The sequence below is a fragment of the Photobacterium sp. SP02 genome (assembly GCF_038519165.1).
Classification (GTDB): domain Bacteria; phylum Pseudomonadota; class Gammaproteobacteria; order Enterobacterales; family Vibrionaceae; genus Photobacterium; species Photobacterium halotolerans.
In genome coordinates this window covers 1-57,671 of the sequence record NZ_JASJOJ010000019.1, presented here as the reverse complement: position 1 = coordinate 57,671, position 57,671 = coordinate 1, and the positions used below count along the sequence as shown (strand labels likewise).

The 57,671-nt window shown below is 50.5% G+C and carries 52 protein-coding genes and 1 riboswitch (1 of these 53 running past the window's edge); of the genes, 32 read left to right on the top strand and 20 right to left on the bottom strand.

The genetic code is table 11. The annotated features are described in order from the left end of the window. Positions 1-33, bottom strand: partial view of an FMN-binding protein MioC gene (mioC, locus tag P0Y67_RS10515; RefSeq protein WP_342391826.1) — the 5' portion only. The gene continues 408 nt to the left of window position 1, outside the view; only the first 33 of its 441 coding nucleotides appear in the window; the start codon lies at positions 31-33; the stop codon falls past the left edge of the window. A 252-nt stretch (positions 34-285) separates the two neighbouring features. Between mioC and P0Y67_RS10510 the strand changes: the two genes are divergently transcribed. The 14 genes from P0Y67_RS10510 to P0Y67_RS10445 all read left to right on the top strand — a co-directional run bounded on the left by P0Y67_RS10510 (position 286) and on the right by P0Y67_RS10445 (position 16,676). Next, complete coding sequence (locus P0Y67_RS10510) at positions 286-696, top strand: hypothetical protein (protein WP_342391825.1); 411 nt, start codon at positions 286-288, stop codon at positions 694-696. 65 nt (positions 697-761) lie between these two features. Next, positions 762-1,604: a hypothetical protein gene (locus P0Y67_RS10505; RefSeq protein ID WP_342391824.1), complete on the top strand. Its 843-nt coding sequence runs from the start codon at positions 762-764 to the stop codon at positions 1,602-1,604. Beyond that, positions 1,601-2,032, top strand: coding sequence for a hypothetical protein (locus P0Y67_RS10500; RefSeq protein WP_342391823.1), 432 nt, complete (start codon positions 1,601-1,603; stop codon positions 2,030-2,032). The genes P0Y67_RS10505 and P0Y67_RS10500 overlap by 4 nt, the downstream gene beginning before the upstream one ends. Before the next feature lie 125 nt (positions 2,033-2,157). Next, the gene (locus P0Y67_RS10495) at positions 2,158-2,541 is read left to right on the top strand and encodes a hypothetical protein (protein ID WP_342391822.1); all 384 of its coding nucleotides are present in this window, start codon (positions 2,158-2,160) and stop codon (positions 2,539-2,541) included. A gap of 133 nt (positions 2,542-2,674) precedes the next feature. Further along, a complete protein-coding gene (locus P0Y67_RS10490) occupies positions 2,675-3,301 on the top strand; it encodes a recombinase family protein (protein WP_342391821.1) in 627 nt (208 codons plus the stop codon). Positions 3,302-3,554: 253 nt separating this feature from the next. After that, the gene (locus P0Y67_RS10485) at positions 3,555-3,776 is read left to right on the top strand and encodes a helix-turn-helix domain-containing protein (protein WP_115164826.1); all 222 of its coding nucleotides are present in this window, start codon (positions 3,555-3,557) and stop codon (positions 3,774-3,776) included. A gap of 3 nt (positions 3,777-3,779) precedes the next feature. Next, the gene (locus P0Y67_RS10480; RefSeq protein WP_342391820.1) at positions 3,780-5,279 is read left to right on the top strand and encodes a type I restriction-modification system subunit M; all 1,500 of its coding nucleotides are present in this window, start codon (positions 3,780-3,782) and stop codon (positions 5,277-5,279) included. Then, positions 5,276-5,905: a DUF4062 domain-containing protein gene (locus P0Y67_RS10475; protein ID WP_342391819.1), complete on the top strand. Its 630-nt coding sequence runs from the start codon at positions 5,276-5,278 to the stop codon at positions 5,903-5,905. The genes P0Y67_RS10480 and P0Y67_RS10475 overlap by 4 nt, the downstream gene beginning before the upstream one ends. Further along, positions 5,898-7,382, top strand: coding sequence for an RNA-binding domain-containing protein (locus tag P0Y67_RS10470; protein WP_342391818.1), 1,485 nt, complete (start codon positions 5,898-5,900; stop codon positions 7,380-7,382). The genes P0Y67_RS10475 and P0Y67_RS10470 overlap by 8 nt, the downstream gene beginning before the upstream one ends. After that, positions 7,379-8,878 (top strand): type I restriction-modification system subunit M, encoded by a 1,500-nt coding sequence (locus tag P0Y67_RS10465; RefSeq protein ID WP_342391817.1) that lies wholly within the window; start codon positions 7,379-7,381, stop codon positions 8,876-8,878. Before P0Y67_RS10470 ends, P0Y67_RS10465 begins: the two co-directional genes overlap by 4 nt. Then, the gene (locus P0Y67_RS10460) at positions 8,878-10,074 is read left to right on the top strand and encodes a restriction endonuclease subunit S (RefSeq protein WP_342391816.1); all 1,197 of its coding nucleotides are present in this window, start codon (positions 8,878-8,880) and stop codon (positions 10,072-10,074) included. The genes P0Y67_RS10465 and P0Y67_RS10460 overlap by 1 nt, the downstream gene beginning before the upstream one ends. Continuing rightward, a complete protein-coding gene (locus P0Y67_RS10455) occupies positions 10,074-13,136 on the top strand; it encodes a type I restriction endonuclease subunit R (protein ID WP_342391815.1) in 3,063 nt (1,020 codons plus the stop codon). The genes P0Y67_RS10460 and P0Y67_RS10455 overlap by 1 nt, the downstream gene beginning before the upstream one ends. Positions 13,137-13,178: 42 nt before the next feature. Further along, positions 13,179-15,590: an AAA family ATPase gene (locus P0Y67_RS10450; protein ID WP_342391814.1), complete on the top strand. Its 2,412-nt coding sequence runs from the start codon at positions 13,179-13,181 to the stop codon at positions 15,588-15,590. A 51-nt stretch (positions 15,591-15,641) separates the two neighbouring features. Beyond that, positions 15,642-16,676, top strand: coding sequence for a virulence RhuM family protein (locus P0Y67_RS10445; RefSeq protein WP_342391813.1), 1,035 nt, complete (start codon positions 15,642-15,644; stop codon positions 16,674-16,676). 57 nt (positions 16,677-16,733) lie between these two features. Here P0Y67_RS10445 and mobI read toward each other — a convergent pair whose 3' ends face one another. Then, complete coding sequence (gene mobI, locus P0Y67_RS10440; protein ID WP_342391812.1) at positions 16,734-17,330, bottom strand: conjugative transfer protein MobI(A/C); 597 nt, start codon at positions 17,328-17,330, stop codon at positions 16,734-16,736. Positions 17,331-17,856: 526 nt separating this feature from the next. On the opposite strand from mobI, the gene P0Y67_RS10435 reads away from it, so the two are divergent. The 4 genes from P0Y67_RS10435 to P0Y67_RS10420 all read left to right on the top strand — a co-directional run bounded on the left by P0Y67_RS10435 (position 17,857) and on the right by P0Y67_RS10420 (position 20,465). Next, positions 17,857-18,054: a helix-turn-helix transcriptional regulator gene (locus P0Y67_RS10435; RefSeq protein WP_342391811.1), complete on the top strand. Its 198-nt coding sequence runs from the start codon at positions 17,857-17,859 to the stop codon at positions 18,052-18,054. Further along, a complete protein-coding gene (locus tag P0Y67_RS10430; RefSeq protein ID WP_446728826.1) occupies positions 18,045-19,733 on the top strand; it encodes a DUF927 domain-containing protein in 1,689 nt (562 codons plus the stop codon). The genes P0Y67_RS10435 and P0Y67_RS10430 overlap by 10 nt, the downstream gene beginning before the upstream one ends. 59 nt (positions 19,734-19,792) lie before the next feature. Then, complete coding sequence (locus tag P0Y67_RS10425; RefSeq protein WP_000136520.1) at positions 19,793-20,137, top strand: helix-turn-helix transcriptional regulator; 345 nt, start codon at positions 19,793-19,795, stop codon at positions 20,135-20,137. 178 nt (positions 20,138-20,315) lie between these two features. After that, a complete protein-coding gene (locus P0Y67_RS10420) occupies positions 20,316-20,465 on the top strand; it encodes a hypothetical protein (protein WP_014611895.1) in 150 nt (49 codons plus the stop codon). Between the two features lie 81 nt (positions 20,466-20,546). Here the strand turns inward: P0Y67_RS10420 and P0Y67_RS10415 are convergent, their stop codons facing one another. From P0Y67_RS10415 to P0Y67_RS10375, 9 genes are all read right to left on the bottom strand, one after another. Continuing rightward, positions 20,547-21,716: a site-specific integrase gene (locus P0Y67_RS10415; protein WP_342391809.1), complete on the bottom strand. Its 1,170-nt coding sequence runs from the start codon at positions 21,714-21,716 to the stop codon at positions 20,547-20,549. 163 nt (positions 21,717-21,879) lie between these two features. After that, entirely contained in the window at positions 21,880-23,247 is a 1,368-nt protein-coding gene (mnmE, locus tag P0Y67_RS10410) for a tRNA uridine-5-carboxymethylaminomethyl(34) synthesis GTPase MnmE (RefSeq protein WP_342391834.1), read from the bottom strand. A gap of 130 nt (positions 23,248-23,377) precedes the next feature. Beyond that, positions 23,378-24,997: a membrane protein insertase YidC gene (gene yidC, locus P0Y67_RS10405; protein ID WP_342391808.1), complete on the bottom strand. Its 1,620-nt coding sequence runs from the start codon at positions 24,995-24,997 to the stop codon at positions 23,378-23,380. 2 nt (positions 24,998-24,999) lie between these two features. Beyond that, the gene (yidD, locus tag P0Y67_RS10400) at positions 25,000-25,257 is read right to left on the bottom strand and encodes a membrane protein insertion efficiency factor YidD (protein ID WP_342391807.1); all 258 of its coding nucleotides are present in this window, start codon (positions 25,255-25,257) and stop codon (positions 25,000-25,002) included. Beyond that, on the bottom strand, positions 25,224-25,580 hold the full coding sequence (gene rnpA / locus P0Y67_RS10395; RefSeq protein WP_027251744.1) for a ribonuclease P protein component: 357 nt from the start codon (positions 25,578-25,580) through the stop codon (positions 25,224-25,226). The genes yidD and rnpA overlap by 34 nt, the downstream gene beginning before the upstream one ends. Positions 25,581-25,594: 14 nt before the next feature. Further along, the gene (rpmH, locus tag P0Y67_RS10390) at positions 25,595-25,729 is read right to left on the bottom strand and encodes a 50S ribosomal protein L34 (RefSeq protein WP_081669218.1); all 135 of its coding nucleotides are present in this window, start codon (positions 25,727-25,729) and stop codon (positions 25,595-25,597) included. A gap of 235 nt (positions 25,730-25,964) precedes the next feature. Next, entirely contained in the window at positions 25,965-26,702 is a 738-nt protein-coding gene (locus P0Y67_RS10385) for an amino acid ABC transporter ATP-binding protein (protein ID WP_342391806.1), read from the bottom strand. Next, a complete protein-coding gene (locus P0Y67_RS10380) occupies positions 26,699-27,370 on the bottom strand; it encodes an amino acid ABC transporter permease (protein WP_337112465.1) in 672 nt (223 codons plus the stop codon). Before P0Y67_RS10380 ends, P0Y67_RS10385 begins: the two co-directional genes overlap by 4 nt. Positions 27,371-27,493: 123 nt before the next feature. After that, positions 27,494-28,249 carry an amino acid ABC transporter substrate-binding protein gene (locus P0Y67_RS10375; protein ID WP_342391805.1) on the bottom strand — a complete coding sequence of 252 codons (756 nt, stop codon included), beginning with the start codon at positions 28,247-28,249 and terminating at the stop codon, positions 27,494-27,496. 411 nt (positions 28,250-28,660) lie between these two features. Here P0Y67_RS10375 and dnaA point away from each other — a divergent pair, with 411 nt between their 5' ends. Genes dnaA through gyrB form a run of 4 tightly spaced genes read left to right on the top strand, consistent with a single transcriptional unit; the run spans position 28,661 to position 34,671 of the window. Next, positions 28,661-30,043 (top strand): chromosomal replication initiator protein DnaA, encoded by a 1,383-nt coding sequence (gene dnaA, locus P0Y67_RS10370; RefSeq protein ID WP_120513843.1) that lies wholly within the window; start codon positions 28,661-28,663, stop codon positions 30,041-30,043. A gap of 1 nt (position 30,044) precedes the next feature. Beyond that, positions 30,045-31,145 carry a DNA polymerase III subunit beta gene (gene dnaN / locus P0Y67_RS10365; protein ID WP_342391804.1) on the top strand — a complete coding sequence of 367 codons (1,101 nt, stop codon included), beginning with the start codon at positions 30,045-30,047 and terminating at the stop codon, positions 31,143-31,145. Between the two features lie 3 nt (positions 31,146-31,148). After that, positions 31,149-32,240: a DNA replication/repair protein RecF gene (gene recF / locus P0Y67_RS10360; RefSeq protein ID WP_342391803.1), complete on the top strand. Its 1,092-nt coding sequence runs from the start codon at positions 31,149-31,151 to the stop codon at positions 32,238-32,240. Between the two features lie 19 nt (positions 32,241-32,259). Next, a complete protein-coding gene (gene gyrB / locus P0Y67_RS10355; protein ID WP_342391802.1) occupies positions 32,260-34,671 on the top strand; it encodes a DNA topoisomerase (ATP-hydrolyzing) subunit B in 2,412 nt (803 codons plus the stop codon). 95 nt (positions 34,672-34,766) lie between these two features. On the opposite strand, the gene P0Y67_RS10350 is transcribed toward gyrB, so the two are convergent. Together P0Y67_RS10350 and P0Y67_RS10345 are read right to left on the bottom strand one after the other, a co-directional pair. Continuing rightward, positions 34,767-36,335 carry an AMP-binding protein gene (locus tag P0Y67_RS10350; protein WP_342391801.1) on the bottom strand — a complete coding sequence of 523 codons (1,569 nt, stop codon included), beginning with the start codon at positions 36,333-36,335 and terminating at the stop codon, positions 34,767-34,769. Between the two features lie 76 nt (positions 36,336-36,411). Further along, positions 36,412-38,148, bottom strand: a complete 1,737-nt coding sequence (locus P0Y67_RS10345) for an acyl-CoA dehydrogenase family protein (RefSeq protein WP_342391800.1) — start codon at positions 38,146-38,148, stop codon at positions 36,412-36,414. A 111-nt stretch (positions 38,149-38,259) separates the two neighbouring features. Between P0Y67_RS10345 and P0Y67_RS10340 the strand changes: the two genes are divergently transcribed. The 3 genes from P0Y67_RS10340 (at position 38,260) to P0Y67_RS10330 (ending at position 40,828) form a co-directional block, all read left to right on the top strand. Further along, positions 38,260-39,330: an AraC family transcriptional regulator gene (locus P0Y67_RS10340; RefSeq protein WP_342391799.1), complete on the top strand. Its 1,071-nt coding sequence runs from the start codon at positions 38,260-38,262 to the stop codon at positions 39,328-39,330. A 239-nt stretch (positions 39,331-39,569) separates the two neighbouring features. Continuing rightward, positions 39,570-40,040 (top strand): Hsp20 family protein, encoded by a 471-nt coding sequence (locus P0Y67_RS10335; protein WP_342391798.1) that lies wholly within the window; start codon positions 39,570-39,572, stop codon positions 40,038-40,040. 200 nt (positions 40,041-40,240) lie between these two features. Next, positions 40,241-40,828 carry a GNAT family N-acetyltransferase gene (locus P0Y67_RS10330; RefSeq protein ID WP_342391797.1) on the top strand — a complete coding sequence of 196 codons (588 nt, stop codon included), beginning with the start codon at positions 40,241-40,243 and terminating at the stop codon, positions 40,826-40,828. Between the two features lie 120 nt (positions 40,829-40,948). On the opposite strand, the gene P0Y67_RS10325 is transcribed toward P0Y67_RS10330, so the two are convergent. Next, positions 40,949-42,199 carry a valine--pyruvate transaminase gene (locus P0Y67_RS10325; RefSeq protein ID WP_342391796.1) on the bottom strand — a complete coding sequence of 417 codons (1,251 nt, stop codon included), beginning with the start codon at positions 42,197-42,199 and terminating at the stop codon, positions 40,949-40,951. A gap of 468 nt (positions 42,200-42,667) precedes the next feature. Here P0Y67_RS10325 and P0Y67_RS10320 point away from each other — a divergent pair, with 468 nt between their 5' ends. Then, positions 42,668-43,963, top strand: coding sequence for a DUF1835 domain-containing protein (locus tag P0Y67_RS10320; RefSeq protein WP_342391795.1), 1,296 nt, complete (start codon positions 42,668-42,670; stop codon positions 43,961-43,963). 198 nt (positions 43,964-44,161) lie between these two features. Here the strand turns inward: P0Y67_RS10320 and glyS are convergent, their stop codons facing one another. Together glyS and glyQ are read right to left on the bottom strand one after the other, a co-directional pair. Beyond that, positions 44,162-46,234 carry a glycine--tRNA ligase subunit beta gene (gene glyS, locus P0Y67_RS10315; protein WP_342391794.1) on the bottom strand — a complete coding sequence of 691 codons (2,073 nt, stop codon included), beginning with the start codon at positions 46,232-46,234 and terminating at the stop codon, positions 44,162-44,164. Between the two features lie 9 nt (positions 46,235-46,243). Continuing rightward, positions 46,244-47,155, bottom strand: a complete 912-nt coding sequence (gene glyQ / locus P0Y67_RS10310) for a glycine--tRNA ligase subunit alpha (protein WP_027251759.1) — start codon at positions 47,153-47,155, stop codon at positions 46,244-46,246. Between the two features lie 275 nt (positions 47,156-47,430). Between glyQ and P0Y67_RS10305 the strand changes: the two genes are divergently transcribed. Both P0Y67_RS10305 and P0Y67_RS10300 read left to right on the top strand, forming a co-directional pair. Then, complete coding sequence (locus tag P0Y67_RS10305; RefSeq protein ID WP_342391793.1) at positions 47,431-48,123, top strand: OmpA family protein; 693 nt, start codon at positions 47,431-47,433, stop codon at positions 48,121-48,123. Positions 48,124-48,219: 96 nt separating this feature from the next. After that, positions 48,220-48,318: riboswitch (yybP-ykoY riboswitch) on the top strand. A gap of 92 nt (positions 48,319-48,410) precedes the next feature. Beyond that, a complete protein-coding gene (locus P0Y67_RS10300; protein ID WP_161442858.1) occupies positions 48,411-48,968 on the top strand; it encodes a TMEM165/GDT1 family protein in 558 nt (185 codons plus the stop codon). 94 nt (positions 48,969-49,062) lie between these two features. On the opposite strand, the gene tusA is transcribed toward P0Y67_RS10300, so the two are convergent. Further along, entirely contained in the window at positions 49,063-49,311 is a 249-nt protein-coding gene (tusA, locus tag P0Y67_RS10295; RefSeq protein WP_192017663.1) for a sulfurtransferase TusA, read from the bottom strand. A 137-nt stretch (positions 49,312-49,448) separates the two neighbouring features. Here tusA and P0Y67_RS10290 point away from each other — a divergent pair, with 137 nt between their 5' ends. Beyond that, positions 49,449-49,631 (top strand): hypothetical protein, encoded by a 183-nt coding sequence (locus tag P0Y67_RS10290; protein WP_027251764.1) that lies wholly within the window; start codon positions 49,449-49,451, stop codon positions 49,629-49,631. A 127-nt stretch (positions 49,632-49,758) separates the two neighbouring features. Here the strand turns inward: P0Y67_RS10290 and acuI are convergent, their stop codons facing one another. The 3 genes from acuI to fadB form a co-directional block, all read right to left on the bottom strand. Beyond that, positions 49,759-50,742: an acrylyl-CoA reductase (NADPH) gene (acuI, locus tag P0Y67_RS10285; protein WP_342391792.1), complete on the bottom strand. Its 984-nt coding sequence runs from the start codon at positions 50,740-50,742 to the stop codon at positions 49,759-49,761. Between the two features lie 149 nt (positions 50,743-50,891). Beyond that, positions 50,892-52,061, bottom strand: coding sequence for an acetyl-CoA C-acyltransferase FadA (gene fadA / locus P0Y67_RS10280; RefSeq protein ID WP_342391791.1), 1,170 nt, complete (start codon positions 52,059-52,061; stop codon positions 50,892-50,894). Positions 52,062-52,078: 17 nt separating this feature from the next. Then, positions 52,079-54,241: a fatty acid oxidation complex subunit alpha FadB gene (fadB, locus tag P0Y67_RS10275; RefSeq protein WP_342391790.1), complete on the bottom strand. Its 2,163-nt coding sequence runs from the start codon at positions 54,239-54,241 to the stop codon at positions 52,079-52,081. Between the two features lie 496 nt (positions 54,242-54,737). On the opposite strand from fadB, the gene P0Y67_RS10270 reads away from it, so the two are divergent. From P0Y67_RS10270 to hemG, 3 genes are read left to right on the top strand one after another with little or no spacing between them, the layout of a single operon-like run. Then, a complete protein-coding gene (locus tag P0Y67_RS10270; protein WP_342391789.1) occupies positions 54,738-55,376 on the top strand; it encodes a YigZ family protein in 639 nt (212 codons plus the stop codon). A 14-nt stretch (positions 55,377-55,390) separates the two neighbouring features. Continuing rightward, on the top strand, positions 55,391-56,848 hold the full coding sequence (locus P0Y67_RS10265) for a TrkH family potassium uptake protein (RefSeq protein WP_342391788.1): 1,458 nt from the start codon (positions 55,391-55,393) through the stop codon (positions 56,846-56,848). 10 nt (positions 56,849-56,858) lie between these two features. Next, positions 56,859-57,383 carry a menaquinone-dependent protoporphyrinogen IX dehydrogenase gene (gene hemG / locus P0Y67_RS10260; RefSeq protein ID WP_342391787.1) on the top strand — a complete coding sequence of 175 codons (525 nt, stop codon included), beginning with the start codon at positions 56,859-56,861 and terminating at the stop codon, positions 57,381-57,383. The last annotated feature ends 288 nt before the right edge of the window (positions 57,384-57,671 follow it).

The following is a 57,671-nucleotide window of genomic DNA, read 5'->3' as shown; positions in this document are numbered from 1 at the left end:
AGTGCTGCCTGTGATCAGGGTAATGGTCGCCATAGGGGCCTCTTTATATAGACAAATGTCAGAACGGCTGAATTGTACTCTGAGTTGGCGATAAGAAAACCCCTGGAAAAATGTGCCTGTTGTCCGCCTTTTAGCGCCGCTGAGCTGTGACGGGTCAGTGTACAGTCAGGCATCCGGCTGGGTCGGGAAGGGGGCCGGCGACGGCCAATACCAGCATACACACGACATTGTTATTTATTTTAGTCTATTAGCTCAGTTACCAACAGCTAATCCCAAGGATCCTCTGTGCTTGATCGTCCTCAAAATGGCAGTTATCAACGGCTTTTGATCGCAGCCGACCCCCAGGATCTTGTACCTGCAGCACTGGCCACTGTGGCTAAACAGGATCACCGTGCTGATCATTGCAGTGAGGTGAAAAAAAAGCCCCGCCAGTCTGGCAGGGCTGTGTGGTTGGCGCTGTCGGCTTTATTTGCCGATACAGAAACTAAAAATGTAAAAACACTCAAAGTGTTAGAAAGCTATTGGCGCACATGTGGAGTGCAACCTTTTGTTAGGTTTTGCCATGGAAGAACCCATTTTAGGCGATTTGCAGCATTTTTAAAGTGGGATATCTGGGAAAGTGGGACAAAATTATTATCTGTATTGTTACTCATTTTGAAGTTTGTTCTATCAGTGCAAACTATTGATTTTAAATAATAAATTAACGAATCCTCTTGCGTTTTTCTGCCTCCATGCGAATCTTTATAAAGCAGGAGGTAATCATGAAAAAATACCCGTCTTTATCATTAATCGCTTTATGTGTGTCCTTGTCAGGTTGTGCAGCCGGGCCTCGTTATTATGCTCAAGATGAATCTCGGGCGTTGAATTTAGCGCGAGCCGGGGGCATCTACGATTTGGATTTGAGAGATTCCCACGATGGTACCCACTCTTATAGCAAGGGTATGTTGGTTCCATTGCTTGATCTTGCTAGGCTAACTACTTCATTTGATGATCCGCTTCGGCGTCTTTCAGGTACGCAGACGTTCGCGTTTAACGCTACCGATATAATGATGACACCAGACAATCCCTCGGCTAGACCAAGTCTAATGGGATGGATGCCCGCATCTGCTGCTACCTCAGAATCTCAGGCTTATGAGAAATACGTGCATCTTGTCGATCAGGCTATCCAGCATGTGGCCGATGATATGGCGTTGAATGTCACTAAACTGAGTAATGTAGAAACGCCAGAAATTGATGGCCATCCCATGATTCTTTGGTCTGTTGAAAGCGCTGAGCATGGATGCGGTATTGGTCAATGTGCAGTTGCTTACAACATTACGACTCCTTATCTCTGGAAGAGCCCGCTCTACATTAAAGATGGTGAGTCAAAAAGCTATAACATCGCTGCTAATCACCTGAAGAACTATTCTCGTTTTGTTTTACGCCAGTCAGGCCCAAAAGACTTTCCAATTGATGAGTTTTATAGAGCCGTCAGTGCTGCATTGCCATCGTGGATGGTGATCTATTACCCACCAAACCAAGTGGTTCAGGATGGCCAATCTCTCCCATATCCAGTGCTGTATGAGCAAGGGGAACAACTGCTGTTTAAGGAGCCTGCATTATGAAAAGTGAATATCAGGAGCTAGACAATATTGTTCTGGCGATGGATGAAGTCCAAACGGACCCCGTAATTCTTACTTACCTGATCAGTCATCTATTGACGAGAAATTCGGTGTTTCATCAGCCTAGAGTGGGATGTGTCAAATGCAAGAGCACGGGAGAACTAGTCTATCCCCATAGCTGGATTGAGCTTCTAGGCGGTTGGACTGTTGATCTCAGACTGAATCAGGCTTTCAACACGTTCGACCGCTACCCGCAAGGCATTTTCGAGCCATCATCCTACCGGAACCTTCAGTATATCGGTATGCCCCTTACCGTGCCCGAATTCGAACCATCTGAACTCGATGAAATGACTGATTTTATGTTTTCCAAGTTATTCAGTTTGCAAGGAATGGATATTCGAGTGAGCGGAGGTAGCTATGACTGCATTTGAGTGGGGAATGCTTGGGTTATTCCTATTTTTTAGTTTGGTCACCTTCTGGTGTCTTTACAGCTATAGAGCCAACAAGAAACTGTCAGGCCAAGGCAAACCTCAAGCTGAAGAGCGGGAGGGAAAACATGAGTCAAAATCTCAAAAATAACTTAGTAAATATAACGTTGCTTGGTGTTCTGCTACTCGGATTGATGCTGGCTCAAGACTCTGGATGGGGATTCTTGCTCGCTGCTTTGCCATTGGTCATTTGGTGCTTTAAAGCTTTCACATTTATCCAACTCAGATGGTGGTTAGCTGTTCCTTTTTGGTGTGCACTGACTTATCTCTGTTGGCAAATGTCCTTGGCACTTTGGGCTGGCTATCTATTCGTTGCGTTTGTCAGAAATATAATGGAGTTGAATAGAGCCTACCCAATGCCAAGTCGTCATAAGCGAATGAAACCTGATATTTCCGTTTTCCCGGATAGTTTTGATTACGACTACCGAAACCATATTGGGTTTGATGACTGATTTTGGGCCCTGAGCTGGTTCCTTTTGAGTACACATCAACGGAACTAGCCATTAAACAATTTTTACTATCAACAGAACCACCTAAAACAGACCAGAGATAAAGTACCACTTATAACAGACCGTGGAGACCAAGATGTTCATTCGAGCTTACCTTCGCGCATCAACCAAAGAACAAAATGCTGAACGGGCTTGTGAGTCCCTGATTCAGTTTGCTGATCAGCATGGCCAGCGAATCGCCGCTTTTTATATTGAGAATGTTTCTGGTGCCACGTTGCACAGGCCTGAGTTGATGCGTTTGATTGCCGAGTCAGGCGAGGGGGACATTGTGCTGGTTGAACAAATCGACCGCCTGGCACGGCTCAAACAAGGTGATTGGGAGACGTTGAAACAAAAGTTGGCCAGCAAACGCTTAGCCATTGTTTCACCGGAACTTCCCACCAGTTGGCTGGCTTTACAACAACATAGCGAAACTGACTTTACCGGCGCTATTTTACAGGCGGTTAATGCCATGATGTTGGATATGCTCGCGGCGGTTGCCCGCAAAGATTATGATGACCGGCGACGTCGTCAATCTCAGGGGATCGCAAAAGCTCAATCTGATGGGAAATACAACGGGCGTCAACCAGATCTCAAACGACACCAGCACATAGCTAGCCTATTGAAGACCGGCCATAGCTATAGTGACATTCAGGATATGTTGGGGTGTTCGCGGCACCTGATTGCAACTATCTCGAAGAATATCGGTTGTACAGAGCAGTAATTCCACTACTTTCTGCCGTATCATTTTCTTGATTACGGCAATTCAAAATCCTCACACTGATAATCTGTTCTGATTACCCTAAAAAATTACATTTCAACTCAAATAAGTTGAGAAAAATCATAATCGTGATAGGGTAAGCTGTAGTGACTACCCTAAGTTTTAATGGTTAAAAATCATACTTCAATCAATATGTTGTGATTGAACTTTTCAATGTAATAAAACGCAAATGTGTGAATACTCTCGTGGAGAAAGCATGATCCGCTGCCACCTTGCCCGTTTAATGGGCGAACATAAAATGCGTATTAGTGATGTGATGCGCGAAACCGGCCTAAGCCGCACCACCATCACACTACTTTATAAGGAAACCGCGCTAAAAGTGGACCTAGACGCACTAGATAAGCTGTGTGATTTATTTAACTGCAACATACAAGAACTGCTAGAAAAATCGCCTGCGGAATCCGTAGGAAATGAGTAAACAATGACCCTAATTAACATCAAAGACCTCGAAGCACACCTTTGGCACGCAGCCCATATCATTACCGGGCCTATCGATGCTTCAGACTACAAAACCTATATTTTTCCGATCCTCTTTTTCAAACGTATCTGCGATGTGTACGACGAAGAATATCTCGAAGCAATGGAGCAAGTGGGTGACGCTGAGCTCGCCAAAGGCGATATGTTCCATCGCATCCAAATTCCTGAATATTGTCATTGGAGAGATGTCTTTTCCGAGACCAAAGACATCGGCCAGACATTAAAAGATGCTTTTCGCGGCATCGAATTGGCTAACCCCAAGCTACATGGAATCTTCGGTGATGCCAGTTGGACCAACAAAGAACGTTTATCAGATGAACTGCTTGCTACCTTGCTCAACCATTTCAACAAGGTAAATCTTGGAGTGGCGTCCGTTCGCAACGACGACATGGGCCGGGCATACGAATATCTGATCAAACGCTTTGCGGATAAGGCCAACAAAAAGGCGGGGGAGTTTTACACTCCTCGCACTATTGTTCGCTTGATGGTCAATATTCTTGACCCACAAGCAGGTGAAGGCATTTATGACCCTGCGTGTGGTACTGGTGGCATGCTGCTGGAAACCATCCACCACGTTAAAGAAAACGGCGGCGATCCACGCCTGCTAAAAATCAAAGGCCAGGAAAAGAACCTGACCACAGAAGCTATTGCTCGCATGAACCTCTTTCTGCACGGCCAGGAAGATTTTGACATTGTCCGTGGCGATACGCTGCGAGAACCTAAATTCCTCAAGCATGACCGTCTAGAAACCTTTGATTGTGTTATTGCCAACCCGCCATTTAGTTTGAAAGAGTGGGGATATGATAACTGGAGTGCTGACCCTTATGGCAGAGCGAAATATGGTTTAGCCCCTAAAACCAACGGTGATTTTGCTTGGGTGCAACATATGTTTGCATCTTTGAACGAGAGTGGTCGCATGGCGGTGGTATTGCCACACGGGGTGCTATTCCGTGGTGGTGCTGAAGGTAAAATTCGCGAGAATTTACTCAAAGAAAACCGAATTGTCGCTGTCATCGGCGTTGCTTCTAACCTGTTTTATGGCACCGGTATTCCGGCTTGTATTTTAGTGCTGCGCAAACAAAGGCCTTTAGCTCACCAAGATCACGTGCTGATCATCAATGCTGAAGAGATTTTTACCAAAGGCCGGGCACAAAATACCTTGTCAGAAACCCAAGCGGACGACATTTATGATATTTATCGGCAGATGCGCACCAAAGGCCCTGAAGCTGATGACATCGAAGGCGTTGCGCGTTGGGTTCCCCATAGTGAAATTGAAGAAAACGACTTCAATTTAAATATTGCACGTTATGTACAAAAACCGCTTGAAGAAGAAACCATTACAGTGGAAGAGGCGCTAAAAGACTTCCAACAAAAGCTGGCCGCTTTAGAGCAAGCTGAAAATGAACTGGAAGCACTGCTGATCAAGGAAGGGTTTGAACTATGAGCAAAAAGCTCACTGTGATGGTGTCATCCACAGTTTATGGCGTAGAAGAGTTGCTCGACCGCGTATATTCACTACTAACCGCCTTTGGTTATGAAGTTTGGATGTCGCATAAAGGCACAGTGCCGGTATCGTCCAATGAAACCGCCTTTGAAAGCTGCTTAAAAGCAGTAGAAAAATGTGATCTGTTTTTAGGCATCATTACCCCACAATATGGCAGTGGCGTTGATGCAACTGGCCTATCTATTACCCATAAAGAGATGAAAAAAGCCATCGAGCTCAATAAACCTCGCTGGTTTCTAGCGCATGATCAAGTTGTGTTTGCGCGTCGCTTATTAATGGATTTAGGTTACAAAACCCAAGAACAGCGCTCAGAATTGACATTGCGCAAAGGCGCATCGTCCATTTCCAATATCAAGGTGATTGACTTATACGAAGACGCCACCATGGAACAACTGCCACTGGATGATCGCCAAGGCAACTGGGTACAAAAGTTCGATCGCGACGACGACGCCAACCTTTTTGTGGTTGCGCAATTCTCTCGCTATCAAGACGTAGAGCAGCGCTTGACCGAGCATTTTCAAAATGTCAGTCAAGTGAGCGCCTCAGTAGGAGCAAGCCATGAGTAAAACGGCCGCACAACTCAAGCAACTACTATCGTTGGGCGAAAACCAAACCCTTGAATACCTTACAAGCTGCGAGTTAAAACACTGCGGTCCGCAAGTTTGCGCCTTTTTAAATACCCAAGGCGGTTACCTGCTATGTGGGGTTGATGATAAAGGCCAAATCAAGGGCGTAGAACAGGCCGTGCAAGTGGCTGAACAGCTCGAAAGCCAGCTTAAATCGGCCATTCAACCGCCAGTACTGTTTTCGGTAGAAGTACAGCAAGTCGAAAATAAACAGTTATTAGTGGTTGAAGTGCCGGCCGGCAAAGACATTCCTTACGCCTTTAATAGTGATATCTACATTCGTGCCGGCGAGCAAACCCAAAAAGCCGATGTCGATACCATCCGCGACATGGTCATGCGCAAGCAAGTAGAACCTACCCGCTGGGAACGTTTGTTCTCGTCAGAACTCGACGAACAAGGTTTATCAGCCAGTGCTTGTAAAAAACTGCTATCCGCCAAACGCATTCCCAAAGAAGTCGCGCAAGCCGAACAAGGCTTACTGCACCAGTTGCAATTGTTATCGCTGGCCAAATACGGCCGCTTAACCAATGCCGCCGATGTTTTACTGGCCAGTGCGCCGGGTAAACGCCATCCGCAAGCCCGCGTGCGTGCGGTGTGTTATCGCCATAAGGCCGACGACGAATATCAGGATTTACAGCACCTCGATGGCCCAATGGCCGATGTGATCGAGCAGCTGATTACCTTTGTGATGCGCAATACGCCATCGCGCGCGCGTTTTAGCAGCGCCAACAATCAGCGCGAAGACATCCCCATGTACCCAGAACAAGCGGTACGCGAAGCCATTGTCAACGCCTTTGCCCACCGCGATTACAGCAACTTTGCCGGGGGCATTAAGGTCGAAGTCAGCCCCGCGCACCTGAAAATTTGGAACGCCGGTGCGTTTCCGCAAGGCATCGACGAGCACAAAATTCAGCAAGGCCATATTTCGGTACTGCGTAACCCCGACATCGCCCACGGCTTATACCTGCAAGGCTATATGGAAAAGCTTGGCCGCGGCAGTGTCGTCATTCAACAAGCTTGTAATGAAGCGGGGCTACCCGCGCCAAAATGGCACTCCGATAGCACCTCCGGCGTGACCTTGACCCTGTTCGCCCCGGAAGTTACCCCGGAAGTTACCCCGGAAGTTACCCCGGAAGTTACCCCGGAAGTTACCCCGGAAGTTACCCCGGAAGTTGCGAAGCTTATACGGGCAATAAAAGGTGAGCGTTCACGCCTGGAATTACAGGAATCCTTGGCCTTAAAAGATGCCGAACACTTCCGAAAAAATTACTTAAACGCAGCAATGGACCAGTCGCTGATTGAAATGACCATTCCGGAAAAACCAAGAAGTAAATTGCAAAAATACCGTTTAACCGCGCTTGGCCAGCAGCTAAAGCAACAAGTACAGCAGCAACCAAGCGATAAGAAGACATCATGAGCGCATTAAATAAGAAAAAATTAGAGGATTTACTCTGGGGTGCCGCCGAGTTTTTACGCGGCCAAATCGACGCCTCAGACTACAAGCAGTACATCTTCCCGCTGCTATTCTATAAGCGCCTGTCGGATGTGTATTTAGAAGAATACACCGAAGCCTTGGAGATCCATGAAGGCGATGCCGAATACGCCGCCATGCCCATGTTCCACCGTTTTGATATTCCCAAAGAAGCCCGCTGGGAAAAGGTGCGCCACACCAGCAAAAACATTGGTGAGGCCATTCAAAACGCACTGCGTTTAATTGAAGCCAACAACCCGCGCTTACATGGGGTGTTTGGTGATGCCCAGTGGACCAACAAAGAGCGCCTGCCCGATCACCTGCTATCTGATCTGATTGAGCACTTCAGTAAAATTCCGCTGGGGATTAAATCGGTCGCTCAGGATGATCTGGGTGAGGCTTACGAGTACCTAATCAAAAAATTCGCCGACGACTCCGGCCACACCGCTGCTGAGTTTTATACCAACCGTACCGTCGTGCATCTGATGACGCGCATCATGGGCTTAAAACCTGGTGAAACCGCTTATGACCCCACCTGCGGCACCGGCGGTATGCTGCTTAATGCGGTAATGGATCTCCGTTCTCAAGGTAAAGAGTGGCGTTCTGTACATTTACACGGGCAAGAGGTTAACCTGCTTACCTCCGCTATAGCCCGTATGAACATGTTCCTGCACGACATTGAAGAATTTGATGTACTGCGCGGCGATACCCTGGCGGAACCCAAGTTTATTGAGAACGACCAGCTCAAGCAGTTTGATGTGATTTTCGCTAACCCGCCTTACTCCATCAAAAAATGGAACCGCGATAAATTCGCTGCCGACCCTTATGGCCGCAACCTCTACGGCGTACCACCGCAAGGCTGCGCCGATTATGCGTTTTACACCCACATCATCAAAAGCCTAAAGCCCGACACTGGCCGCGCCGCGATGCTCTGGCCACATGGCGTGTTGTTCCGCGATTCCGAGCAAAGTATTCGCAAACAGGTAATCGAGTCAGACATTATCGAAGCGGTGATTGGCCTTGGGCCAAACCTGTTTTACAACTCGCCGATGGAATCCTGCGTGGTAGTGCTCAATTGCAATAAGCCAGCCGAGCGCCTTAACAAGGTGTTGTTTATCAATGGTGTGGAGAACGTAACCCGCGAGCGCGCCCACAGCCGCTTATCGGATGAGGATTTGGCTGTGCTCTGTGAAGCTTACTTTGAACCCAATAAGCAAAGCGATATTACCGCATTGGTCGATATTGATACCCTTAAAGAGAACCTCTACAACCTATCGATACCTCTCTATGTGCAGGCACAAAACAATGGCGAAGTACACGATATTGAACATGCCATCGAGGCATGGAAAATTAGCCGGGTTCAATTGAAAAAGCAGACCAATAAATTATTTAAAAGCCTAAAAGAGCTTGGGTTTGAAGTTAGCGGTGAGGAAGTGCAGTAATGAGTGATAAACAAACCATTAAATTTGGTGATATTTGCCGCGAAGTAAAACTCACTACCAAAGACCCTATTGCCGATGGCTATGAGCGTTACATTGGTTTAGAACACTTGGATTCTGGCTCACTCAAAATTAAACGCTGGGGAATGATTGCGGAAGATAACCCAAGCTTTACCCGAGTATTTAAGAAGGGGCATATCCTGTTTGGCAAGCGTCGCCCTTATTTAAAAAAGGCTGCGATTGCTGAGTTTGATGGGATTTGTTCTGGAGACATTATTGTACTAGAACCAAAACCCAACTCCTTGTTATCAAAAGAACTGGTTCGTCATTTAGTTCAATCTGAAGCTGTGTGGAACTGGGCTGTACTGAATTCATCAGGATCGTTATCACCAAGAACAAAATTCTCTATTCTATCGAAACTGGAAATTTCCGTTCCATCGTATCCGCAAGAAAGTTGTCTCAATATTCTCAGAGATGCAGAAAGCGCTTTGATCGCTTCAGAAGCTGTAGTTACGCAGCTCATTCAAGCTAAGACCGCTACAGCCTATTCCTTAATGCTTGAGGGAAATTGGTACCGAGAATTATTTGGTAAAGATCCGGCTTCCATACCTGAAGGATGGAAGTTTTTAACTGTAGGCGACGTCCTCAATGATACTCAATATGGGCTATCGGATTCTCTCGAAGCTCATGGTCGTTACCCAGTACTTAGAATGATGAATATTACGAATGGTTACGTTGACCCTAACGATCTGAAGTATCTGGATTGGCCTAAGGAAGACGCAAGCAAGTACATTCTTAATTATGGCGATATTGTATTCAATAGAACCAACAGTATGGAATGGGTTGGAAGGACCGGAATATTTGAACTTGATGGCGATTATCTATTTGCTTCATATTTAATCCGGTTAGTGGCAAATGAGAAGAAGCTTACTCCTTATTATTTAACGCAGTTCTTAAACCTTCCTTTAGTCCAATATCGGCTAAAGGCATTTGCTACACCTGGTGTTAGTCAAGCAAACATCAACCCAGGTAGTTTAAAAAGTTTACCTATCTTGGTTCCACCATTAAATAGAGTGAAAGAAATTGAGAAAGTACTCCGAGAATTTGACAGTGAATTGAATGTAGCCAAACAACATCATCAGAGAATGCTTCAGTTCATGGAAGGTATTAAATCAAAATATTTTGAGCAGGTTACTTAATGTTTAACGAACAAACCGTCACAGAAAATGGAATTATCGACCGCTTAAAAGGGTTAAGCGGCGTAAAGTGGACTTACTGCCACGGTGAGAGCCTGCCTAAACAAGCGCAGGATATCTTCGTTGACGAGTGGCTAAAAGACGCGTTGTGTTCGTTAAACCCTGATATCGCCAAACAACCAGATTACGCCGATGAAGTGATTTACAAACTGCGTGGCGTGGTGCTGGAAGCGCGTCATACCGGCCTGGTAAAAGCTAATGAAAATTTTCATGAATGGTTAATGGCCGAAAAAACCTTACCCTTTGGTGAGAATGGCGACCATATCACCATCAACCTGATTGATTTCGACAATATTGATAACAACCACTTTGTGGTGTCGCAACAGGTGCACTATATCGCGGCCACCGAAGTGTATTTTGATATTGTGCTCTATGTGAACGGCATTCCCTTGGTGGTGGGCGAAGTGAAAACCGCTACCCGCCCGAGTGTGACCTGGCAAGACGGCGCCGCCGATTTTATGGGTGGTAAAAAGCACTATTGGAAGAACGTTGAACCCTGCTTTGTGCCCAACCTGCTGTGTTTTGCCAGTGAAGGAAAAACCTTTGCTTATGGCGCCATCAACGCCCGGGTAAAAGATTGGGGCCCTTGGCACAATACCGACCTGCGCGATGACATTTTGCCCGGTTTGGCATCGGTGCTGGACAGCTGTGAGGGCTTGTTAAACCCGCAAACCTTATTGCAGTTGCTGGAATCTTTCGCGCTGTTTTCAACGGTTAAAACCGGTAAGAACACGCCACCCAAGCGTATTAAAATTCTTCCGCGTTACCCACAGTTTGAAGCGGCCAAGCAGATTGTTGATCGTGTGCGCAAAGGCTACCCGAAAAAAGGTCTGATCTGGCATTTCCAGGGTTCGGGTAAATCGTTATTGATGCTCTACTCCGCCAAAATGCTGCGCAGTGATAACGCCCTGAAAAACCCCACCGTATTGATCGTGGTAGATCGTCGCGACCTGGACAGCCAAATCAACGAGACCTTTGGTGGTGCGGATGTTAAAAACCTTATCAAGGTACAAAGCTGCAAAAAGCTCGGCGAGCATATTGAGCAAGACAGCCGCGGTATATTAATTACCACCATCTTTAAGTTTAAAGATGTCGAGATAGACGATAGCAACCCCAACGGCCTGAACAACCGCGACAACATTATTGTCTTGGTGGATGAAGCGCACCGCACCCAAGAAGGTGGCTTGGGCGAAAAAATGCGCTGGGCTCTGCCACAAGCGCACTTCTATGGTTTAACCGGTACACCGATTTCCGGTATTGACCGCAATACCTTTAAGCTATTCGGCGCCGAGGATGATCCAGGCCGCTATATGAATCGCTATAGCTACAAGCAGTCAATCCGCGATGGCGCTACCAACCCTGTGAAGTTTGAACCCCGCTTGGCCGAGCTTCGAGTAGATCGTGACGCTATCAACCAAGAATTTGAGCAACTGGCCAAAGACAACAATCTCGACGAAGAAGAAAAAGCGGCGCTGTCTAAACGCGCTGGAAAATTAGCGGTGATGCTCAAAGCGCCCAAACGTATGGCTGCCGTCAGTGCCGATATTGCCGAACATTTTACCAGCCACGTTAAGCCGAAAAAGATGAAAGGCATGGTGGTGGTGTACGACCGCGAAGCCTGCGTGCAGATGTACTACTTGCTGGGTGAAAAGCTCGGCTTTGATGCCGTTGAAGTAGTGATGAACGTCGACCAAGCACCCGTAAAAACCGAAGAAGGCGGTAAAAAAGACAAGCTCAATAAAGACTGGCGTAAGTGGCACGACGATTTAGAACTGCCGATTAAACAAGCAGATTTTGAGCGTTGGCAGCAGATTGATGCCGAAGACCAAACCCAGAAAGACTTAATCGAAAGCTTTAAAGACTCCAAGCATCCGTTGCAGCTGATCATCGTCACCGCCAAGTTACTTACCGGCTTTGACGCGCCTATCTGCTATTGCATGTACTTGGATAAACCGCTGCGCGACCACACGCTGCTACAGGCCATGTGCCGCACCAACCGTTTGTACGAAACAGACGATGTGCGCAAAGACATGGGCCTTATCATTGATTACCTTGGCGTGTTTGAAAACCTGCGCACTGCGCTGGCCTACAACCCGGAAGAGATTGATGGCGTGGTAGAAGGCATTGAAGCCTTTAAAGAATTATTACCAGCCCAACTGAAAAAGTGCCTAGACTTCTTCCCCAATGTGGACCGCACCCTAGAAGGCTTCGAAGGGATAATGGCAGCGCAAGAGTGCCTGCCAACCAATGAAAAGCGTGATGAGTTCGCCGCCAGCTTTGGCGTGCTAGCCAAGCTATGGTCAGCTATCAATCCAGATCCATTCTTAAGTCCGTTCAGAAATGATTATAAATGGCTGGCGCAGATTTATGAGTCAGTACGCCCAGTAGGCCAGACCGGTGCTTTGGTGTGGGCCGCGCTCGGCCCTGAAACCATCAAGATGATCCACGAGCATACCGACATCAATCGCATCCGCGACGATATCGACGAACTGATAATGGATGAACACGCCATTTTCACGCTGACGGACAAAGAACAAGAGCAGCGCGCCAAACGCTTAGAAATTGACTTGATGGGCCGATTACGCGGCAGTAACGAGCCGAAGTTTGTCGAGTTAGGTGAACGCTTAGAAAAACTGCGCCAAGACTACGAAGCCGGTGTCATCAAAGCTATCGATTGGTTAAAAGGCCTGTTAGATGCGGCTAAAGACACGGTGCAAGCCGAGCGCGAAACCGGCGAGCATGTGGTGACCGAAGAAGACAACAAGCAGGCCTTAACCAAACTCTTCTTGGAAACCCGCCCAGAAACCACGCCGAAACTAATCGGCGATGTGGTAGAGCAGATCGACAAGATCGTTAAAGCCACCCGGTTTGAAGGCTGGCAAAACTCCAACAGCGGCCCGCGCGAAATCCAAAAGGCGCTGCTGGTAACACTTGCCCAGTTTGGGCTGGGCAAAGAGAAAGAGCTGTTTGCTAAGGCGTATGGGTATATAGAAGAGCATTATTGATGGTAGCTTGCCACCGAGTGAACAACGACAAGGAGGTTTATAATGCTAAAGAAAATTCAGCACATTAAAAAGCTTGGTGTGTTTGACGATTTTAGCTGGGATAGTGAAGTTAAAAACAAAGGTGGTGCCGTTCAGAACTTCGTTGATATCAACATCATCTATGGTCGAAATTATTCCGGTAAGACGACACTATCGCGTATTGCGCGTGCTCTAGAGACCGGCGCTTTATCAGATAAATATGGCGCGCCCTCGTTTCAACTAAAATTTACTGACAACTCAGATGTAACACTTTCAGCCATATCCACCCACGGTAAGAACATCCGTGTATTCAATGAAGATTTTATTAGAGATAATCTTCGTTTTATCACGAATCCAGACGACAGCATTGAACCGTTTGCCATTTTAGGTGATGACAATAATAAGATCGAAAAAGAGATCGAAGCTCTTGAAGCAGAGCTGGGTTCTAGTATTGAAGGGCAAGAAACGGGTTTGTTTGCCGACAAAAAGCAGGCCACAGTTACATATAACACAGCCGTTAGATCCCATAAGCAATCGAACGATAACCTAGAAAAACAACTTGGTAAAAAAGCAACCGATCAAAATATCGGCATTAGATATAAGCCTGAGCGTTTTGGTGACCAAAACTACACCATTACCAAATTAAGAGCCGATATTACAACAGTAAGTAATCCAAATTTTCAGCAGTTAAAATTAGAACAAGTGGCCGAGCACGAAAAGCTGATTGATGAAAAAGTTTTGCCAACAATACCTGAATTTTCTTCACCTAAGCTAAGTTTTGTGAGCTTGGCACAGCAAGTGGAAACGCTGATTACCAAACCCATCAGTGAGTCTGACAAAATTCAGGCGTTAGTCAAAGATGCGGTACTTAACCGCTGGGTAAATGAAGGCCGTACTCATCATCGAAACAAGCATGAAAAATGCGCATTTTGCGACAATGAAATTTCGGCTGAGCGGTGGGCAGAACTTGATAAGCACTTTGATGAAGAATCTGAGCTATTAGAAAAGTCGATTGATGCTTTACTCGCTAAGTTAGAAACCGAGAACAATACAGTTCATGCCGCTCTCACCATTGATCAATCCGTTTTTTATTCTAAGTTTCACTCAAAACTTACAGCTTTGGGTTCCAGGTTAAAAGCTGCTACTAAGAACTACCAGCTTGCGTTAGATAGCCTAGTCAAGCAACTTAGGGCCAGAAAAGGTGACATTTTAAACGCTAAAGAATATGAGAGCCCCGCTGATTGCGCTGAAACATTAACGCAAATCTGGCAGGAATATAGTGACCTTTGCGCTCAATCAGAGTTATTTAGTAGTTCATTGGCTGACGAACAAACCAAGGCTAAAGCTGACTTACGACTGAAAGAAGTCGCTGGCTATTTGCTTACGATTGATTACCAAACACAGCTAAATTCAATTGAAACCTTAAAGAAAAAGAGGGATGAGGCTCAACAAGCGCAGGCGACTATCAATGCGGATATTACCAAAAAGCAAGCACAAGTTACGGCTAAAAAACGTGAACTGAACGATGAAGAAAAAGGGGCTAAAAAGGTAAATGAGTATCTGAATAATTTTTTCGGGCATCAGTTCTTAACGTTGGAGGCTAAAAAAGATGAAGGACCAACGCAGGACTCCAAGCGCATTCGATTTGAAGTGATCCGTGACGGAAAGAAGGCTTATCACCTTAGCGAAGGTGAATGCAGCTTGCTGGCATTTTGCTACTTTTTGGCCAAGTTAGATGATGTTGCAACCAAAGATTCAAAACCCATGATTTGGATTGATGATCCTATCTCGTCGCTCGATGGTAATCATATTTTCTTTATTTATAGCCTGTTAAATGCGGAAGTTGTCGAGAAGGGAAAATTTGCACAGCTATTTGTTTCAACACACAACCTTGATTTCCTTAAATATTTGAAAAGATTGAAGGATAATTACCTCAATGCTGAAGGGAAGAAGGTTAATTGTCAGAAAGCATATTTTGTTGTGGTTAGACAGGATAAAAAATCTACCTTACAGGTCATGCCATCATACTTAAAAGAATATGTGACTGAGTTTAACTACCTGTTTCATCAGATCCAAAAATGTGCCTCTCTTGATGCTATCGATGATACCAACTACGTAACCTTCTATAATTTTGCCAACAATGCGAGGAAGTTTTTCGAAATTTACCTGTATTACAGATACCCCGATCAAGGCATGACGCCAGTGACCCTTAGTGCATTTTTTGGTGAAGATAGTATTCCAGCGGTCTTAACAGACAGGATTAACAATGAGTATTCTCACCTGTCTGGAGTCTTTGAGAGGGGCGCATCCCCAGTTGAAGTTCCAGAAATGCAAACTGCCGCCAGGCAAATCATTGAACGACTCAAACAAGATAATGATCAATTTTCTTCATTAATGAGAAGTGTTGGTGAGGCAGTTGAGGAGCAAACAGTATGATTTGGGAGCTTGATGAAATAGTAATGACCAGTAGTGTACGAGGCTGAACTTATGACAGATAACATCCCACAAGCCCCTCAAGGCGAGTTTGTTCTTTTCACCAGTACTGATGGTCAAACTCGCGTCGAATGCCGATTTGAATCTGATACGTTGTGGCTTTCTCAGGCTGCAATGGCTGAGCTTTATGACAAAGACGTCCGTACAATTAATGAGCACCTAATCAATATCTACAACGAGGGTGAGCTTGTACAAAACGCAACCATCCGGAAATTCCGGATAGTTCGATTGGAAGGTACTCGCCAAGTATCTCGTGAGATCGACCACTACAACCTCGATGCAATTCTGTCTGTTGGTTACAGGGTTCGTTCGCAACGAGGGACGCAGTTCCGCCAATGGGCAACGCAAATCCTGAAAGAATACCTGATCAAGGGATTTGCCATGGATGACGAGCGCCTCAAAAATCCACCCGTTGGTCACTCTGCGGTGCCTGACTACTTTGACGAGATGCTGGAACGCATTCGCGATATCCGAGCGAGTGAGCGTCGTGTTTATCTGCGAGTCAAAGAAATCTTTACCATGGCTGCCGATTACGAGCCATCCAACCAAGAAACTAACCGCTTCTTTCAAACCATTCAGAACAAGCTGCATTATGCCTGTACGCACATGACGGCTGCTGAGCTGATAGCTAGCCGTGTGGATGCCAATAAGCCAGATATGGGGCTAACCAGCTATAAAGGCGATGAAGTGCGTAAGACCGATGTCACCATCGCCAAAAACTATCTGCGTGAAGACGAAATCAAAGAGCTTAATCGAATCGTCAATATGTGGCTCGACTTCGCCGAAGACCAAGCGCTTCGCCGCAAGCAGGTATTCCTTCAGGACTGGGCCGATAAGCTAGACCAGTTTTTAAGTTTTAATGATCGAGACGTATTGAGCGGAGCGGGAAAAATCACCAAGAAAGACGCTGATAACAAGGCGAAACTGGAGTTTGACCGCTTTGCCCAGCAGCGCCGCCGTTTAAAAGAAGCTGAAGGCGCACGGGCCAATATTGCAGCACTCAAGGCTATACTCAAAAAAGATAAATAGCCGATATAGTACAGCCCTGAGCTCGAATGAGTTGAGGGCTGTCTTGTAAGAGCATAACTATAAAGGATTATCCATCTTAAAATCGTCGATATCGCCTGCCATTTGGAAGAGGTTAGTGTCATTCCACTTACATAGCTGGCGCATTCTGATCAGATTAGCGTTGGCTCTGCGGATTGTTGAAAAAGCATCTTCAACAACTTCAATCACCGGTTTTTCCCATTCTTGGGCTCGTGTAAAAGTTGTCTTTGGGTAGCGGTAGTGGCCTTCACGGGGAAGGTAATGGCTGATCACTTGGAATCCGTCAGCATTCTTTTTAGGCTTAAACTCGTTGTAAACCCAGAAAATTTCCAATTTCATCTCTCGCAATCTTACTCGACAGCCAAAATGGCCCGGATATCCTGGTGAGTCTTTCCCTCTATGGTCTCGGTTGTGCTGCCAATACAGATCGGCTATCCGCTGGGCTATGTAGTAGTACCGCAGTTGTTCCAGCTCGGTAGATTTGTGAATGTAGCGTAAGTACATTTCCGATGTTGAAAAAGCGTATAGCGTGGCTTCTTCATGATCTACCTGTTTGTTTTCGCTTTTAAAAAAAGTGTTCCAAGCTTTTATTTGCTTATCCAAAGTTGTAAATGGGTTTGAATTGTCTGTCATCATTCGGTCCTCTGTACGTTGAATACAGAGTCAGTCTATTGCTGCATGCCCACTTTCATCCGCCGTCTTCATGCCCTTTTTGGGCGCCTAGGTCTTTTGTTGTGGCGCCTTAGCCAGAAGACCTAGCCAATTCCTATCCAGATAATTATCTGATGGGGGACCCAGACAGGTTTATTCCAAGTAAGCTCGGCAATCTCCAAAAGATCTGAGCCAAATTATTCCACTTTTTATGGGGGACCTAGCTTTGTTCCGTGTAAATCGTCAGGTCTCTCAAGTTTCACATGTGAAAGTTTTTTCTGGGTATTCACAGGCGCACAAATTGATTCGGTAATGTTGGGCAACTCATTGGTGGCTAGGCTTTTCGTACTCATAAGGCTGTTTTTCAAGGTGATACTAAATAAATTTCACTAAATATCAGTAGGATGTGTTTTTTTCTGAATTGCCCGAAAAGGGCAGTTCCAGCGGTCTGCTTAATAACTGATTTTTAGGATGATGCTGCATGAAGGTTCAATAATTTTCAGGAGGCATCGTGAACCAAGTTACTTCCACTACCAACGAAAGGTTACTCACATATCAAGAGGTGTGTTCTCTCACCCAAATATCACCGGCGACACTGCGACGTTATGTTCAAAGTGGCAAATTTCCATCACCAATCAAACTCAATGCTCATGGCCGCACAGTCCGTTTCCGACACAGCGAGGTGTTGACTTGGATGCAATGCCTGTAGGTGGAGTCATGCAGTTTGAACTACGTGACACAGGCTTATTTCATCTTCGATCTAATGAGAAGCGGAAAATCTCCGATCCAATTCGCGTTCTTTTTAGAGTGCGTAGCGATGACCGAGTCCGGAGTAATGGTGTGTTGTGCGAGTGGCTCAATCTGGATGGATGTTCCGTCCAGGAGGTATTTTTAATGAAGATATTGAATGGTAGCCAGTCCATGTTAATTCGAGAGCGGTTATTAGACAGTGGTTTTTGGATAGAACCTGGCATTGATACGTGGAAACTGATTCAACAATATTTAGTTAAAGAATCGCGCAAAGCGAGTACAGCAACCTTAGTGGAAAGGACTGGTTGGCATCGTGAGGTGTTTGTCACGCCCAGTTGGATTTCTGGTAGGAGTGATGAACCGTATCAATACCTGTCTCCACGTATTGCACCAAATTTTCAGCAGCAGGGATCTTTGGGCGATTGGCAACAAGAAGTAGGGCGTTTTTGTCGTGGCAATCCATATTTAATTTTCTCCATTGGCTGTGCCCTTGCCGGACCACTGTTAAAACCCGCCGGTTTGGAGAATGGCGGTATTCATATTGTTTCCAATTCTGCTGATGGTAAAACCGCAATTCTCCAAGTGTGTGCAAGTGTCTGTGGTGGTCCTGACTTCATGAAAAGTTGGATTGGCACTGCCAATGGGATTGCTGCTGTAGCGAGTGAACATCACGACCTAGTTTTACCGCTTGATGAAATTGGCATGGCCAAAGCGGAAGATATCGATACCTGTTTGTATCAAATTTTTAATGGTGCCGGAAAATTGCGGGCAGATAAAACCGGCAAGCTTGCTGAATCTGAGCATTGGCGTGTGCTGGTATTAAGTACAGGTGAAAAGTGGCTCGCTGAGATATTTGAAAGTTTGGGTCGTAGCCCGATGGCCGGGCAAGAAGTTCGTTTGATTGAACTTCCGGTAATTGGGCAGCATGGGGTACTGAATGATCTTCACAGCTTTTCCACACCTCAAAAGGCCATTGATCATCTGAAGTCTGCAAGTGCGAGAACCTACGGATCATTACTGAGATCATTCATCGACTTGATCACGACTGATGTGGTGGATCTTAATCAATATGTGCCTAAGGAATTACAGCGCATTGTTGATAGCTGGCTACTGCCGGATTCATCCTCACAGGTGCAGCGAGTCACCCGGCGTTTTGCAGTGATTTTAGTGGCCTTACAGCTTGCCTCACGTAACTTTCTGGTTAATTGGAGTGAGGACGAATCAGAACAAGCGGTGCACAGCTTGTATCGGATTTGGTTGGGAAGCCGCGGTCATTTAATGAACCTTGAGGAGTATCGCTTACTACAAAAGATTGGCGGTGTTCTAACTAAGTGGGACAAACGACTTGCTAAAGAAGGCGATGTATCTCGACCAACAAGCATAGGATATCGACGGTTTATCGATGGTAAGGAGCTTTGGCTCATCCACAAAGATGAATTTTTGAAAGGCTTAAATTTGCCAACTCATTATATGCGTGATGTTGAGCTGCTCTTCCGCCGTCAATGTCTTGAAAGTAATGAACGCAGCCGTGGTACCTATAAGCTAAAGATGAACGGTCGCTACTATCGTTTTTTTGCCCTTTGGCCTGACAGGGTGAGGCAAGCAATGCTGAAGATGGAGCAAGTCGATGATGAATAATTCAAATATCCCACTTTCCCATATTTCCCTGTTCGATTTTGAGGTAAAGGAGTATCAACATGACTGAAAAAGAGATGCTTCAGCGCATGCTGATGGATATGTCATTGCTTAAAAAACTGATTACCGATCATATCAAAAACGAGCAACGTCCAGACACAACAAAGGAAATCCTCACCGTTGAGGAATGTGCTGAGCTGACGGGGTTAAAGAAAAGCACTTTGTACCGGTTGACCCATGAACGCAAGATCCCATTCTTCAAACCCAATGGCAATCGGGTGTTCTTCAGGCGAGCAGATATCTTGGCTTGGTTGCAGAGTAATCGTGTGGCGTCTTCTGATGAGATTGATAAAGCCGCTGCTGATCATCTAGTTGCTAACCGAAAATTGTATGGTCGGAGATATTAGGTTGAGGCTTAACCTTTTGAAAATAAATAGGAATGGTTAGATACGTTACATGTCACGTTCTTTAACTGTGACATGTAACGGTTACTCGTCGAATTGACAGCTCAGGCTTTAATGACTAAGTCTTAATGAGCGTGCGAATACGCTTTTAAAAACAAATCATTAGCTAGGGACGGTCAATATGTCTGTTAAACATACTCCAACAGGTGTTGTACACAGCGGTGCTAAAGGCGGCACCACTGGCTGCGGCACTGATACGAAGAAAAATGCTGATCACTGGGTTAATTCCCACGAGAAAATCACATGTGATAAGAACGGCTGTAAAAACTAACGATCTTACGTGGTTGATGGAGGGCACTGTCGAGGTGCCCTTTTCGTTGTAAAATGTAGTCGTTTGGTAGTAATAATGCTCTTAGTCTGATGACTCATCAAAGATATCAGGGAAGGTCCGCATGGCTTCTGTGCGGCGGGTTTCCAGAATATCTGCGTAGATTTCTGTTGTTCTGAGTTCGCTATGGCCAAGCAATCTGGAAAGGGAATAGATGTCCAGGCCACGGGCCAGTTGGTTTACTGCAAAGGTGTGTCGTCCAGCATGAAAGGTCACGTGTTTGGTTATCCCGGCACGTATAGCCCACTGCACTAGCGCTACGTTGCTATAGCTGTCGTAACGTAAGCCTTTAAAAACCCGTTCTGTCGGTTTTCCCCTGTTTTCCAAGTTGAGTAAACGTACTGCTGAATCCGGTAAGTCGAGATATTGCAGGCCATTGCCCGAGTTTTTGAGCTTTTTCTGGGAAAAAATGATGCGGTAGTGGCCCTGGGCAAACAGTTCAATTTCACCCCACACCAGTTTATGAATGTCTGACCAGCGTAGTCCTGTCGTGCAGGAGAACAGAAATGCTCTCCGGAGTACATCGTAACGGCATTCTGCCTTGGTAAGGGCCTTTACCTCATCCAGAGTGAGATAAGTGCGCTGAGTCCTTTCTGCTTTGATGGATTTGACTTGTTCAACAGGGTTATCTCTGATGATTCGGTCTCGTTGCGCTTGGTTGAGTGCAGCTCGGATTTTATTGAAGTAGCTACAGGCGGTATTTCTGGAGAGGCTGGTATCTGATTTTGTTATTGCCTCATGCTGCAAGTAATGGCGGAATCCTTCCAAAAAGTATTTATCTACCTGTTCAAACGTGAGTTCTGTATGGCAATGATAACGGTGGAGATGGATGCCCGCTGAAACCCAAATTGAGTAATTGGATTTACTACCGGATGCTTTGCTTGCAGCTATTTGATCGAAGTAGTCAAAGAAGCTGGCATTGAGTTTAGTGCGATCATCCAAGCCGTGTTTGGCTGATTCCATTTCCAGTAGACGCTTGGCACGAATGGCCTCAGCTTTTTGCAATGTGGTTTTATTGTGCTCGCGCTCAACTGCGTTTTTTGGCTTGTTGTAGAGGAATAGATTTAACGTCTCGTATGAGCGTTTTTGAGCTCTTGAGCCGTCTTCCGAGGTCTTTGATCCATAATAGTAAACAAGCCTGATAGCTCGCAGGCCATTTTTATCTGGATCTCGTTTATGTATGCTGATTTTCATAGGTTTTTCTCATCTTGTGCGCCATATGTGCGCCAGAATTTATCTGTGGCGCACACGTGGCGCAAGAATCGACAAAACCCTTCAAATCACTTCCCACCAAGTAAAACAAAATTATTTTAAAATCATAATGTTGTTTTGATTTGGTTTGATGCGTTTTACTCTTTTACTTCCCGATACAGAAGGAGGTAAAGATGCGGCCCAGTAGATCATCGGAGGTAAATTCGCCGGTGATTTCGCTCAGGTGCTGCTGCGCCAGGCGCAGTTCTTCGGCCAGGATTTCACCGGCCATGTAGCCTTCCAGCTGCGATTTTCCTGTCTCCAGGTGCATGGCGGCTCGTTCCAGTGCATCCAGGTGGCGACGGCGGGCCATGAAGCCCCCTTCCGTGGTCCCGGCAAAGCCCATGCAGGCTTTGAGGTGATCGCGCAGGGCTTCCACGCCGTCACCCGTCCGGGCCGACAGCCGGATCAGGGTCGGCTGGTTGACATGGCAGATGCCGGTCGGTTCTCCGGTCAGCTCCGCTTTGTTGCGGATCACGGTCAGGCCCATGGAATCAGGCAGCCGTTCGATAAAGTCGGGCCAGATCTCTGCCGGGTCGGTGGCATCTGTGGTGGTGGCATCCACCATGAACAGCACCCGGTCAGCCTGTTGAATTTCGTCCCAGGCCCGTTCAATCCCGATACGTTCGACTTCGTCGCTGGCATCGCGCAGGCCGGCGGTATCTATGATGTGCAGCGGCATGCCATCAATGTGGATGTGCTCGCGCAGCACGTCACGGGTGGTGCCGGCGATGTCGGTGACAATGGCGCTGTCTTTACCGGACAGGGCATTGAGCAGGCTGGATTTACCGGCATTCGGGCGGCCGGCAATCACCACTTTCATCCCTTCGCGCATGATGGCGCCCTGATTGGCTTCACGGCGCACCGCATTGAGTTCTGCCATCACAGTATCCAGATCGGCGCTGACTTTGCCGTCACTGAGAAAATCAATTTCTTCTTCCGGGAAATCAATCGCAGCTTCCACATAGATACGCAGATGGATCAGGGCTTCCACCAGCGCATTGACGCGCTGGGAAAAGGCGCCCTGCAGCGACTGGAAGGCACTCTTGGCGGCTTCTTCACTGCTGGCATCAATCAGATCGGCAATGGCCTCGGCCTGCGCCAGATCCAGCTTGTCGTTCATGAAGGCCCGCTCGGAAAACTCGCCCGGACGGGCAGGGCGTACCCCTTCAATCTGCAGGATGCGTTTGATCAGCATGTCCATCAGCACCGGACCACCGTGACCCTGCAATTCCAGCACATCTTCACCGGTGAAAGAATTCGGATTCGGGAAATACAGGGCGATGCCCTGATCGAGTGCTGTGCCGTCTGCGGCCCGAAAGGGCAGGTATTCGGCGTAACGTGGCTTGAGGCTGCGTCCGGTTACGGCTTCGGCCACCTGGCCGGCCAGCGGACCGGATACGCGGATAATGCCGACTCCGCCACGGCCCGGAGGGGTGGCCTGAGCGACGATAGTGTCGGTTGTCTGAGTCATCATGATAGCTTTCGTCTTTGAGCGTGGGCGCTATTGTAATCAGTGTTGATCAGGATAGCCAACTCTGCGAGCGGGCAACAAAAAGGCGGCCATACAGGCCGCCTTGTCATCTTTCATCTCAGAAGCAGGCTTACGCTTTTTTGCTGTGCAGGCCTTTCTTCTCCAGTTGTTTGAAGATGATGTACTGCTGAATCAGGGTGACGATATTCGACACCAGCCAGTAGAGTACCAGACCTGCCGGGAAGAACAGGAAGAAACCGGTGAACAGCACAGGCATGAAGGTCATGATCTTCTGCTGCATAGGATCGGTTACTGTGGTCGGGCTCATCTTCTGGATCAGGAACATAGTGACACCCATCAGAATCGGCAGCACGTAGTACGGGTCCTGCGCTGACAGGTCATGGATCCAGCCGAAGAAAGGAGCGTGACGCAGTTCCACTGATTCCATCAGTGCCCAGTACAGGGCGATGAAGATTGGCATCTGCAGGATTAACGGCAGGCAGCCACCCAGCGGGTTCACTTTCTCTTTCTTGTACATCTCCATCATTTCCTGGCTCATGCGCTGGCGGTCGTCGCCGAAGCGCTCACGCATCGCCTGCAGTTTTGGCTGCAGCATGCGCATTTTGGCCATGGAGGTGTATTGGGCTTTGGTCAGCGGGAACATCACACCACGGACGATAAACGTCAGGATGATGATGGCAATACCCCAGTTAGCCACGAAATCATGGATAATCGACAGCAGCTTGTGCAGCGGGCTGGCGATGAACCATAACCAGCCGTAATCAGCGGTCAGATTCAGGTTCGGAGCCGTTGCTTCCAGCTTGTCCTGCAGCTTAGGACCTGACCACAAGGTCGCTGTCAGCGTCTGCTCTGCACCCGGTGCCACTGTGGCACTTGGCAGGCGGACACCAATGTAACCCTGGCCCTGGCTGGTGCGGGAGAACAGGTTGCTGGTGTCTGCGGTGCGCGGGATCCACGCCGAGACAAAGTAATGCTGCATCATCGCCGCCCAACCCTGTTCCATGCTCAGGTTGAGGTTTTTATCGGCCATGTCGTCAAAGCTGTACTTTTTGTATTTCTCGTCATCAGCCGAGTAAGCACCACCGCGGTAAGTCGGCATGGTCAGGCTGCCGCCGTCATCCAGCAGGGTTTGTTTCAGCTGCGCGTACATCTGCACTGTGGCAGGCGCGTCAGACTGGTTGTTGATGGTATAGGAGACGTCCACCGCGTAACTGTCACGGGTCAGGGTGAAGGTTTTGGTGTACTCGATACCGTCTTTGCTGTAGGTCAGCGGCACTTTGAGTTCGTCCTGACCATCGGCCAGTACAAAGTCAGTGGCTGCTGCCGTCAGTTGCGCGCGGCCGGCGGTCGAGTCGATACCGTTGGCACCGATCAGACCCGACTGGGCAATGTACTGGTGCGCCGGTTCGTTTTTCAGCAGCACGAAGGGATCGCTGGAGTCCAGTTCGTTGTCGTAGGCCAGCAGTCTGGCTTCAACTATGTCACCACCCAGAGTATCAACAGTCAGATCCAGCACATCGGTGCGGATGTGGATCAGCTTGTCGGAACTGCTAGGCCCTGGGATCGTCTGACTCTCGCCACTGTGTGACGGGACATCGCCCTGGGTCGTCGCGCTTTGCGCAGCTGTCTGGTTCTGAGGTTGCGTGCTGGTGTCGGTATTCCACTGTTGAAACAGCAGAAAAGACACGAACAGCAGGGCAATTAACAGAATATTGCGTTGGGAATCCATCGTTAATGTTCTCTGTCGTTATCCTGGGTTGGCGGAACGGGGTCGTAGCCACCGTTGTGCAAAGGGTGACATCTTAATAGACGTTTCGCCGTGAACCAACAACCTTTTATTGCCCCGTGAGTTTTTAGTGCTTCAATCGCATACTGGGAGCAGGTCGGGGTGAAACGACAACGCGGCCCGATCAGCGGGCTGATTGCCAGTTGGTAAAAGCGGACTAGTCCTACGACTAGCCACGCGAGGGGCGAGACAGGCGATGCCATAGCTTATCAAGCAACTTACACAGATCGGCGTTGCTCATTTCACTGGCACTTTTTTTAGCAATCACCACAAAGTCTTTCGCAGGCAGATCATGTTGCTTGAGACGGAAGCGTTCCCGTGCCAGGCGTTTAAACCGATTGCGGCCTACCGCGGTTTTGATTTGTTTTTTAGGGACTGCCAGACCGAGCCGTGGATGGTTCAGGTCGTTGTTGCGGGCCAGAATGGTGAAGTGAGGAGAGCCAGCACTGTGAGCTTGCTGGAAGACATGTTTATAATCTTCGGGAGTTAACAGACGTAACTCCCGAGAAAAAGCGTACTTAGTCAAAATAATCGCAATGATTACTTAGACAGACGCTTGCGGCCTTTGGCGCGACGTGCATTGATTACAGCGCGACCGTTCTTAGTTGCCATGCGTGCACGGAAGCCGTGAGTACGCTTGCGCTTTAGAACTGAAGGTTGAAAAGTGCGTTTCATGGTTTTACCTTAAAATTACTGATCAGTTTTAAGTTTTTGTGTTAACCGGTTGCCCGAAGGACCCCTGGAAGGGCTTCAAAAAACCCATTACGTCCACAAAGAGGCGGAATTGTAATCACTGACCCGCTCGGAGTCAATCTTTACCCCCTGCCTGTGGGTCGGTTTTTATCCTGTTTTTGTCAGGATGCACCCGGGCGCTGAATTATACGTTTTGTTGGGCGGAGTGCAAGGATCCTTACTGGATCCCGACCTGGCGCAGGAATTTTTTCAGGCGCGGATCCTGTGCATGGTTGAAGATCGCCTGCGGAGATCCCTGTTCGACAAACTCGCCGTCGGCCATGAAGATCACCCGATCGGCCACTTCCCGGGCAAACTGCATTTCATGGGTTACCACCAGCATAGTCTGGTTACGTGTCGCCAGCATTTTCATCAGGTTAAGCACTTCGCCGACCCATTCCGGGTCCAGCGCGGAGGTCGGCTCATCAAATAACAGCAGCTCGGCTTCCAGCGCCATGGCCCGGCCGATACCGACCCGTTGCTGCTGGCCGCCGGACAGGGCTGCCGGGTAGCTGTCCCCTTTGTCGCCCAGCCCGATGTCATCGAGAATTTGCTGGGCTTTGTCGTTGGCGGCCTGCTTATCCCAGCCTTTGACTGTGATCAGACCTTCGGCGATGTTCTGGCGGGCCGTCATATGGGCGAACAGGGCATAGTTCTGGAACACGAAGCCGGTTTTACGCCGAATGGCCAGCATGTCTTTTTTGGTCGCCACCGGGGCTTCAACATGGATGCCGTCTATGGTCATATGGCCAGTGTTGGCGTGTTCGAGAAAATTGATACAGCGCAGCAGGGTGGACTTCCCGGTGCCGGACGGGCCGATGATCACCACGATTTCGCCCTGACTGATCGACAGATCAATCCCCGAGAAAATGGTGTTGTCGCCAAAGCGTTTACTTAAGTTATGCAGTTCAATCATCGTACGTATGCCCTGTTAAGTTTCACCTCTGCCCAGTTTTGCACCCGGGTCAGCACCACCACGATTCCCCAGTAAATCAGGGCGACGGCCAGGAATGCTTCGAAGAATTTGAAACTGGAGGAGGCTTCCATCTGCGCCTTGGCCATGATCTCGGCGACCCCTAAGGTAAATGCCAGCGAGGTGGATTTGATCATGTCAATAAAGTAGTTCATCAGTGACGGCAGGGCGACCCGGGTCGCCTGCGGCAGTATGATGCGGCGCATGGCCTGCATTTCAGTCATCCCGATAGACAGGCTGGCTTCGCGCTGGCTGTGGTCGACACCGATAATGGCGGCGCGGATACTTTCCGCCATATAGGCGGCAAAGTGCAGGCTGAGTCCTATCACGGCCGCACTGAAGGCATCCAGGCCGACCAGCGGCGGAAAGATCTGCGGCAAGCCGTAATAGAGCAAAAACAGTTGTACCAGCAAAGGGGTGCCGCGAAAGAAGCTGATATAGATCTGACTGAGCTGATCCAGTACGGGTAACCGATAGACCCGAACCAAGGCCAGGGTGACAGAGATCACCAGCGCAAAAACCAGTCCCCATACCGCCATGCCCATGGTTGTGCCCAGGTATTTGAGCAAAATAGGCATGAGCGACAGCATGTATTCAAAATCGAAGCCCATATGGATGCGTGTTCCGTGGAGTATTGATAACGAAAGTGACAAGACCCACCTTAAAGGTGAGTCTTGATATTACGTATTAGTATAAGGATGGTGACCTGAAATGGCAGGATTAATTACTGTCAATTAGCGGGTAATGTCAGTACCGAACCATTTTTGTGAGATTTCGGTCAGTGTGCCGTCTTCACGCATGGCGTTCAGCGCTTGGTTGACCTGGTCACGCAGCTGCTGGCCTTTTTCGTTATTCTGGAAAGGCCATGCATTTTCGATGCGCTCGAAAGTCGCTCCCGCCAGCTGCAGCGGCAAGCCTGCTTTATTGATCAGTTCAACAGAAGACAAACGGTCCATCACGAAGGCGTCAGTACGGCCCAGCGCGACATCGTGTTCAATACCTGTGTCATAGGTTTTGATCGTAATCTCGTCGGCATTATCCAGGCCACGCAGCAGTTGCTCGTAGTTAGAGCCCAGGTTCACGCCCACGGTTTTGCCGTTCAGATCGTCCGTGCCCTTGATGCTTTCATTGCCTTTACGGACCACCAGTTGCGCCCCGTCAATCACATAAGGGTCGCTGAAGACGTATTTGGCTTTACGCTCATCGGTAATAGTGATCTGGTTGGAAATGGTGTCGATACGGCCGGTTTCCAGTAAGCCAAACAGACCGGAGAAGTTAGCCGTAACAAATTCCACTTTGTAATCGTTGCGTTTACCGATTTCATTCCACAGATCGACTTCAAAACCCTGCAGCTGATCTTGTTTTACGAAAGTGAACGGGAAGTAGCGGCCAGACATGCCGACTTTAACGTCAGTAGCAGCAATGGCTGCCTGGCTGACGCTCAGACCAAGTGTAAGCGCGGTTAATGAAGCTTTAACCCAGTTTTTCATCTGTCTACTCCTGAGATGATGTTGTTTTTGTAGGGTGATTCCTATCATCCTACTTGTCAGTAAGAACAATGCTTAAATAACCAAAAGTTATTTGTAATAACTATAGGGGCTATTACTCGCACAGCGGAAAACTTTGTGCCGGTAAAAGCGGATACCGCTTATATAAGGTATAAAATCATAGCGTCTTGACCGGCAATCTGCTGTTTTTATCCTCAAGATCCTGTTGATTGTGCAAATAACTGTGGGTAAGGCTAGGCTAAACTGTGCTGATCTGGCCCTTGGTTGTGGGATCTGTGTGAATAACTTAGATCTTATTCACTGGATCTGGGATCTCTTTGCTGGAGATCCTAAGCCAGCAGGTATAAAATTGCGTCCCTTTTCGTATTTTCGTTATTCAATGTGGAGTCGAACTTGTCATCTTCGCTTTGGCTGCAGTGCCTTCAACGCCTTCAGGAAGAACTCCCTGCCACGGAATTCAGCATGTGGGTTCGTCCGCTACAGGCCGAGTTAAACGACAACACCTTGACCTTGTTCGCCCCGAACCGCTTTGTGTTGGACTGGGTACGGGATAAGTACCTCAATAGTATCAACCGCCTGTTAAATGAATTCTGCGGTGCCGATACCCCAATGCTGCGGTTTGAAGTGGGCAGCAAACCTGTGACTGTGCCGCCGCCCCAGCCCGCTGCTGTGGTGAGCGGGGATAAAATCGATCCGCCGTCACCGACCTGGGAACCTGCACCGTCGCCGGTCCAGCCGGAATCGCAAAAGGGTTACCGCTCCAATGTGAACCCGAAACATAACTTCAACAATTTTGTCGAAGGTAAATCGAACCAGCTCGGGCTGGCTGCCTGCCGCCAGGTGGCGGATAACCCGGGGGCGGCGTACAACCCGCTGTTTCTTTATGGCGGCACCGGCCTGGGTAAAACCCACTTGCTGCATGCTGTGGGTAACGCCATTGCTGATCGCAAACCGAACGCCAAAGTGGTCTACATGCACTCCGAGCGTTTTGTTCAGGACATGGTCAAAGCCCTGCAGAACAATGCGATTGAAGAATTTAAGCGCTACTACCGCAGCGTCGATGCCCTGCTGATCGATGATATTCAGTTCTTTGCCAATAAAGAGCGCTCGCAGGAAGAATTTTTCCACACCTTCAATGCCTTGCTGGAAGGGAACCAACAGATCATCCTGACCTCAGACCGCTACCCGCGTGAAATCAGCGGGGTGGAAGATCGCCTGAAATCCCGCTTTGGCTGGGGGCTGACAGTGGCGATTGAGCCGCCGGAGCTGGAAACCCGGGTGGCTATCCTGATGAAAAAGGCCGAAGACCACAATATTCGTCTGGCCGATGAAGTGGCCTTCTTTATTGCCAAGCGTCTGCGCTCGAACGTGCGTGAGCTGGAAGGGGCGCTGAACCGGGTGATTGCCAACGCCAACTTTACCGGCCGGGCGATTACGATTGATTTTGTCCGCGAAGCGCTGCGCGACTTGCTGGCGCTGCAGGAAAAGCTGGTCACTATTGATAACATTCAAAAGACAGTGGCCGAGTACTATAAAATCAAGATGGCTGATATGCTCTCCAAGCGCCGTTCCCGTTCGGTGGCCCGCCCTCGTCAGATGGCGATGGCGCTGGCCAAAGAGCTGACCAACCACAGCTTGCCGGAAATCGGTGATGCGTTTGGCGGCCGCGACCATACCACTGTGCTCCACGCCTGTCGTAAAATCGAACAGTTGCGTGAAGAAAGCCATGATATTAAAGAAGATTACTCTAACCTGATCAGGACATTGTCGTCGTAATATGAAATTTTCCGTTGAACGAGAACATCTCATTAAACCTCTGCAGCAGGTAAACGGTGCACTGGGTGGCCGTCCGGCGCTGCCTATCCTCGGCAACCTGTTACTGCAGGTAGAAGCGGGCAAGCTGTCTCTGACCGCGACCGATCTGGAAGTGGAGCTGGTGGCCAATCTGGCCCTGGACGGCGACTGGGAACCGGGGGCGACCACTGTACCGGCCCGCAAATTTCTCGATATCTGCCGCGGACTGCCAGACAGTGCGCAGCTCAAGATTGAATTGCAGGGTGACAGGCTGCTGCTGCGCTCTGGCCGTAGTCGTTACTCACTGACGACTTTGCCGGCCAGCGACTTTCCCAATATTGAAGACTGGCAAAGCGATGTCGAACTGCATTTGGCGCAGGGCCAGTTACGCCAGTTGATCGAAAGTACCCAGTTTTCCATGGCCAATCAGGATGTGCGTTACTACCTGAACGGTATGCTGATGGAAACCGATGGCAAACAGCTGCGCTCGGTGGCGACCGACGGACACCGGATGGCGGTCTGCACCGTCGCTACCGAGACTGACATGCCGGGCAAACAAATTATCCTGCCGCGTAAAGGGGTGATGGAGTTAATGCGTCTGTTAGACAGCCCGGATGCCGAGGTCGTGCTGCAGATTGGCCAGTCGAACCTGCGGGCTGTGGTCAACAATTTTATCTTCACTTCCAAGCTGGTTGATGGCCGTTTCCCGGATTATCGCCGGGTGTTGCCGCAAAACAGCAGCAAGTTTCTGCAAGCCAGCTGTGAGGAGCTGCGCCAGGCCTTTTCCCGCGCCGCCATTTTATCGAATGAGAAATTCCGCGGCGTGCGCGTGAATCTGATCAACAATGAAATGCGGATCACTGCCAACAACCCGGAGCAGGAAGAAGCGGAAGAAGTGCTGGATGTCGATTTCCAGGGCGACGAGCTGGAGATTGGCTTTAATGTCAGCTACATCCTGGATGTGCTCAATACCCTGAAGTGCGATCAGGTGCGGATTTCGATGACGGACGCAACAGCCAGTACCCTGATTGAAGATGTCGCTGACAGTGATGCGCTGTACGTGGTGATGCCGATCCGGCTGTAACCTATGGCGTTAACGCGATTCATTGTTAAAGATTTTCGTAATCTTGAGGCTTGTGATCTCACCTTCTCGGAGGGTTTCAATTTTCTGGTCGGTGCCAATGGCAGCGGTAAAACCAGTTTGCTGGAAGCCATCTATTTTCTCGGCCATGGCCGCTCCTTTCGCAGCCACCTGACCAGCCGGATTATCCGTCATGGTCAGGATGAACTGGTACTGCATGGCCGGGTGCATGCGGACAGTGCACTGAAAGGTGATCTGGAGCGACCGCTGGGGATCAGAAAGCAGCGGGATGGTACGACTCAGGTTAAAATAGCCGGTCAGACGGGCCAGAAAGTGGCCCAGCTGGCGCAGATTCTGCCGCTGCAGCTGATCACCCCGGAAGGTTTTGAGCTGATGGTCGGCGGCCCCAAATTCCGTCGTGCGTTTATCGACTGGGGGGTGTTTCACGTGGAACCGCGTTTTTATCAGGCCTGGAGCCGGGTAAAACGGCTGACCAGACAGCGCAATGCGCTGCTGAAAACCGCGCGCAGCTACCGGGAACTCAGCTACTGGGACCAGGAACTGGCCCAACTGGCGGAAGTGATTGACGGCTGGCGCCGTGATTACATTGATGCCCTGCGCGAGCAGGCCACCGCCTTCTGTGGCGATTTTCTGCCGGAATACGAGATTCAGCTCGGCTACTACCGTGGCTGGGAAAAAACGACCCCTTACAGCGAGCTGCTGGCCGCCAACTTTGAGCGCGATCTGCAGCTCGGTTATACCGTCAGCGGCCCCAATAAAGCGGATCTGCGGCTTAAGGTGTCGGCTATGCCTGTGGACGATGTCCTGTCCCGCGGCCAGCTGAAATTATTGATGTGTGCGCTGCGATTGGCACAGGGTCAGCAGCTTCGTCAGGCAACAGGCAAGCAGTGCCTTTACCTGATAGACGACTTTGCCTCAGAGCTCGACAGCAGCAAACGCGCCCTGCTGGCAAAGGGATTACACGATACTCAGGCTCAGGTGGTCATCAGTGCCATCAGCGAGGAGCAACTGGGCGATATGAAGGCCGAAAAGGGCAAGATGTTTCATGTCGAACAGGGTAAAATAACCGCAAGATAATTAAAGCGAGAGTAACTCAATGTCCAACAATTACGATTCATCAAGTATCAAGGTATTAAAGGGTCTTGATGCGGTACGTAAGCGTCCGGGTATGTACATCGGCGATACGGATGACGGTACAGGTTTGCACCACATGGTTTTTGAGGTCGTCGATAACTCTATCGACGAAGCTCTTGCTGGTCACTGTGAAGATATCGTAGTCACGATTCATGAGGATGGCTCGGTCTCTGTCAGCGATGATGGTCGTGGTATCCCGACAGACATGCACCCGGAAGAAGGGGTGTCCGCCGCTGAAGTTATCATGACAGTCCTGCACGCCGGCGGTAAGTTCGACGATAACTCCTATAAAGTGTCCGGCGGTCTGCACGGGGTAGGTGTGTCGGTTGTGAACGCCCTGTCTGACAAACTGGAACTGACGATTCATCGCCACGGTCATATTCACCAACAGATTTATCACCTGGGTGAACCTCAGGCACCGCTGGGTGTAGTGGGCGACTCGGATCGCACCGGTACCCGGATCCGCTTCTGGCCGAGCGACACTATCTTCACCGACACCACTTTCCACTATGAGATTCTGGCCAAGCGTCTGCGCGAACTGTCTTTCCTGAACTCTGGTGTCTCTATCAAGCTGAGCGATGAGCGCGACGGCAAGCAAGACCACTTTATGTATGAAGGCGGTATCCGTGCGTTCGTTGAGCACCTTAACCGCAATAAAACGCCGATCCATCCGAAAGCGTTCCACTTTGCGTTTGAGCGTGAAGACGGTATTTCTGTTGAAGTGGCGATGCAGTGGAACGACAGCTTCCAGGAAAACATTTACTGCTTTACCAACAACATCCCGCAACGCGATGGTGGTAGCCACCTGGCCGGTTTCCGTGGTGCGTTGACCCGTACCCTGAACAATTTCATGGATGCCGAGGGCTACACCAAGAAAGCCAAAGTGGCGACCTCAGGTGACGATGCCCGTGAAGGCCTGACCGCTGTGGTGTCGGTCAAAGTGCCGGACCCTAAATTCTCCAGCCAGACCAAAGATAAGCTGGTCTCAAGCGAAGTGAAACCTGCGGTTGAATCGGCCATGGGTGAGAAGCTGAGCGAGTACCTGCTGGAAAACCCGGCTGACGCCAAGATTGTCTGCGGCAAGATTATTGACGCCTCCCGTGCCCGTGAAGCGGCGCGTCGTGCCCGCGAAATGACCCGCCGTAAAGGCGCACTCGATTTAGCCGGCCTGCCGGGCAAACTGGCCGACTGCCAGGAAAAAGACCCGGCACTGTCTGAACTCTACATAGTGGAGGGTGACTCGGCCGGTGGTTCCGCCAAGCAGGGCCGAAACCGTAAGAATCAGGCGATTCTGCCGCTGAAAGGTAAGATCCTCAACGTAGAAAAAGCCCGTTTCGACAAAATGCTGTCGTCACAGGAAGTGGCCACGCTGATCACGGCCATGGGCTGCGGTATCGGCCGCGACGAGTACAACCCGGACAAACTGCGTTACCACAGTATCATCATCATGACAGATGCCGACGTCGATGGTTCGCACATCCGTACGCTGCTGCTGACTTTCTTCTACCGTCAGATGCCTGAGCTGATCGAGCGTGGTCACATCTATATTGCTCAGCCGCCACTGTACAAAGTGAAGAAAGGCAAGCAAGAGCAGTACATCAAAGACGATGAAGACATGAACCAGTTCCAGGTGGCCCTGGCACTGGAAAATGCCTCGCTGTTCACCAGCGACAGTGCACCGGCCATTTCCGGTCTGGCGCTGGAAACCTTGGTTAAGCAATACAATGGTGCGGTGAAACTGATCGAGCGGATGAGCCGTCGTTACCCGACACTGCTGCTCAATGAGCTGACCTACCAGCCGCGTCTGGGTGAAGCGCAACTGGCGGATCAGTCGCAGGTGGAAGCCTGGGTCAAAGGGGTGGTGGATGCCCTGAACAGCAAGCAAACCGGTGAAAGCCACTACGGTTATGAAGTGTTCCAGGACCCGGAACACAACGCCTGGCTGCCTAAGATTGTGGTGCGTACCCATGGTGTCGACTACCAGTATCCGCTGAGCTACGATCTGCTGCATTCGAAAGAGTACGCCAAGCTGGCTGACTTGTCTGAAGCACTGTGCGATCTGCTGGAAGAGACAGCCTATGTCCAGCGCGGAGAGCGCAAGCAGCCGGTTGACAGCTTTAAGACAGCACTGGAGTGGCTGATTAAAGATTCGACCCGTGGTCTGAGCCGTCAGCGTTACAAAGGTCTGGGTGAGATGAACCCGGATCAGCTGTGGGAAACCACTATGGATCCGAACTCGCGCCGCATGATGCAGGTGACTATCAACGATGCAGTGGCAGCCGATGAGCTGTTCACTACCCTGATGGGCGATCATGTTGAACCGCGTCGCCAGTTCATTGAAGAGAATGCCCTGAATGCGAACCTGGACGTGTAACCGGTCCGCCGTCAGTTGCTGATAATAACCGTGTACTGATAGAAGAACGCCGCTCATCATTGAGCGGCGTTTTTTTATGCAGGTTATCCCCTTAATCAGGCCGTGCGCAGTTCACGGCGCAGAATTTTACCGACAGTGGATTTGGGTAATTCCTGATGAACGGAAATATGTTTGGGCACCTTGTAGGCCGTCAGGTGCTCGCGGCAGAAGGCGATGATATCGGCTTGGTCTAACCGGGCGGAAGTGGTGATGTGCGCGTGCACCGCTTCGCCGGTTTTGTCATCGGTTTCTCCGACCACAGCTGCTTCGACAATGTGTTCGTGGCGACACAGCACTTCTTCAATTTCGTTCGGGTACACGTTAAAGCCAGAGACTATGATCATGTCCTTGAGCCGATCGACTATCTTGATGTAACCATCTGGCGCAATGAAACCCAGGTCGCCGGTTTTGACGAAACCGTCTACCAGTACTTTGGCGGTTTCATCCGGACGCTGCCAGTAACCCTGCATAACCTGCGGGCCTTTGATCACCAGCTCGCCCACTTCGCCCTGAGGTAACGGCCGGTTATTCTCGTCCCAGACTTCAACCTCAGTGTTGATCAGCGGTACCCCGACGCTGTTGATTTGTTCGCAGTCGAAGTTGTTGAGTGTCGATACCGGCGAGGTTTCGGTCAGCCCCCAGCCCTCGGTGATGGTGCAGCCGGTGATGGATTGCCACAGCTCGAACGCTTTGCCTGTCAGGGCTGCGCCGCCGGAAAAGGTAATTTTCAGGGCGCTGAAATCCAGTTTTCTGAATTCCGGGTGCTGGCATAAGCCGACAAACAGGGTGTTGATACCGGCAAAACCGGTAAAGCGCTGGCTTTGCAGGGTTTTGATGAAGCCTTCTATGTCTCTTGGATTTGGGATTAGCACGTTTTGTGCGCCCAGATAGAATAGCCCCATCATGTTCACCGTAAAGGCATAGATGTGGTAGAGCGGCAGTGGACAGACAAAAGTTTCCTCGCCCGGGACGCCTTTTTGCAGAATGCGGTGACTCATCTGCGCGGCATTGGCCAGAATGTTGCCATGGCTCAGGCAAGCCCCTTTAGCCACCCCGGTTGTACCCCCTGTGTATTGCAGCACGGCAATGTCATCCGTGCCGGCCGTATTCGGGCGCAGGGCAGGCTGTTCTTTGCCGCTGGCAATCGCCGCATTAAAGGCAATGTACTGATGGCCAGCCTCGGCACTGTTTGTCAGCAGATCTGTCGCTGCGGTCACCAGGACGTTTTCCACCGGCACCTGATCGCGGATGGCTTCATACTTGGGTAACAAATCTTCGAGAATAATCAGTGCTTTCACACCGGCATCGCTGAACTGGTGCTGCATTTCCCTGGGCGTGTAGAGCGGGTTGGTATTGACCACGACCAGTCCGGCGCGGATCGCGGCATAGGCGGCAATTGGATACTGAATAATGTTGGGCAGTTGAATGGCAATGCGATCACCGGCCTGCAGCCCGCTCTGGTGCTGCAGCCACTGCGCCAGATGCCGCGAGCGCTGCTCAATATCGCTGTAGGTCAGGGTCTGCCCCAGACAGTGAAAGGCCGGGTTATCTGTATAGCGGGCAAAACCGTCTTCCAGAAAATCCGCCAGGTTGGTAAAGGTGTTCAGGTATTGGTATGCATCCATGATGTGCTCTCTTCTTGTTCCGTTCAGGGATTGCCTCCGCGTCATGACGGAGGCTTATTGTTATAGGGTGGGTGGTTCAGATTTTGGCCAGTGCCCGTTCAACGATGGATTTGGCATCGATGTCTGCCGGCAGGGTGCCGAACTGGAAATAATGATCGGATAAGCGCGCCTGGGCGAAGGCCTCGGCAATGTGAGGTTCGCCATAGCTGAACAGGGTTGCGGCCTGCCAGATCAGCGCCAGCTGCTCCATCATTTGTCGGGCACGGACCTCAATGTTTTCTGTGCTGGCAAATTCGGCTTTCAGTTGTGCCAGCTTGCGGTCGAACAGCGGGTGCTTCCCTTGTGCCTGGTCAAATTCGGCAAACAGGGCGCTGAAGGTCTCGGGTTCGCGCTGCAGCACGCGCAGCAGGTCGAGACACTGCACATTGCCTGAGCCTTCCCAGATCGAGTTGACCGGCGCTTCGCGATACAGCCGGCTGGCAATGTTCTCTTCGACGTAGCCTACACCGCCGATGCACTCCATCGCTTCTGCGGTATGCTGAATCGCCCGCTTGCAGATCCAGTATTTGCCGATGGCCGTTGCACTGCGGATCAGCGCCGCTTGTGTGCTGTCCTTGCTGTTATCCAGCGCATGAGCAATGCGCATGGTGATCGCCAGCGCCGCTTCAGCTTCCAGTGCCAGATCAGCCAGCACATTGATCATCAGCGGCTGGTCATGAAGATTGCGGCCGAAGACGCTGCGGCCTGAGGTATGCCAGATCGCTTCTTTGGCGGCCTGGGCCATCAGTGCACTGGAGCCTATCATGCAGTCATAGCGGGTGAGGGCGACCATATCGATAATGGTACGGATACCGCGGCCTTCCTCGCCAAGCAGCCATCCGTGCGCGCCGCGAAACTCGATTTCAGAGCTGGCATTGGATTTATTACCCAGCTTGTTTTTCAAACGCTGGATGTGCATCGGGTTTTTACTGCCGTCTTCACGCCAGCGTGGTACCAGGAAGCAGGACAGTGTCTCGCCGGTTTTGGCCAGGACCAGAAATGCATCGCACATCGGGGCAGAGCAGAACCATTTGTGGCCGACCAGGCTGTAGAGTTTGCCCGGGCCGGCGTCAGCGACCGGGGTTGCCCGTGTGCTGTTCGCCCGCACATCCGAGCCGCCCTGTTTTTCTGTCATCGCCATGCCTATGGTGACACCGGCTTTGTCGAAATAGGGCGTGTTCGTGCCGTCATAAACAGTGGCGGTGATTTTCGGCAGCCAGAGCGCAGCCACGTCAGGCTGGTGTTGCAGGGCTGGCACACAGGCAAAGGTCATGGTCAGCGGGCAGCCTGAGCCGGGATCGGCCTGATTGTGCATAAAGGCCAGTGCCGCCCGGGCAACGTGGGCACCGGCTTTGGGCTGTGTCCACGGCAGGCTGGTATGGCCGTTTTCGATCGCGTGCGCCATGAGCTGGTGGTAAGCCGGATGGTAATCGACCTGATCAACCCGATATCCGAAGCGGTTATGGGGCTGAAACTCCGGTAAATGCTTATTGGCCAGAAAACCGGCTTCCTGCAATTCATGACCAATATGATGACCAAAGCTCGACAACCGGCTGTTGGCCCAGTCCCCGGAAAACCGGGCCACCCAATACTTCAATATGCTGTCAGAGTCATATGCATTGTAGTGTTCTAAGGGTGTTGGCTGGTTCAGTACAGTGTGAGTATCCTGGCTGGTGGCCGGGTTGAAAGGTTCCATAGTCGGCTCTCTTTGGTTGCAATCGTTCAGATTGTCCTGTTGATCTGCTGTAGGTTTGGCGATCATGGCATTCGACATTGCCCGTCAATGCTATTAACATCGCCTTAACATGGACTTTATACCAGCAGCCATGTTTGGCTATGTCTGTTCACGCCAATTTATTGTTGATCTGCGCAATCGGCAGCTGTGATGACATTTCTGGGAGGCAAGCCGCATGAGAGCGGGGCAGTATTGATGGAAGGCTATTACTCAACCCTGAGCAGTTGGATGATCCCTATTGCGAAAGCGATGCAACATTACGGACTGGATATGGAGCAGGCCCTGCATGAATGCGGGCTCGACCTCCGTGAACTGCAGAGCCAGGAAGTGCGGGTTTCAATCCGAAAATTGTCGGCACTGATCGATTATTGTAATCGTTTTTTACCCGAGCAGGATTTTACGGTTCAGATTGCACGGTATTTTCATCCCGGTGTGTTTCATATTCTGGGTTACGCCATGATGTCGGCGGATACGCTGGAAGAGGCGCTGTTGCAGCTTGTCGCCTACAACAGTGTGGTCTGTGATATCAGTAATCTGCAATTAATCGAAAGCCCGGATACTCTGGTACTGGATGTCGCTTTGGTGGCCAGGAATGAGGAACAGTCTCTGCTGATGCGCCGCCAGGAGCTGGAAGCTTTTATGGCGATGGTGGTCAGTTTTGCACGTGATGTGGTTGATGCCGATTTGAAACCGGCTTATGTCACGTTCCAGTTTTCCCCGCCGGCCGATCAAGGGCAGTACCTGACGGCATTCTTCCAGTGCCCGGTCTGCTTTGGTCAGGCGCGTAATTTGCTGGCGTTTGACAGTGGCGGCGCCAGGCAGCCATTGCTCAGCGGCAACCCGGCGATACGCGCAGGACATGAAAAGATCCTCAACGAATTTCTGGCTCGTATCGATCGCAACGATCTGGTGCATCAGGTGAAGTGCAACATTCTTGAACGGCTCTCACTGGGCGCTCCGAGCCAAACCCAAGTGGCGGCTGCGTTAGGGATGAGCGTGCGTAATCTGCAGCGTAAACTCAGTGAGCTCGGCACCAGCTATACGCAGATACTGGAACACAGTCGCCAAACCTTGGCGCTTAACTATATGCGCCGGCAGGATTTATCCTTAAGTGAAATTGGGTATCTGGTGGGCTTTGCCAGCGATGCCAATTTTCACCGCGCGTTCAAGCGCTGGACAGGGCAGGCGCCGGGCGAATACCGTCGTCAGTTGCTGGCCTGACACCTTGTTATCTTCCTTGTCCTTATCTTTGTTTTTGTCCTTGTCTTGGGGCGAGTTGTCGTTGTGAACCGGCCCCGACAATTTTTTTCAATTCTCCCTTGAAGCCAATTCAGATGCCCTTATATCTATTGGTGAAGCAGGAGGTGCCAGACATTGGGCCTTCACAGGTTTGTCCACGAGGAAAACCCGCTTCATGACTGACTTTCGTAATAGTATTGCTTCATAGAAGGATAGTGATTATGCGTACCTTAGATTTTACTCCTCTGTACCGTTCTGCCATTGGTTTCGACCGTCTGTTCAACCAGATGGAGCAAAACCTCAATAACAGCAATGGCGGATATCCTCCATACAACATAGAGCAGCAAGATGAAAACCACTACCGTATTACCATGGCGGTGGCCGGTTTTTCTGAAGCCCAGATGGACATCAGTCAGCATCAAAACCGCCTGATTGTGACGGGTAAACGTGCCGATGCCGACAACAACCAAGAACAGCGCCATTACCTGTATCAGGGTATTGCTGAGCGCGATTTCGAGCGCAAGTTCCAGTTAGCGGACCATGTCAAAGTGGTGGGTGCTTCGATGGAAAACGGTTTGCTACACATCGAACTGGAGCGGGAAGTGCCTGAAGAGGAAAAGCCGCGTAAGATTGCCATCAACGGTCAGCGCTTGATTGGTCGTGATGAATCTGTTGTCAGCGACAGCATTTAAGTTTTCTCTGTCTGTATGGAAGGCCAGCCTCTGCGCTGGCCTTTTTTGTTGATGACCATAACTCCCAGAGCTGCGGCCTATGTTTCACGTGAAACACAGACGGTATCCCACGATGAAGGTTTCACGTGAAACAACACTGTAGTGACGCTTTGGTTTGGATTATCTTCTTTAAGCGATGAACAATTTTCAAGGAAGAAAGCGTGAGCAGGGGTATCAAACCACAACCAATAACGATGAAGCGTCAGCGCGTCGGTGCAGCGTATCTGCAGCAGTTGCTGTCAGCGGATAAGCCCGACGGATTGTCTCTTATTGCTGCTACGCCCCGTCATGAACGCTTCGTTTTCGAATTAAAGAAAGCCGCAGAACGAGAGGCCGTCACACAGATCTTTGGTTGGGATGAAGCGTTGCAGTACCAACTGCATCTGGCTGAGTGGCTGGATTGTAAACCTTTGTTGATTCTGATGGACGGCATACCGCTTGGCAGTGTGTTGCTGGAAACGATGGAGCCGGAGTTTCATCCGACTGCGGAACAAAACAGTGCCAAATTACCGCACAGTTATTTCAGCCGCTTCTTTCTTTTACCGCAATGGCAGGGGCGGGGGATTGGCAGTGCGGTGCTACGCGCAGTGATTGCCTGGTCTGACAAAGCACATCGACCTTGTTGCTTAACGTATTTACAAGGGAATCCAGTGAGCGGATTATATCGGCGGTTCGGATTTGAAACGATCACTGAAGATTCTCAGTTTGTCACCATGGTTTACCATCCGAATACAAAGACAATCCTCTGAGTCACCTGTATCTGCGACATAAATTGTGCTGCTTGCAGACGACTTTGTCTGGGTTCAGATGAACAAACAGGGCAGTGCATGCCCTGTGATTGTCTTTCAAAGATGTGTTCAGTGACACTGTTAGCCTTGCTGATAAGCTTTTGCGATTTCTTCGGCAATGATAGCAATGCCGCGCTGCATCTTTTCATCTTCCTGCACATAGTTCATGCGCAAACATTCATGGCCGTGTTGCCAGTCTTGATCCAAGCCAATGAAAAAATATTCACCGGGCACTATCAATACGCCTCGTGCTTTCAGGCGTCGGTACAGTTCCATGGTGGTGATAGGCAGCTCTTTAAACCACAGCCAAAGGAACATGGCACCTTCCGGTTTATGGATCCGAAAACGCGGGTCTGGAATGGCTTGCTGCAGCCACTGTACCGCCTGCTGCGATTTTTTGTGATAGTAAGGCTTGATGACAGTTTCGCTCAAACGCAATAAGTCGCCTTGCTCAATCATCTTGTTGGCAATGGCAGGGCCGACACTGCCCGGCGCCAGGCTGAGCACACCGTTCATATTGGCCAGCGCTGTGGTGATCTCCTCACTGGCAATGACGATGCCGCAACGCACGCCGGGTAACCCCAGTTTAGAGAGGCTCATGCACAGGATAGTGTTGCGGTTCCAAAAGGGGGTGACGTCTTCAAAAATGATGTCAGGGAACGGCATGCCATAAGCATTATCTATGATTAATGGAATGTTGTGCTGCTGGGCGAGCTGATCCAAATGACGGATTTCTTCATCGGTCAGGACATTGCCGGTCGGGTTGGTCGGCCGCGACGCGCAGATAGCGCCCACACTGTCATCTAGGGTCAGGGCGTTGAAATCGACGTTGTACTTGAACAGGCCATTATCCAGTAAGCTAATCTCCGGTTTATAGGAGATAAACATATCCGGGCTGACGCCGGCATCACCGTAGCCGATATATTCTGGTGCCAGAGGTAGCAGGATTTTCTTGTGACGGCCATCGGGAAACTCGCCAGCCAGCAGGTTGAATAAACTGAAGAAGGCGCTTTGGCTACCGTTGGTCAGGCTGATGTTTTTGCTGCTGATGTCCCAGCCGTAACGCTCACTCAGCAGGGCGGCCAGCGCGTTAATAAAGGTGTTTTTCCCTTGCGGCCCATCATAGTTTGTCATGGCCGCTGCCAGCTCGCCGCTTTGATTCAGACTGTTATTGAGCTGGGTAAAGTACTCCACCATAGCAGGTATCTGTGCCGGGTTACCGCCGCCTAGCATAATGGCTTCCGGATTGCGCAGGCCATCATTCAAATCATCCATTAATTGGGTAATGCCTGAGTAGCGGGCAAACTTGTTACCGAATGTAGAAAACTCCATCTTGCTTCGACCTCAGTGTGTGTCTTGTTGTGATTTTTGGTGGGTGAGCCAGACAACATACAACAATGATACATACAGTGAAAGTGGCTTTGGTCACCGCAGCCCAACATAGTGTTCATCATAGGTTCCACGTGAAACACAGACGTAAATCAGGCGTGTCACCTTAAGTTTAGATGAAGCTATCCGGTGAACCGCTGTGGTGGTGGCACGGCCCTCACTGGTGCGAGATGAGAGGGTGATGAGTCGTGCAGTGATGAGTGCGATGCTGAATATTTAGGTGTGTTGATCCCGCGGTTGGTGCTTGCATAATGGGCCGGGTGTTGTAACCTTTAGTGGCGCTGCCTGCGCCTCCTGCTCGCGGAAAGGATAGTATCCAGGGTCACTGGCTTTGCTGTAACACAGCCGACAACGTATTTCTGCCTTCTCTTCTGTCAGGCGAGCACAGGAGTTAAAGAGAATGGAGAAATCATGAATTCAGACAATGCGTTTTCGTTCAACCCGTTTTCGTTCAACCTAAGCTATCTCAAATCCCAGGCTAAGCATCGCCTGAAAGCCGTACGCCGCGGCGATTACCATGCCTTGCAATCCGTTCAGCAGTTACATCCGAAACAGGCACAGCTCAATCCGGACAATATCAAATTGGCAGATATCCAATTCGTGATGGCCAGGGAGTGTGGGCTGCCCAGCTGGAGCCGCTTGAAACACCATGCTGAAATGCTTGAGCATCACAAACAGCAAATAGCGCAGGGTAGTGAAGCGCTGGATAAGGATCTCGCCACATTACACATTCGCTGCGGTCATGATATTGCGCAGCGCTTAGAGCAGGCGGGCTTTCATGGCGACTTCCTGCCTTTTATCGATCCCTACTGCATGGGCCCGCTCAGCGTAGCGCCCGATTTCGAATGGCAACGTGCTGAATACATCCGGCAGTATTTACTGAGTGAGATCGGCGATCCGCGCACGACGGATGACATCCTGACTGAGACGGCGGATAAGCTAGCGCAGCTCGCACAACCTGATTATCACCGGCTGGTATTCTGGGTGGAGCATGATAATTACGATCAACTTATGCTGATACGCCTGCTGACGCATCTGGCGACACTGCCGGGTGTGGCTGGCCGTCAGCTTGAGATCATTGAAGTAAATCATTTTCCGGCTAACACCCGTTTTATCGGGCTGGGCCAGTTACCCGCCGAAGGGCTGAGATCGCTCTGGCAGCACAGACGGCCTGTCGATGCCATTACCTTGGAGAGAGCAGGAGTGCTGTGGCAGGGATTCTGTTCCCCTGATCCTGCGGCGCTGCTTGCTTTGCTTGATGCCTCCTGGCTGAGCCAGTTCGAAAACATGGCGCAGGTGATACGTCGTCATTTGCAGGAGCTGCCGCATCAGCAATCCGGCTTAAGCCTGACTCAGTCGTTGGCACTGTCTGTGTTGTCGGCATCGGGCCCGATGACGGTTGCCGATCTGTTTCGTGGCTATCAAGCGCTGGAGCCGTTACCCTTTTTGGGCGATTTGATGTTCTGGGTATTGCTCAAGCCGTTGCTGCAAAGCCAACAGCCTTTAATCTGTCTGGAGCCATCAACCGGCTCAGCTTCCTGGCAGGAGCAGACTGTCAGCATCACTGAACTGGGTCGATTATGCCTGTCACAGCAGCAAAAGATGGTGTCCAGTACGTATTGGGTCGGGGGGATAAAAGTCAGTCCTGAACAACATTGGACCTGGGATCATGTATCGCTGTCTTCATTGCATCTGGTTCAAGGTTAACCGAGTCAAGCAGACATATGGTTTGGTGTTTCACGTGAAACACTCTGTGGCAGCAAGCCGGCTGTCAGGTGTTTAGCTCTGGCTGGCAGCTTTTGGTGCCGGGCGAGAAAGGACAAGCAGGTACCAGCAGGTAAAACAAAGCCCGCATCAGCGGGCTTTGTGATCAGGCTAGATAGTCAGTGACGCTCATCAATGGCATCAGTTCTGAAGCAGTGAAATATCTGCCACTTTGAGGAACTGATTACGTAGTTGGTTAAGTATTGTCAGACGGTTCACTTTCAGGGCTTGGTCATCAGCCATTACCATGACGTTGTCGAAGAAGGCATCGACCGAATCGCGCAGGGTAGCCAGCTCTGAAAGGGCTTGCTGATAATCACCGGCAGCAAAAACAGGGGTCAGTTTAGCGGTAACCGCTTCTACGTTTTTCGCCAGGGCTTTTTCGGCTTCTTCAACCAGCAACTGGCTGTCGATTGCCGCAGGTAACTCACCGTCAAATTTCGCCAGGATGTTGCCAACACGCTTATTGGCCGCAGCCAGCGATTCCGCCGCATCCAGAGAGCGGAAATGACTGACCGCTTTAACGCGCTTATCAAAGTCAGCTGGTGAGGTAGGGCGACGGGCCAAAACGGCCTGAATCACATCAACCGTGTGGCCTTCATCCTGATACCAGGCACGGAAGCGGCCCAGCATGAAATCAATCACATCGGCTTCTACGTTATGGTTCGTCAGCTTATGGCCAAACAGCTCTTTGGCTTTGGCAATCATATCGACCAGATCCAGCTGATAGCCTTTTTCTACCATGATGCGCAGGGCACCCAAAGCGGCACGGCGCAGCGCGAACGGGTCGTTGGCACCTTTAGGGTGCTGGCCGATACCGAAGATACCTACCAGGGTGTCCATTTTGTCAGCCAGTGCAACTGCAGCGGCGACATCGGAACCCGGCAGGCTGTCGCCGGCAAAACGGGGCATGTATTGCTCGTTGAGCGCCACTGCGACATCTTCGTGCTCACCGTCAAGCCGCGCATAGTGCATGCCCATTACGCCCTGAGTATCGGTAAACTCGAAGACCATGGATGTCATCAGATCGCACTTCGACAGCAGGCCAGCACGCTCTGCGTGTTCAACATCGGCACCAATTTGCTGAGCGATGTAACCGGACATCGCGGTAATACGATCTGTCTTGTCACGTAGGGTGCCCAGCTGTTTCTGGAACAGCACGCTGTCCAGCTCGTGCAGACGATCAACCAGCGGGCGCTTACGGTCGGTATTAAAGAAGAATTCAGCATCCGCCAGACGAGGACGGACGACTTTCTCGTTCCCCTCGATAATGTGGCGCGGCTCTTTCGACACTATGTTCGACACGAAGATGAACTTAGGCAGCAGCTTGCCCGCCGCGTCATAGACAGGGAAGTACTTCTGGTCACCTTTCATGGTGTACACCAGGGCTTCTGCCGGTACGTTCAGGAATTCTTCTTCAAAAGAGGCGGTCAGGACAACCGGCCACTCGACCAGAGAGGTGACTTCTTCAACCAGCTCGTCTTCCAGATCGGCGGTGCCGCCAACGGCAATGGCGGCTTCTTTGGCGCCAGCAATGATGTGCGCCTTACGAGTGTCGTAGTCAGCGATCACTTTACCGCGCTCTTCCAGGATGGCAGGGTACTGATCAGCATGTTCAATGCTGAACTCTGCTTCACCCATAAAACGGTGGCCACGAATGGTACGCGCCGATTCCACACCCAGAATCGTGCCTGGGATCAGCTCGTTATTGAGCAGCATGACCAGGGTTTTTACCGGGCGGATAAATTGGGTCTCTTTATCGCCCCAGCGCATAGGTTTCGGGATAGGCAGTTTAGCCAGTGCCGCCGCTGCCAGTTCGCACAGCAGCTCGGTTGCGGCTTTACCTTTAACGGCTTCTTTGTACAGTAACCATTCGCCTTTGTCTGTCTGCAGGCGTTCAGCCTGCTCGACAGTAATACCGTTTCCGCGCGCCCAGCCCTGAGCGGCTTTGGTCGGGTTGCCGTCAGCATCGAAAGCAACGCTGATCGCCGGACCGCGCTTTTCGACCACTTTATCGGCCTGGCCTTCCGCCAGTGCGGTGACTTTCAGAGCCAGCCGGCGTGGTGCGGCGTACCATTTGATATGGTCAAAGGCTAATTCGGCCGCGTTCAGTTCCGCCGTGAAGTTGTCGGCAAAGGCTTCTGCCAGGGTGCGCAAGGCTTTTGGTGGTAGCTCTTCCGTACCCAGTTCAATCAGAAAATTCTTGTCAGCCATGCGTGATCCTTACTTGTCTTTTTTACACATCGGGAAGCCAAGTGCTTCACGAGAGGCATAGTAGGCTTCAGCCACTTGCTTGGTCAGGTTTCGGATGCGCAGGATATATCGCTGACGCTCAGTCACCGAGATCGCTTTACGGGCATCCAGCAGGTTGAAGGCATGGCCAGCTTTCAGAATACGCTCGTAAGCCGGCAGCGGCAGAGGCTGTTCCAGTTCAAGCAGTGATTTACATTCTTTCTCGCATTGATCAAAGAAGGTAAACAGGAAGTCGACATCAGCGTATTCAAAGTTGTAGGTCGATTGTTCTACTTCGTTCTGGTGGAAAATGTCACCGTAGGTCACTTTACCTAAAGGTCCGTCGGTCCATACCAGATCATACACAGAATCGACGCCCTGGATGTACATGGCCAGACGCTCGATACCGTAAGTAATTTCACCGGTTACCGGCTTACATTCCAGGCCGCCGACTTGCTGGAAGTAGGTGAACTGGGTGACTTCCATCCCGTTCAGCCACACTTCCCAGCCCAGACCCCAGGCACCCAGAGTCGGGTTTTCCCAGTTGTCTTCCACGAAGCGGATGTCATGCACCTGAGTGTCTACGCCCAGCGCTTCCAGCGAACCCAGGTAGAGTTCCTGAATGTTGTCAGGCGATGGTTTGATGATCACCTGAAACTGGTAATAGTGCTGCAGTCGGTTAGGGTTTTCACCGTAACGGCCGTCGGTCGGGCGGCGTGATGGCTGCACATAGGCAGCCGCAATCGGCTCCGGGCCCAGAGCACGCAGGCAGGTCATTGGATGCGAGGTACCGGCACCCACTTCCATATCCAGCGGCTGCACGATAGTACAACCTTGCTGGCCCCAGTAATCCTGAAGCGCCAGAATCATGCCCTGAAAGGTCTTGATGTCGTATTTTTGCATTGTCAGCTTCGCGAGATCCGTTGATATAAGTAGAAAAGATAACAATCCAGTATACCTTGGGTCGCCTTGAGGGAGTAGGGGCAGCGCACGTTTTTTGTGCATAACAGTATCGAATGTAAATTTTTGTCATCAGGCTTCCGCTATAAGCAGAAACAGGGTAAAAAATTGACAGGTTTTTGATATCTGCAGCCTCTACTTGACTACAATGCAGCAGGATTATGCTTAGCGGAAATGGCGTTCCGCCTGGCAAACTGACAATTTATCGGGGAAAGAACATGCAACAACATCATGCAACGACATCACGTAAGTGGGTACGCGCTATCCTTTTGGCCGGTGTTACCTCTATGGTAGCTACGGGCTGTACCACAGTTAACCCCTATACGCGTGAAGATCAGACGGCAAAATCAACCAGTGGTGCACTGATTGGTGCCGTTGCTGGCGCGGCTATCGGTGTGGCCTCTTCAAGCAAAAGCGATCGGGGTAAAGGTGCGCTGATCGGTGCGGCTTCCGGCGCGGCGCTGGGCGGCGGTGTCGGCTACTATATGGATGTGCAGGAAGCGAAACTGCGTCAGCAACTGGAATCAACCGGTATCAGTGTGACGCGTGAAGGCGATCAGATCGTGCTGAACATGCCAAACTCAATCACTTTCGGTGTCGACCAGTCTAACCTGAGCCAGCAGGCGATGAGTGCACTGCAAAACGTGGCTCTGGTGGTGAAGGAATACGATAAAACCCAGCTGAATGTTTACGGTTTTACTGACAGCACAGGGTCTGAATCTTATAACCTGCGCTTGTCTCAGGTTCGTGCCAGTGAAGTCAGCAACTACCTGGTTCGCACGGGTGTAGCGGCGCAGCGTGTACTGGCGAAAGGTATGGGTGAAGCTCACCCGATCGCTTCCAATGGCAGCGATCAGGGGCGTGCTCAAAACCGCCGGGTGGAAATTGTCTTAAGCCCGACCGCGTCTTAATCACACTAACAGCATGTGTTTTGGAAGGAAGGGAAGCCATTGGCTTCCCTTTTTCGTCACTTGATTCCGGGGGCCATTCTGGCTATCATGCCAGCTCCTTTGGGGAGTAGCCTTCCGTTCTGACGGAACAATCATCAACATAATTGAAGCAAAATCTTCATGGTGATTGTGACTGACCATTACTCCGGTCAGTTTGGCGAGACCATAGGCAAATCGACATGAACCGGGGTGGGGCGTGTCTGTTTGTCTTTGGTTAAAATTATAATCCTCGCCCCAATGAGCATGTCGTGAGCATTTTAGCTGTTTCAATTACTACGGTCGCCCTGGCTGAGATTGGGGACAAAACCCAGCTGCTGTCATTGTTGCTGGCCAGTCGTTACCGTAAGCCTGTTCCTATCATTCTGGCCATTTTCCTGGCGACCTTGGCCAACCATGCTTTGGCGGCCTGGTTGGGGGTGGTCGTTGCTGATTACTTATCGCCTGAGATTTTAAAATGGGTGCTGGTCGTGAGTTTTGTGGTGATGGCGGGCTGGATTTTGATCCCGGATAAACTGGATGACGATGAAACCATTTCAAACCGCGGCCCGTTTGTTGCCAGTTTTATTGCTTTTTTTGTGGCGGAAATCGGTGATAAAACCCAGGTGGCAACCACCATGCTCGGAGCAAAATACCATGACGGTCTGATGCTGGTCGTGCTGGGCACCACTATTGGGATGCTGCTGGCGAATGTGCCCGTTGTGCTGATCGGTAAGCTGTCTGCTGACAAAATGCCGCTGGGGTTAATCCGCAAAGTGACCGCTGCGCTGTTTGCTGTGCTGGCGCTGGGCGCTGCTTTTGGCCTGTAGCCCGTAGCGAGCGGGGAGCGGGCGTTATGCCTGCGATTAATGAGATTGTCATAAGGCAGCGTTAGGCTGCCTTACTTATTTTTGTAACTTGTTGCTATGACTTGCCCTTACGGATCAGGAAGCGGTATGGCAGAGAGTCTGTTTCCGCTGCCAGCAGCGTATGGTCCATAAACCGGCAAAAGCTGGGGATGTCTCTGGTTGTTGATGGGTCATCGGCCAGCACTAATAATGTGTCGCCATCTGCCATCCTGCGAATCGTTTTACGCACCATCATGACAGGTTCCGGACAACGCAGCCCTTGTGCTTCCAGATTGTGAGTGGCGGATTCAAATTTCGTGATCATAGTGAAGCCATATCGTAAATGAGAGCCAGATCATACTCACGGATAATAAACAATCAACCGGGGGTTGGCAAAGGTAACAATTATGTGTAACTTAGTTAACAACTTGTTAACCAATTTGTCATCGCAGGGAGGCGGAGATGATTACTCAGATGGATAGACTGACTATTTACTGTGTGCTGTGCTTTATCGCTTTCTGCTCTATTGTACTGCGCAATGCAAACGATTTAACTCTCTTTTCGCTGGCAGGCTTAGTTGCCGCGGCGATCGGACTCTGGCTCGAGCTCTCTCATTCTCCTGAGCTTGAAGAAGAGGAAAGCTAACTTTCACATCTACTACACTCCCCAGTTTTCTTGGGCTTCCCCGCTTTTATAGCGGGATTTTTTTTATCCGGGGTACAGAAAAAATCACCCGGCCCGTGTGGCCGACCGGGTGATGAGAGATGGTTTATCAGGACAGTTTAACCAGCGTGCGCCCGGTGACCTGGCCTTTAATGATAGCTTGGGCAAATTCCGGTACTTGTTCCAGCGAAATGGTTTGTCCTGCTTGCTGATAAAAACTATCCGGCTGCAATTCACTCAGGCGCTGCCATGCCTGCTGGCGTTTTTCGAAAGGGCAATAGACAGAATCGATCCCCAACAGCCGTACATTTCGCAGGATGAAAGGCATCACTGTGGTCGGTAAATCAAAACCGCCGGCCAGTCCGCAGGCTGCAACCGCACCATTATAATCCATTTGGGTCAGCACTTTGGCCAGGACTTTACTGCCCACAGTGTCGACTGCACCCGCCCAGCGCTGTTTCTCCAGCGGTTTGGCCGCTTCCTCCAGTTCACTGCGATCAATGATGGAGGTCGCCCCCAGTTGCCTGAGCAGATCGCCATTTTGCGAGGCGCGCCCGGTGACAGCGGCGATGCGATAACCCAGCTTAGCCAGGAGCGTTACCGCGACAGAGCCGACACCGCCACTGGCACCGGTGACCAGAATCTCGCCAGACTCGGGCGTGATACCAGCATCTTCCAGCGCCTGGATACAGAGCATAGCGGTTAAGCCGGCGGTGCCGATAACCATCGCCTGTTCGGCGTTTAAACCCGCGGGCAGCGGAACCAGCCAGTCGGCTTTCACGCGGGCCTGCTGAGCCATGCCGCCCCAGTGATTTTCACCTACGCCCCAGCCGGTCAGTACCACAGGATCGCCCGCCTGGTAGCGGCTATCACTGGATGTGATGACAGTACCGGCAAAGTCGATACCTGGCACCATGGGGAATTGGCGGATAATTTTGCCAGCGCCTGTGATAGCCAGGCCATCTTTGTAATTGAGTGAGGAATAGTCGACAGCTACTGTGACATCGCCGTCCGGCAGCTGGCTGCTGTCAATGTCGCCAACATGAGCTTGGGTGGTGTTATCTTGCTGGTTGAGGATCAGTGCCTTAAACATTACGGTTCTCCGTGCTGGGAATAAGCGTCTGTCTGTGATTGTAATGAGTCAGAGTGTCTCATATCTGAACCTAAAACAACTTTTTGTCTGATTATTGATATAAAAAAGCCCGCGACAGGTGCGGGCTTAATCGGTGTGGTGATAACGGGTTAGTCGTCGACGCGCTCAAAGATGGTCGCAATGCCCTGACCCAGGCCGATACACATGGTCGCCAGGCCGTATTTCACATTCTGATGTTCCATCAGGTTGATCAGCGTAGTTGAGATACGTGTACCGGAACAGCCCAGAGGGTGACCCAGTGCAATGGCACCGCCGTTGAGGTTCACTTTTTCATCCATCGCATCCAGCAGACCCAGATCTTTGGCACATGGCAGCGACTGAGCCGCAAAGGCTTCGTTCAGCTCGATCATGCCGATATCATCGATAGTCAGTCCGGCACGTTTCAGCGCTTTCTTCGACGCCGGTACCGGGCCGTAACCCATGATAGATGGATCGCAACCGGCTACCGCCATTGACTTGATGCGGGCACGAATACGCAGTCCCAGTTCTTTGGCTTTGCTTTCGCTCATGATCAGCATGGCTGAAGCACCGTCAGACAGGGCAGAGGATGTGCCGGCTGTCACTGTGCCGTTGGCCGGGTCGAACACAGGGCGCAGACCCGCCAGACCTTCAACTGTGGTTTCCGGGCGAATCACTTCATCATAGTCGAAGACTTTCAGTACGCCGTTCTCGTCATGGCCTTCAGTGGGCAGGATTTCATTTTTGAAGCGGCCTTCAACGGTAGCGGCATAAGCGCGCTGGTGAGAGCGTGCAGCAAACGCATCCTGCTGCTCACGGCTGATGCCGTGCATACGGCCCAGCATTTCAGCGGTCAGACCCATCATACCGGCAGCCTGAGCCACAGACTTAGACAGGCCAGGGTGGAAATCCACCCCGTGGTTCATTGGCACGTGGCCCATGTGCTCCACACCGCCGACCAGGCAGATCTCGGCATCACCGACCATGATGGCACGGGTGGCGCTGTGCAGTGCGTCCATAGAAGAACCGCACAGGCGGTTAATGGTGGTGGCACCGACAGTGTGCGGGATACCTGCCAGCAGTGCCGCGTTACGGGCAACGTTGAAGCCTTGCTCCAGGGTCTGCTGGACACAGCCCCAGTAGATATCTTCAATGGCCGTTGGGTCAACCTGAGGGTTACGCTCCAGCAGGCCTTTCATCAGGTGTGCCGACAAATCTTCAGCACGTTTGTTACGGAAAGCACCGGCTTTTGAACGCCCCATAGGGGTACGGATGCAATCAACAATTACGACGTTATTCATGTGTGTGTTCCTCGTCCTTAAGCGTTTACTGGTGCGTTGTAATAGCTTTCGCCTTTAGCGGCTTTGTCACGAAGACCGGCAGGGACTTCGTAAACAGCGCCCAGATGCGCGAATTTTTCTGCCATTGCGACATAGTTCGCCAGGCCGATTGAATCCAGGTAACGGAACACTCCGCCGCGGAACGGAGGGAAGCCCAGGCCGTAGACCAGCGCCATATCCGCTTCTGCCGGTGTGGCGATAATGCCTTCTTCCAGACAGCGTACCACTTCGTTAATCATAGGCACCATGGTACGGGCGATGATGTCTTCATCACTGAAATCAGCGGCACGGCTGACAACAGGGGCCAGCAGCTCAGCCACTTCTGGTGCCAGATCTTTCTTCGGCTTGCCTTTTTTATCGACCGAGTAGGCATAGAAGCCTTTGCCGTTTTTCTGGCCCAGACGCTGGCTTTCGAACATCACGTCGACCGCATCTTTGTAGTCTTTACCCATGCGCTCCGGGAAGCCTTCTGCCATCACAGCCTGGGCATGGTGCGCGGTGTCGATACCGACAACATCCAGCAGGTAAGCCGGGCCCATAGGCCAGCCGAATTTCTTCTCCATGACTTTATCAACTTTGGTAAAGTCAGCGCCGTCACGCAGCAGCAGGCTGAAACCGGCAAAGTAAGGGAACAGGACGCGGTTGACGAAGAACCCTGGGCAGTCGTTGACCACGATAGGGGATTTGCCCATTTTGGCCGCGTAAGCCACCACGCGTGAAATGGTCTCTTCCGAGGTGTGCTCACCGCGGATAATTTCCACCAGTGGCATGCGGTGTACAGGGTTGAAGAAGTGCATGCCGCAGAATTTTTCCGGGCGCTTCAGCGATTTCGCCAGCAGGTTGATTGGAATGGTCGAAGTGTTCGAAGTGATCACCGTATCTTCGCCGACACGCTCTTCCACTTCCGCCAGCACAGCGGCTTTCACTTTCGGGTTCTCAACCACAGCTTCAACAATCACATCGGCTTCTTCAATGCCTGCGTAATGCAGCGTTGGCTGGATGGATGCCAGGATTTTCGCCATTTTCAGGCCGTTCAGCTTACCGCGCTCCAACTGTTTGTTCAGCAGTTTAGAGGCTTCATTCATCCCCAGATCCAGCGATGGCTGAGCGATGTCTTTCATGATAACCGGTACGCCTTTCAATGCAGACTGGTAGGCAATACCGCCGCCCATAATACCGGCACCCAGAACGGCTGCGCGCTGGGTGTCTTTGCCTTCTTTAGCAGCTTGCTTCGCTTTGCCCTTGATGTACTGATCATTGAGGAAGATACCGACAAGCGCTGGGGCGACGTCACTTTTAGCCAGAGTCACGAAACCTTTGTTTTCAACTTGCAGGGCTTCATCACGGCTCATGCCAGCGGCTTGTTCAATACACTTAACCGCAGTGATTGGGGCAGGATAGTGAGGACCGGCCACTTGCATCACCATGCCTTTGGCCATAGTGAAGCTCATGGTCGCTTCGATTTTGTTCAGTTTCAGTGGCGCTTTTTTCTGCTCACGGCGTGCTCGCCATTCCAGCTTGCCGGCAATGGCATCTTTCAGCATGGTCAGCGCGGCGTCGCGCAGGATCTCTGGTGCCACAACGGCATCCACAATCCCAAGTTTTAAGGCTTCGTCAGCTTTTTTGGCTTTGCCGCCAGCAATGATATCCATGGCCGGATCGGCGCCAATCAGGCGAGGCAGGCGTACGGAGCCACCCCAGCCAGGCATAATGCCCAATTTGGTTTCTGGCAGGCCTACCAGCGCAGTATGGTCTGCAACGCGCATGTCGGTTGCCAGCACGCACTCACAGCCGCCACCCAATGCAAAGCCGGTAATGGCGGTGATGGTTGGGACAGGGATGTCTTCCAGGCGGTTAAAAATGACATTGGCTTCTGCCAGCCAGCTGGACAGAACATCAGCGTCTTGGGTCATGATGTCAGGAAACTCGGTGACGTCCGCACCAACAATAAAGGCGGATTTACCGGAAGTCAGGATGACGCCTTTCAGTTCATTTTGCTGATACAGCGCGTTGATAGCTTCACTGAGGTTTTCCAGGGTCTTGCGATCAAGCTTGTTGACGCTGCCTGGCGCATTGAAGTTGATTTCCGCAATGCCATCTTCCAGATAGCTTACGGATAGGGTTTCACCTTGGTAAATCATGTTCTATCTCCGTGAATACCGGTTCAATGCCGGTTTGATTTTGACTGGTTTGGCCTCCAACCAGGTTAAAGATTAGTCTGAACCTGTTGCAAAGGGATTTCAACACCTATTTTAAACAATTGTTTAAACTTTGATATTGGTATGTAACTGAACTTGGTTCACATAGCTTGTGTTTGACTTATCCAGGAATTTCCCGGCATCGGTATTGTGTTTTATGTGAATAATATCAATGCTTTGTGTGTTTTTTTTGACAGTGTGCCACCATGCCTTCGCGGTGAGCTTTCATCCATGTATAGCTCATGAAAGTGATAACAATGGCGTTACCTGTTGAAAGTTGTGCAGGCTGTTGCGAACGAACAGCCAAACCCACTTGCATTACCTGAATGGAAAAGCCTGGTTGATAGACGGCGCTTCGGCTCTTTGTTGTTCGCTGTGATTCTGTGAGCGCGTTTATGCTATTCTTGCGCCTTTATATGGCGTGATGTGAGCAGGCAAAATGGATCAGGCTCCTTATCTAATACCAGCGGAACCCGTTGTTTTCGAACAAGAGATCAAAAAAAGCCGCTTCATTACCTATTTAGCCCACACGCCAGGTGCGGAGGCAGCGAAAGCCTTTGTGCAGAGCATCAAATCACGGCATGCGGATGCCCGTCACAATTGCTGGGCTTTCGTCGCCGGCCGCCCTGAAGATTCCATGTCGTGGGGATTCAGTGATGACGGCGAGCCCTCCGGAACGGCGGGTAAGCCTATGCTGGCCCAGCTCAGTGGCAGTGGGGTCGGTGAAATAACCGCTGTAGTCACGCGTTACTACGGCGGTATCCGGCTGGGGACAGGCGGACTAGTGAAGGCGTATGGCGGCGGGGTGCAGCAGGCGCTTGCTGTGCTCATCACCAAAGAAAAGGTCATTACTTCACCACTTTATGTCCGCTGTGCGTATAATCAGGTGCCTTTACTTGAGGCTGTGATCGCTGAGCATCATGCTGAAGTGCAGCGCGCCGATTACGGGGTTGAGGTCACCATGGACATTCTGCTTGATGCTCGCTTAGCCGCAACATTCAAGGCAGTGCTGATCAATCGCAGTGGCGGCCGGATTGTGATTCAGGACGCAGACAATATTTTGAAGAACTACAAGTGAGCGCCCGCTAGATTATGCAAATTCGTTCCATTATCCGTATCGTTGGCCTGTTACTGGCGCTATTTAGCGTCACTATGCTGGTACCGGCCCTTATAGCCTTGCTGTACCGTGACGGTGCGGGTTTCCCTTTCGTGGTGACCTTCTTTATTTTGCTGGCAGGCGGGGCGGCACTCTGGCTGCCAAATCGTCATCAAAGGCGAGAGCTGAAAGCCCGTGACGGATTTTTGATTGTTGTGCTGTTCTGGACAGTTATCGGCAGCGCCGGTGCAGTGCCCTTTATTTTGTCTAAGACACCGGATCTCTCTTTTACCGATTCATTTTTTGAGTCGTTTTCAGCGCTGACGACCACTGGCGCCACCGTTATTGTCGGGCTTGATGAATTACCCAAAGCCATCTTGTTCTACCGGCAAATGCTGCAGTGGTTTGGCGGTATGGGGATCATTGTGCTGGCCGTGGCCATCTTACCTGTGTTGGGTATCGGTGGTATGCAGCTTTACCGGGCTGAAATCCCGGGACCAGTCAAGGACAGCAAGATGACGCCCCGTATTGCTGAAACCGCCAAGACGCTCTGGTACATCTATCTGACGCTGACGGTTGCCTGCGCCGGTGCTTTCTGGGTGGCAGGGATGGATCTCTTTGATGCCATTGCACACAGCTTTTCGACTGTCGCGATTGGCGGCTTCTCTACCCATGATGCCAGTATCGGCTATTACAACAGTACCGCCATTAATATGGTCACCGTGGTCTTTCTGTTGATCTCCGCCTGTAACTTTTCATTGCACTTTGCGGCATTTTCCAACCGAGGCCATAACTTGCGGACCTATTGGCGCGATCCCGAGTTCAAAGCCTTTCTCGTGATACAGCTTATCCTGCTGCTTATTTGCTACGGCATGCTAATGAAGCACCAAACCTATGACAGTTGGTGGGCAACGCTGGATCAGGCACTGTTTCAAACTGTGTCTATCTCAACGACAGCCGGTTTTACCACAACCGGTTTTTCGGAATGGCCGCTTTTTCTGCCCGTATTGCTGCTGTTCTCTTCCTTTATAGGAGGCTGTGCCGGATCCACGGGCGGCGGGATTAAAGTGATTCGCGTACTGCTGTTGTTTTTGCAAGGCGTCAGGGAGCTTAAACGTCTGGTGCATCCCCGTGCTGTGTATACCATCAAAGTCGGCAACAAAGCCCTGCCGCAACGTGTGGTGGATGCGGTCTGGGGATTCTTCTCAGCCTATGCGTTAGTGTTTGTTATCTGCATGCTGGTGCTGGTCGGGACCGGAATGGATGAGCTGACGGCATTTTCGGCAGTCGCTGCCACCCTCAATAACCTGGGCCCGGGGCTAGGGCAAGTTGCCGTTCATTTCGGGGAGGTGAACGACGCGGCGAAGTGGACATTAATTGTGGCTATGCTGTTTGGGCGTCTTGAGGTATTCACCTTACTGGTGTTATTCACCCCGACATTCTGGCGAAACTAAGGAGAAGTGTGTGGAGAAGGTTTTATTACTGCATTCCAGCTGTGACGGTCAAACCATCAAAATATTACGCTATATAGAGCAGCAGTTAGGCGGGCACTATCAGTGTGAGACCCAGGATATTCATCCGTCACCTGAGATAGACTTCACTCGCTATGATCGAGTGTTGATTGGTGCTTCTGTTCGATATGGCCATTTAAACAAAAAGCTGTACCAGTTTGTAGAGCAGAATCAGCAAGCTCTGGAGAAACATAAAACGGCTTTCTTCTGTGTCAACCTGACCGCGCGCAAACCCGGCAAGGATACACCGGAGACCAGCGTCTATGTGCAGAAGTTCCTGCAAAAATCGCCCTGGCAGCCCAAACTCTTGGCGGTCTTCGCCGGAGCGCTGCGTTATCCGCGCTATAACTGGTTTGACCGAACCATGATTCAGCTCATTATGCGGATGACAGGCGGGGAAACAGATACGACAAAAGAAGTTGAATATACGGATTGGGACAGGGTTAGTGCTTTTAGCCAGGCATTCAGGCAACTTTAATGGCTAAAAAGGGGTGCTTTTGGTGAGCTTTTGTTCGAAAAACAATAAAATCAAAAAAAACCTGAAAATGCGCTTGCGCCCTGAATTAAAGTCCCTATAATGCCGCCTCACTGAACGGGGTTACGGCGAAGAAAGCTGAAAACCAAAGGTTCACAGGAAAGTTGTTCTGAAATAGATTGAAAAAAGTGTTTGACACTGTTTTTCATTTCGATAGAATAGCCGCCCTGTCCACGACAAGCCAACGGCAAGTCTGGAAAAGCTCTTTAACAATTTGACCATGCAATCTGT

Coding starts and splice junctions, on each gene's coding strand:
- P0Y67_RS10505 (WP_342391824.1), top strand. CDS start 762: ATGAAAAAATACCCGTCTTTATCATTAATCGCTTTATGTGTGTCCTTG.
- P0Y67_RS10500 (WP_342391823.1), top strand. CDS start 1,601: ATGAAAAGTGAATATCAGGAGCTAGACAATATTGTTCTGGCGATGGAT.
- P0Y67_RS10495 (WP_342391822.1), top strand. CDS start 2,158: ATGAGTCAAAATCTCAAAAATAACTTAGTAAATATAACGTTGCTTGGT.
- P0Y67_RS10490 (WP_342391821.1), top strand. CDS start 2,675: ATGTTCATTCGAGCTTACCTTCGCGCATCAACCAAAGAACAAAATGCT.
- P0Y67_RS10485 (WP_115164826.1), top strand. CDS start 3,555: ATGATCCGCTGCCACCTTGCCCGTTTAATGGGCGAACATAAAATGCGT.
- P0Y67_RS10480 (WP_342391820.1), top strand. CDS start 3,780: ATGACCCTAATTAACATCAAAGACCTCGAAGCACACCTTTGGCACGCA.
- P0Y67_RS10475 (WP_342391819.1), top strand. CDS start 5,276: ATGAGCAAAAAGCTCACTGTGATGGTGTCATCCACAGTTTATGGCGTA.
- P0Y67_RS10470 (WP_342391818.1), top strand. CDS start 5,898: ATGAGTAAAACGGCCGCACAACTCAAGCAACTACTATCGTTGGGCGAA.
- P0Y67_RS10465 (WP_342391817.1), top strand. CDS start 7,379: ATGAGCGCATTAAATAAGAAAAAATTAGAGGATTTACTCTGGGGTGCC.
- P0Y67_RS10460 (WP_342391816.1), top strand. CDS start 8,878: ATGAGTGATAAACAAACCATTAAATTTGGTGATATTTGCCGCGAAGTA.
- P0Y67_RS10455 (WP_342391815.1), top strand. CDS start 10,074: ATGTTTAACGAACAAACCGTCACAGAAAATGGAATTATCGACCGCTTA.
- P0Y67_RS10450 (WP_342391814.1), top strand. CDS start 13,179: ATGCTAAAGAAAATTCAGCACATTAAAAAGCTTGGTGTGTTTGACGAT.
- P0Y67_RS10445 (WP_342391813.1), top strand. CDS start 15,642: ATGACAGATAACATCCCACAAGCCCCTCAAGGCGAGTTTGTTCTTTTC.
- mobI (WP_342391812.1), bottom strand. CDS start 17,330: ATGATGACAGACAATTCAAACCCATTTACAACTTTGGATAAGCAAATA.
- P0Y67_RS10430 (WP_446728826.1), top strand. CDS start 18,045: ATGCCTGTAGGTGGAGTCATGCAGTTTGAACTACGTGACACAGGCTTA.
- P0Y67_RS10425 (WP_000136520.1), top strand. CDS start 19,793: ATGACTGAAAAAGAGATGCTTCAGCGCATGCTGATGGATATGTCATTG.
- P0Y67_RS10420 (WP_014611895.1), top strand. CDS start 20,316: ATGTCTGTTAAACATACTCCAACAGGTGTTGTACACAGCGGTGCTAAA.
- P0Y67_RS10415 (WP_342391809.1), bottom strand. CDS start 21,716: ATGAAAATCAGCATACATAAACGAGATCCAGATAAAAATGGCCTGCGA.
- mnmE (WP_342391834.1), bottom strand. CDS start 23,247: ATGACTCAGACAACCGACACTATCGTCGCTCAGGCCACCCCTCCGGGC.
- yidC (WP_342391808.1), bottom strand. CDS start 24,997: ATGGATTCCCAACGCAATATTCTGTTAATTGCCCTGCTGTTCGTGTCT.
- yidD (WP_342391807.1), bottom strand. CDS start 25,257: ATGGCATCGCCTGTCTCGCCCCTCGCGTGGCTAGTCGTAGGACTAGTC.
- rpmH (WP_081669218.1), bottom strand. CDS start 25,729: ATGAAACGCACTTTTCAACCTTCAGTTCTAAAGCGCAAGCGTACTCAC.
- P0Y67_RS10385 (WP_342391806.1), bottom strand. CDS start 26,702: ATGATTGAACTGCATAACTTAAGTAAACGCTTTGGCGACAACACCATT.
- P0Y67_RS10380 (WP_337112465.1), bottom strand. CDS start 27,370: ATGGGCTTCGATTTTGAATACATGCTGTCGCTCATGCCTATTTTGCTC.
- P0Y67_RS10375 (WP_342391805.1), bottom strand. CDS start 28,249: ATGAAAAACTGGGTTAAAGCTTCATTAACCGCGCTTACACTTGGTCTG.
- dnaN (WP_342391804.1), top strand. CDS start 30,045: ATGAAATTTTCCGTTGAACGAGAACATCTCATTAAACCTCTGCAGCAG.
- recF (WP_342391803.1), top strand. CDS start 31,149: ATGGCGTTAACGCGATTCATTGTTAAAGATTTTCGTAATCTTGAGGCT.
- gyrB (WP_342391802.1), top strand. CDS start 32,260: ATGTCCAACAATTACGATTCATCAAGTATCAAGGTATTAAAGGGTCTT.
- P0Y67_RS10350 (WP_342391801.1), bottom strand. CDS start 36,335: ATGGATGCATACCAATACCTGAACACCTTTACCAACCTGGCGGATTTT.
- P0Y67_RS10345 (WP_342391800.1), bottom strand. CDS start 38,148: ATGTCGAATGCCATGATCGCCAAACCTACAGCAGATCAACAGGACAAT.
- P0Y67_RS10340 (WP_342391799.1), top strand. CDS start 38,260: ATGACATTTCTGGGAGGCAAGCCGCATGAGAGCGGGGCAGTATTGATG.
- P0Y67_RS10335 (WP_342391798.1), top strand. CDS start 39,570: ATGCGTACCTTAGATTTTACTCCTCTGTACCGTTCTGCCATTGGTTTC.
- P0Y67_RS10325 (WP_342391796.1), bottom strand. CDS start 42,199: ATGGAGTTTTCTACATTCGGTAACAAGTTTGCCCGCTACTCAGGCATT.
- P0Y67_RS10320 (WP_342391795.1), top strand. CDS start 42,668: ATGAATTCAGACAATGCGTTTTCGTTCAACCCGTTTTCGTTCAACCTA.
- glyS (WP_342391794.1), bottom strand. CDS start 46,234: ATGGCTGACAAGAATTTTCTGATTGAACTGGGTACGGAAGAGCTACCA.
- glyQ (WP_027251759.1), bottom strand. CDS start 47,155: ATGCAAAAATACGACATCAAGACCTTTCAGGGCATGATTCTGGCGCTT.
- P0Y67_RS10305 (WP_342391793.1), top strand. CDS start 47,431: ATGCAACAACATCATGCAACGACATCACGTAAGTGGGTACGCGCTATC.
- tusA (WP_192017663.1), bottom strand. CDS start 49,311: ATGATCACGAAATTTGAATCCGCCACTCACAATCTGGAAGCACAAGGG.
- P0Y67_RS10290 (WP_027251764.1), top strand. CDS start 49,449: ATGATTACTCAGATGGATAGACTGACTATTTACTGTGTGCTGTGCTTT.
- acuI (WP_342391792.1), bottom strand. CDS start 50,742: ATGTTTAAGGCACTGATCCTCAACCAGCAAGATAACACCACCCAAGCT.
- fadA (WP_342391791.1), bottom strand. CDS start 52,061: ATGAATAACGTCGTAATTGTTGATTGCATCCGTACCCCTATGGGGCGT.
- fadB (WP_342391790.1), bottom strand. CDS start 54,241: ATGATTTACCAAGGTGAAACCCTATCCGTAAGCTATCTGGAAGATGGC.
- P0Y67_RS10270 (WP_342391789.1), top strand. CDS start 54,738: ATGGATCAGGCTCCTTATCTAATACCAGCGGAACCCGTTGTTTTCGAA.
- P0Y67_RS10265 (WP_342391788.1), top strand. CDS start 55,391: ATGCAAATTCGTTCCATTATCCGTATCGTTGGCCTGTTACTGGCGCTA.